The 57,671-nt window shown below is 54.5% G+C and carries 54 protein-coding genes, 1 tRNA gene and 1 other RNA gene (2 of these 56 cut by a window edge); 47 read left to right on the top strand and 9 right to left on the bottom strand.

Features of this window, described 5'->3' with window-relative positions; all coding sequences use genetic code 11:
• From B5E62_RS03540 to B5E62_RS03500, 9 genes are all read left to right on the top strand, one after another.
• Window positions 1–5,202, top strand: partial view of an SNF2-related protein gene (locus B5E62_RS03540; RefSeq protein ID WP_087173336.1) — the 3' portion only. It extends 2,439 nt beyond the left edge of the window; only the last 5,202 of its 7,641 coding nucleotides appear in the window; its start codon lies off the left edge, out of view; it ends in the stop codon at window positions 5,200–5,202.
• 1 nt (window position 5,203) lies between these two features.
• Window positions 5,204–6,280, top strand: coding sequence for a DUF3849 domain-containing protein (locus tag B5E62_RS17720; protein WP_002576335.1), 1,077 nt, complete (start codon window positions 5,204–5,206; stop codon window positions 6,278–6,280).
• Entirely contained in the window at window positions 6,277–6,621 is a 345-nt protein-coding gene (locus B5E62_RS03530; protein ID WP_002576334.1) for a plasmid mobilization protein, read from the top strand. The genes B5E62_RS17720 and B5E62_RS03530 overlap by 4 nt, the downstream gene beginning before the upstream one ends.
• A gap of 142 nt (window positions 6,622–6,763) precedes the next feature.
• On the top strand, window positions 6,764–7,069 hold the full coding sequence (locus B5E62_RS03525; RefSeq protein ID WP_002576333.1) for a hypothetical protein: 306 nt from the start codon (window positions 6,764–6,766) through the stop codon (window positions 7,067–7,069).
• The gene (locus B5E62_RS03520) at window positions 7,066–7,377 is read left to right on the top strand and encodes a CD1845 family protein (RefSeq protein ID WP_002576332.1); all 312 of its coding nucleotides are present in this window, start codon (window positions 7,066–7,068) and stop codon (window positions 7,375–7,377) included. The genes B5E62_RS03525 and B5E62_RS03520 overlap by 4 nt, the downstream gene beginning before the upstream one ends.
• A gap of 103 nt (window positions 7,378–7,480) precedes the next feature.
• On the top strand, window positions 7,481–8,074 hold the full coding sequence (locus tag B5E62_RS03515; RefSeq protein WP_002576331.1) for a type IV toxin-antitoxin system AbiEi family antitoxin domain-containing protein: 594 nt from the start codon (window positions 7,481–7,483) through the stop codon (window positions 8,072–8,074).
• On the top strand, window positions 8,071–8,919 hold the full coding sequence (locus B5E62_RS03510) for a nucleotidyl transferase AbiEii/AbiGii toxin family protein (protein WP_002576330.1): 849 nt from the start codon (window positions 8,071–8,073) through the stop codon (window positions 8,917–8,919). Before B5E62_RS03515 ends, B5E62_RS03510 begins: the two co-directional genes overlap by 4 nt.
• Window positions 8,916–9,266: a hypothetical protein gene (locus B5E62_RS03505; RefSeq protein WP_002576329.1), complete on the top strand. Its 351-nt coding sequence runs from the start codon at window positions 8,916–8,918 to the stop codon at window positions 9,264–9,266. The genes B5E62_RS03510 and B5E62_RS03505 overlap by 4 nt, the downstream gene beginning before the upstream one ends.
• A gap of 58 nt (window positions 9,267–9,324) precedes the next feature.
• Window positions 9,325–10,737, top strand: a complete 1,413-nt coding sequence (locus B5E62_RS03500; protein ID WP_002576328.1) for a relaxase/mobilization nuclease domain-containing protein — start codon at window positions 9,325–9,327, stop codon at window positions 10,735–10,737.
• A 189-nt stretch (window positions 10,738–10,926) separates the two neighbouring features.
• Here the strand turns inward: B5E62_RS03500 and B5E62_RS03490 are convergent, their stop codons facing one another.
• From B5E62_RS03490 to B5E62_RS16715, 5 genes are all read right to left on the bottom strand, one after another.
• Window positions 10,927–11,283, bottom strand: coding sequence for a helix-turn-helix domain-containing protein (locus tag B5E62_RS03490; protein WP_016147209.1), 357 nt, complete (start codon window positions 11,281–11,283; stop codon window positions 10,927–10,929).
• 187 nt (window positions 11,284–11,470) lie between these two features.
• Window positions 11,471–12,661, bottom strand: coding sequence for an AI-2E family transporter (locus tag B5E62_RS03485; RefSeq protein WP_002587438.1), 1,191 nt, complete (start codon window positions 12,659–12,661; stop codon window positions 11,471–11,473).
• Between the two features lie 12 nt (window positions 12,662–12,673).
• Window positions 12,674–14,209, bottom strand: a complete 1,536-nt coding sequence (gene cls, locus B5E62_RS03480; RefSeq protein ID WP_002587439.1) for a cardiolipin synthase — start codon at window positions 14,207–14,209, stop codon at window positions 12,674–12,676.
• A gap of 27 nt (window positions 14,210–14,236) precedes the next feature.
• Window positions 14,237–15,217 carry an alpha/beta hydrolase gene (locus B5E62_RS03475; protein ID WP_002587440.1) on the bottom strand — a complete coding sequence of 327 codons (981 nt, stop codon included), beginning with the start codon at window positions 15,215–15,217 and terminating at the stop codon, window positions 14,237–14,239.
• A 195-nt stretch (window positions 15,218–15,412) separates the two neighbouring features.
• Window positions 15,413–15,769 (bottom strand): helix-turn-helix transcriptional regulator, encoded by a 357-nt coding sequence (locus B5E62_RS16715; RefSeq protein WP_002587442.1) that lies wholly within the window; start codon window positions 15,767–15,769, stop codon window positions 15,413–15,415.
• Window positions 15,770–15,998: 229 nt separating this feature from the next.
• Between B5E62_RS16715 and B5E62_RS03460 the strand changes: the two genes are divergently transcribed.
• The 7 genes from B5E62_RS03460 (at window position 15,999) to B5E62_RS03420 (ending at window position 21,467) form a co-directional block, all read left to right on the top strand.
• Window positions 15,999–16,616: a TetR/AcrR family transcriptional regulator gene (locus B5E62_RS03460; RefSeq protein WP_016147207.1), complete on the top strand. Its 618-nt coding sequence runs from the start codon at window positions 15,999–16,001 to the stop codon at window positions 16,614–16,616.
• A complete protein-coding gene (locus B5E62_RS03455; protein ID WP_242957701.1) occupies window positions 16,613–17,104 on the top strand; it encodes an ATP-binding cassette domain-containing protein in 492 nt (163 codons plus the stop codon). Before B5E62_RS03460 ends, B5E62_RS03455 begins: the two co-directional genes overlap by 4 nt.
• A gap of 179 nt (window positions 17,105–17,283) precedes the next feature.
• The gene (locus B5E62_RS03445; protein ID WP_073993866.1) at window positions 17,284–17,457 is read left to right on the top strand and encodes a cysteine-rich KTR domain-containing protein; all 174 of its coding nucleotides are present in this window, start codon (window positions 17,284–17,286) and stop codon (window positions 17,455–17,457) included.
• Window positions 17,458–17,538: 81 nt separating this feature from the next.
• Window positions 17,539–18,903 (top strand): radical SAM protein, encoded by a 1,365-nt coding sequence (locus tag B5E62_RS03440; RefSeq protein WP_002587447.1) that lies wholly within the window; start codon window positions 17,539–17,541, stop codon window positions 18,901–18,903.
• Entirely contained in the window at window positions 18,903–19,775 is an 873-nt protein-coding gene (locus B5E62_RS03435; protein ID WP_002587448.1) for a DegV family protein, read from the top strand. The genes B5E62_RS03440 and B5E62_RS03435 overlap by 1 nt, the downstream gene beginning before the upstream one ends.
• A 127-nt stretch (window positions 19,776–19,902) precedes the next feature.
• The gene (locus tag B5E62_RS03430) at window positions 19,903–20,589 is read left to right on the top strand and encodes a winged helix-turn-helix domain-containing protein (RefSeq protein ID WP_016147206.1); all 687 of its coding nucleotides are present in this window, start codon (window positions 19,903–19,905) and stop codon (window positions 20,587–20,589) included.
• Window positions 20,590–21,053: 464 nt separating this feature from the next.
• Window positions 21,054–21,467: a sigma factor-like helix-turn-helix DNA-binding protein gene (locus B5E62_RS03420; RefSeq protein WP_016147205.1), complete on the top strand. Its 414-nt coding sequence runs from the start codon at window positions 21,054–21,056 to the stop codon at window positions 21,465–21,467.
• A 248-nt stretch (window positions 21,468–21,715) separates the two neighbouring features.
• Here B5E62_RS03420 and B5E62_RS16875 read toward each other — a convergent pair whose 3' ends face one another.
• Window positions 21,716–21,943 (bottom strand): hypothetical protein, encoded by a 228-nt coding sequence (locus B5E62_RS16875; RefSeq protein ID WP_162610247.1) that lies wholly within the window; start codon window positions 21,941–21,943, stop codon window positions 21,716–21,718.
• A gap of 97 nt (window positions 21,944–22,040) precedes the next feature.
• On the opposite strand from B5E62_RS16875, the gene B5E62_RS03415 reads away from it, so the two are divergent.
• From B5E62_RS03415 to eno, 20 genes are all read left to right on the top strand, one after another.
• Window positions 22,041–22,271, top strand: coding sequence for a hypothetical protein (locus B5E62_RS03415; protein WP_016147204.1), 231 nt, complete (start codon window positions 22,041–22,043; stop codon window positions 22,269–22,271).
• Between the two features lie 83 nt (window positions 22,272–22,354).
• The gene (locus tag B5E62_RS03410; RefSeq protein ID WP_016147203.1) at window positions 22,355–23,569 is read left to right on the top strand and encodes a tyrosine-type recombinase/integrase; all 1,215 of its coding nucleotides are present in this window, start codon (window positions 22,355–22,357) and stop codon (window positions 23,567–23,569) included.
• Window positions 23,570–23,725: 156 nt separating this feature from the next.
• A complete protein-coding gene (locus B5E62_RS03405) occupies window positions 23,726–24,937 on the top strand; it encodes a tyrosine-type recombinase/integrase (RefSeq protein ID WP_016147202.1) in 1,212 nt (403 codons plus the stop codon).
• 363 nt (window positions 24,938–25,300) lie between these two features.
• The gene (locus B5E62_RS03400; protein ID WP_242957700.1) at window positions 25,301–26,575 is read left to right on the top strand and encodes a WYL domain-containing transcriptional regulator; all 1,275 of its coding nucleotides are present in this window, start codon (window positions 25,301–25,303) and stop codon (window positions 26,573–26,575) included.
• Window positions 26,565–27,485, top strand: a complete 921-nt coding sequence (locus B5E62_RS03395) for a WYL domain-containing protein (protein ID WP_087173334.1) — start codon at window positions 26,565–26,567, stop codon at window positions 27,483–27,485. The genes B5E62_RS03400 and B5E62_RS03395 overlap by 11 nt, the downstream gene beginning before the upstream one ends.
• A 209-nt stretch (window positions 27,486–27,694) precedes the next feature.
• Window positions 27,695–29,188: a DUF2828 family protein gene (locus B5E62_RS03390; protein ID WP_087173333.1), complete on the top strand. Its 1,494-nt coding sequence runs from the start codon at window positions 27,695–27,697 to the stop codon at window positions 29,186–29,188.
• A gap of 207 nt (window positions 29,189–29,395) precedes the next feature.
• On the top strand, window positions 29,396–30,502 hold the full coding sequence (locus B5E62_RS03385) for a PTS transporter subunit IIC (RefSeq protein ID WP_087173332.1): 1,107 nt from the start codon (window positions 29,396–29,398) through the stop codon (window positions 30,500–30,502).
• Between the two features lie 222 nt (window positions 30,503–30,724).
• Window positions 30,725–32,329 carry an amidohydrolase gene (locus B5E62_RS03380; RefSeq protein ID WP_087173331.1) on the top strand — a complete coding sequence of 535 codons (1,605 nt, stop codon included), beginning with the start codon at window positions 30,725–30,727 and terminating at the stop codon, window positions 32,327–32,329.
• Window positions 32,330–32,406: 77 nt separating this feature from the next.
• Window positions 32,407–33,507, top strand: a complete 1,101-nt coding sequence (locus B5E62_RS03375) for an ornithine cyclodeaminase family domain (RefSeq protein WP_334293342.1) — start codon at window positions 32,407–32,409, stop codon at window positions 33,505–33,507.
• Window positions 33,508–33,859: 352 nt separating this feature from the next.
• Window positions 33,860–34,381 carry an alpha/beta fold hydrolase gene (locus B5E62_RS17470; protein WP_143468795.1) on the top strand — a complete coding sequence of 174 codons (522 nt, stop codon included), beginning with the start codon at window positions 33,860–33,862 and terminating at the stop codon, window positions 34,379–34,381.
• A gap of 82 nt (window positions 34,382–34,463) precedes the next feature.
• Window positions 34,464–37,208: a translation factor GTPase family protein gene (locus B5E62_RS03365; protein ID WP_242957699.1), complete on the top strand. Its 2,745-nt coding sequence runs from the start codon at window positions 34,464–34,466 to the stop codon at window positions 37,206–37,208.
• 78 nt (window positions 37,209–37,286) lie between these two features.
• Window positions 37,287–37,790 (top strand): transcription elongation factor GreA, encoded by a 504-nt coding sequence (gene greA, locus B5E62_RS03360; RefSeq protein WP_087173424.1) that lies wholly within the window; start codon window positions 37,287–37,289, stop codon window positions 37,788–37,790.
• Between the two features lie 25 nt (window positions 37,791–37,815).
• Window positions 37,816–38,547 carry an amino acid kinase family protein gene (locus tag B5E62_RS03355; RefSeq protein WP_087173328.1) on the top strand — a complete coding sequence of 244 codons (732 nt, stop codon included), beginning with the start codon at window positions 37,816–37,818 and terminating at the stop codon, window positions 38,545–38,547.
• Complete coding sequence (locus B5E62_RS03350) at window positions 38,548–40,284, top strand: sensor histidine kinase (RefSeq protein ID WP_087173327.1); 1,737 nt, start codon at window positions 38,548–38,550, stop codon at window positions 40,282–40,284.
• Entirely contained in the window at window positions 40,253–41,779 is a 1,527-nt protein-coding gene (locus B5E62_RS03345; protein WP_087173326.1) for a response regulator, read from the top strand. Before B5E62_RS03350 ends, B5E62_RS03345 begins: the two co-directional genes overlap by 32 nt.
• Window positions 41,780–41,926: 147 nt before the next feature.
• Window positions 41,927–42,163: an HPr family phosphocarrier protein gene (locus B5E62_RS03340; protein WP_087173325.1), complete on the top strand. Its 237-nt coding sequence runs from the start codon at window positions 41,927–41,929 to the stop codon at window positions 42,161–42,163.
• A gap of 142 nt (window positions 42,164–42,305) precedes the next feature.
• Window positions 42,306–43,019 (top strand): IMP cyclohydrolase, encoded by a 714-nt coding sequence (locus tag B5E62_RS03335; RefSeq protein ID WP_087173324.1) that lies wholly within the window; start codon window positions 42,306–42,308, stop codon window positions 43,017–43,019.
• A gap of 43 nt (window positions 43,020–43,062) precedes the next feature.
• Entirely contained in the window at window positions 43,063–44,241 is a 1,179-nt protein-coding gene (locus B5E62_RS03330; RefSeq protein WP_087173323.1) for a phosphoribosylaminoimidazolecarboxamide formyltransferase, read from the top strand.
• 114 nt (window positions 44,242–44,355) lie between these two features.
• Complete coding sequence (gene glmM / locus B5E62_RS03325) at window positions 44,356–45,705, top strand: phosphoglucosamine mutase (RefSeq protein ID WP_087173322.1); 1,350 nt, start codon at window positions 44,356–44,358, stop codon at window positions 45,703–45,705.
• A 133-nt stretch (window positions 45,706–45,838) separates the two neighbouring features.
• The gene (gene eno / locus B5E62_RS03320) at window positions 45,839–47,128 is read left to right on the top strand and encodes a phosphopyruvate hydratase (RefSeq protein WP_087173423.1); all 1,290 of its coding nucleotides are present in this window, start codon (window positions 45,839–45,841) and stop codon (window positions 47,126–47,128) included.
• A gap of 1 nt (window position 47,129) precedes the next feature.
• Here the strand turns inward: eno and B5E62_RS03315 are convergent, their stop codons facing one another.
• A complete protein-coding gene (locus B5E62_RS03315) occupies window positions 47,130–48,164 on the bottom strand; it encodes a YeiH family protein (protein WP_087173321.1) in 1,035 nt (344 codons plus the stop codon).
• Window positions 48,165–48,368: 204 nt separating this feature from the next.
• On the opposite strand from B5E62_RS03315, the gene B5E62_RS03310 reads away from it, so the two are divergent.
• From B5E62_RS03310 to B5E62_RS03270, 9 genes are all read left to right on the top strand, one after another.
• Entirely contained in the window at window positions 48,369–49,259 is an 891-nt protein-coding gene (locus B5E62_RS03310) for a LysR substrate-binding domain-containing protein (RefSeq protein WP_087173320.1), read from the top strand.
• Between the two features lie 68 nt (window positions 49,260–49,327).
• Window positions 49,328–49,570: a preprotein translocase subunit SecG gene (secG, locus tag B5E62_RS03305; protein WP_087173319.1), complete on the top strand. Its 243-nt coding sequence runs from the start codon at window positions 49,328–49,330 to the stop codon at window positions 49,568–49,570.
• Between the two features lie 150 nt (window positions 49,571–49,720).
• Window positions 49,721–51,931 (top strand): ribonuclease R, encoded by a 2,211-nt coding sequence (gene rnr, locus B5E62_RS03300; protein ID WP_087173318.1) that lies wholly within the window; start codon window positions 49,721–49,723, stop codon window positions 51,929–51,931.
• Complete coding sequence (gene smpB, locus B5E62_RS03295; RefSeq protein WP_087173317.1) at window positions 51,891–52,364, top strand: SsrA-binding protein SmpB; 474 nt, start codon at window positions 51,891–51,893, stop codon at window positions 52,362–52,364. The genes rnr and smpB overlap by 41 nt, the downstream gene beginning before the upstream one ends.
• Before the next feature lie 13 nt (window positions 52,365–52,377).
• On the top strand, window positions 52,378–52,644 hold the full coding sequence (locus B5E62_RS03290; RefSeq protein ID WP_087173316.1) for a hypothetical protein: 267 nt from the start codon (window positions 52,378–52,380) through the stop codon (window positions 52,642–52,644).
• 1 nt (window position 52,645) lies between these two features.
• Window positions 52,646–53,182: a zinc ribbon domain-containing protein gene (locus B5E62_RS03285; protein ID WP_087173315.1), complete on the top strand. Its 537-nt coding sequence runs from the start codon at window positions 52,646–52,648 to the stop codon at window positions 53,180–53,182.
• 85 nt (window positions 53,183–53,267) lie between these two features.
• A complete protein-coding gene (locus tag B5E62_RS03280; RefSeq protein WP_087173314.1) occupies window positions 53,268–54,461 on the top strand; it encodes a pyridoxal phosphate-dependent aminotransferase in 1,194 nt (397 codons plus the stop codon).
• An 86-nt stretch (window positions 54,462–54,547) separates the two neighbouring features.
• Window positions 54,548–54,899: a transfer-messenger RNA gene (ssrA, locus tag B5E62_RS03275) on the top strand.
• A gap of 177 nt (window positions 54,900–55,076) precedes the next feature.
• Window positions 55,077–55,781 carry a hypothetical protein gene (locus tag B5E62_RS03270; protein WP_087173313.1) on the top strand — a complete coding sequence of 235 codons (705 nt, stop codon included), beginning with the start codon at window positions 55,077–55,079 and terminating at the stop codon, window positions 55,779–55,781.
• 69 nt (window positions 55,782–55,850) lie between these two features.
• Here B5E62_RS03270 and B5E62_RS03265 read toward each other — a convergent pair.
• Window positions 55,851–55,942 (bottom strand) — tRNA-Ser (locus B5E62_RS03265).
• Window positions 55,943–56,018: 76 nt separating this feature from the next.
• Window positions 56,019–56,306, bottom strand: a complete 288-nt coding sequence (locus tag B5E62_RS03260) for a hypothetical protein (protein ID WP_087173312.1) — start codon at window positions 56,304–56,306, stop codon at window positions 56,019–56,021.
• Between the two features lie 121 nt (window positions 56,307–56,427).
• Here B5E62_RS03260 and B5E62_RS03255 point away from each other — a divergent pair, with 121 nt between their 5' ends.
• Entirely contained in the window at window positions 56,428–57,105 is a 678-nt protein-coding gene (locus tag B5E62_RS03255; RefSeq protein ID WP_087173311.1) for a response regulator transcription factor, read from the top strand.
• A protein-coding gene (locus B5E62_RS03250) for a sensor histidine kinase (protein WP_087173310.1) crosses the window boundary here: on the top strand, window positions 57,106–57,671 show its 5' portion. Its footprint extends 892 nt past the window's final position; 566 of the gene's 1,458 nt are visible here — the first part of the coding sequence; it begins with the start codon at window positions 57,106–57,108; its stop codon lies beyond the right edge, outside the window.

Below are 57,671 nucleotides of genomic sequence, written 5' to 3'. Positions count from 1 at the left end.
CCCATTGAAGAAGCTGCTGAGGCACCGGCGTTCCACTCCGAGACGGTGGCCGTCTACCCCGGTGACAAAAACGGACTTCCCTATGACGTGGTGGTGGAACGGCTGCACGTTGACCGGCCGGAACCCACGCCGCCTGAACCGACGCCGGACACGCAGCCGGAGGAAAAGCCGGATCACCCGGTCGCCATCCCGGTGAACGGTGAGTGGCAGACTTTCCCCAACCAGAGGGCAGCCGAACAGGCGGCCTATCAGGAGTACCGGGACAACCTGCGCCGCAACGCCGAGAACTTCCGCATCACCGACGACCATCTGGGCGAGGGCGGCCCCAAGGCCAAGTACCAGGCCAATGTGGCGGCGATCAAGCTGCTGAAATATCTGGAAGAGACCACCGGGCAGGCCACGCCGGAACAGCAGGAGGTATTGTCCCGCTATGTGGGCTGGGGCGGCGTGGCGGATGCCTTTGACCCGGACAAACCCGCGTGGGATGCCGAGTATTCGGAACTGAAAGAACTGCTGACCCCAGAGAAATACGCTGCGGCGCGGGCCTCCACCCTCAACGCCCACTATACCAGCCCCACCGTCATCCGCGCCATCTATGAGGCCGTGGAGCAGATGGGCTTCCGCACCGGCAACATTCTGGAACCGTCCTGCGGCGTGGGTAATTTCTTCGGGATGCTGCCGGAGAGCATGGCCGGGAGCAGGCTGTACGGCGTGGAGCTGGATTCCATCAGCGGGCGGATTGCCCAGCAGCTCTACCCCAAGGCTAACATCACCGTGGCGGGCTTTGAGACCACCGACCGGCGGGACTTCTATGACCTTGCCATCGGTAACGTCCCTTTCGGCCAGTACCAGGTGAACGACAAAGCCTACAACAAGCTGGGCTTCAACATCCACAACTACTTTTTTGCCAAGGCGCTGGACCAGGTGCGCCCCGGCGGCGTGGTGGCCTTTGTCACCAGCCGCTACACAATGGACGCCAAGGATTCCACCGTGCGCCGGTATCTGGCCCAGCGGGCCGAGCTGCTGGGGGCGATCCGCCTGCCCAACAACGCTTTCCGCGCCAATGCCGGGACCGATGTGGTGTCCGACATCCTGTTTCTGCAAAAGCGGGACCGCCCGCTGGACATCGCCCCGGACTGGACCCAAACCGGCCGGACCGAGGAAGGCTTCACGGTCAACCAGTATTTTCTGGATCACCCGGAGATGGTGCTGGGGCGGCCCACCGCCGAAAGCACCCAATACGGCAAACAGGATTACACCGTGGCCCCCATCGAGGGGCTGGAGCTGGCCGATCAGCTGCACGATGCCGTGAAGTACATTCGCGGCACCTACCAGGAGGCCGCGCTGCCGGAGCTGGGCGAGGGCGAGGACATCGACGAATCCCTCCCGGCTGACCCCAATGTGAAGAACTACTCCTACACGGTGGTGGACGGCGCGGTGTACTTCCGGGAAAACAGCCGCATGGTGCGCCCCGACCTGAACGCCACCGCCGAGGCCCGCGTCAAAGGGCTGGTGGGGCTGCGGGATTGTGTGCAGCGGCTCATCGACCTGGAGATGGACGCCGCCGCGCCGGATGCCGACATCCGGGCGCAGATAGCCGAACTGAACCGCCGCTATGACGATTTTTCCGCCAAGTACGGACTTATCAATGACCGGGCGAACCGGCTGGCCTTTGCCGATGACAGCAGCTATTACCTGCTCTGTGCCCTGGAGGTGCTGGACGAGGATGGCCGGTTGGAGCGCAAGGCAGATATGTTCACCAAACGCACGATCAAGCCACATGAGGCCGTCACCACCGTAGACACCGCCTCCGAGGCCCTGGCGGTCTCCATTTCTGAAAAAGCCTGCGTGGATATGGCCTACATGGAACAGCTCACCGGCAAAACCGGCGAAGAATTGGCTGACGAGCTGCGCGGTGTCATCTTCCGTGTACCGGGCCAGACTGAGCCGGACGGAACGCCCCATTATGTGACCGCCGATGAATACCTCTCCGGCAACGTGCGCCGGAAGCTGCGCCAGGCCCAGCGGGCGGCGGAGCAGGACCCGGCCTTTGCGGTCAACGTGGAGGCCCTGACCGCTGCCCAGCCCAAAGACCTGGACGCTTCCGAGATCGAGGTGCGGTTGGGTGCGACGTGGATCGACAAGGAGTACATCCAGCAATTCATGTACGAGACCTTCGACACGCCTTTTTACCTCCAGCGCAGCATTGAAGCCCACTACACCCCCTTTACGGCGGAATGGCAGATCTCCGGCAAAAATGTCGTGGGGCAAAACAACGTGGCCGCCTATTCGACCTACGGGACCAGCCGCGCCAACGCCTATAAAATCCTCGAAGATTCCCTCAATCTGCGGGATGTGCGTATCTACGACACCGTGGAGGACGCGGACGGCAAGGAACGCCGGGTGCTGAACGCCAAGGAAACCACCCTGGCCGCCCAAAAGCAGCAGGCCATCCGGGATGCTTTCCGCGACTGGATTTGGCGCGACCCGGAACGTCGGCAGGCGCTGGTGCGCCAGTACAATGAGGAAATGAACGCCACCCGCCCCCGCGAATATGATGGCAGCCACATTGTTTTTGGCGGCATGAACCCGGCCATCACCCTGCGGGAACACCAGAAAAACGCCATCGCCCATGTGCTGTACGGCGGCAACACGCTGTTGGCCCATGAGGTGGGCGCGGGCAAGACGTTTGAAATGGTAGGGGCCGCGATGGAGGCCAAACGGCTGGGGCTGTGCCAAAAGAGCTTATTCGTGGTGCCCAACCACCTGACCGAACAGTGGGCTTCGGAGTTCCTGCGTCTGTACCCGTCCGCGAACATCCTGGTGACAACCAAAAAGGACTTCGAGAAGCACAACCGCAAGAAGTTCTGTGCCCGTATTGCCACCGGCGACTACGACGCCATCATCATGGGTCACTCCCAGTTCGAGAAAATCCCCATCAGCAAGGAACGCCAGGAGCGGCTGCTGCATGAGCAGATTTGGGAAATCACCGAGGGTATCGCCGAGGTGGAGGCCAGCGGCGGGGAACGGTTCACCGTCAAGCAGCTGGAACGCACGAAAAAGTCTTTGGAGGCGCGGCTGGAAAAGCTGCAAGCCGAGGACCGCAAGGACGATGTGGTGACGTTTGAACAGCTGGGCGTGGACCGGCTCTTTGTGGACGAGGCGCACAATTATAAAAACCTGTTCCTCTATACAAAAATGCGGAATGTGGCGGGCCTTTCCACTACGGACGCGCAGAAATCCAGCGATATGTTTGCCAAGTGCCGGTACATGGATGAAATCACAGGCGGGCGCGGTGTAGTTTTTGCCACCGGCACGCCGGTTTCCAACAGCATGACCGAGCTTTACACCATGCAGCGGTATCTCCAATATGACCGGCTGCAAGAGCTGGGCATGGCGCACTTTGACTGCTGGGCCAGCCGCTTCGGGGAGACAGTGACCGCTTTGGAGCTTGCCCCGGAAGGGACCGGCTACCGGGCGCGGACCCGCTTCTCCAAGTTCTTCAACCTGCCGGAGCTGATGAACCTGTTCAAAGAGGTGGCAGACATCAAGACCGCCGACCAGCTCCATCTTCCCACCCCGGAGGTAGAATATCACAACATCGTGGCCCAGCCCACCGAACAGCAGCAGGAAATGGTGAAGGCGCTCTCGGAACGCGCTTCCCTGGTACACAGCGGCACGGTGGACCCGTCCCAGGACAATATGCTCAAGATCACCAGCGACGGGCGCAAGCTGGGGCTGGACCAACGGATCATCAACCAGCTGCTGCCGGATGAGCCGGGCACCAAGGTCAATCAATGCGTGGACAATATCATGCAGATTTGGCGGGACGGCGAGGCCGACAAGCTGACCCAGCTGGTGTTCTGCGACATCTCCACGCCCCAGGCCCGGCCTGCCAAAAAGGTAGCGAAGGCGCTGGACAACCCGACCCTCCACGCTTTGGAGGACGCGGTGCCGCTGGACGAGCCGGAACCGGCCTTTACGGTCTACGAGGACATCCGGCAGAAGCTCATCGCTAAAGGTGTGCCCGCCGAGCAGATTGCCTTTATCCATGAGGCCAACACCGAGGTGCGCAAAAAGGAGCTGTTCTCCAAGGTCCGCACCGGCCAGGTGCGCGTCCTGCTGGGCAGCACGGCCAAGATGGGTGCAGGCACCAACGTGCAGGATCGCCTGGTGGCGCTGCATGACCTGGACTGCCCGTGGCGGCCCGGCGACCTGGCCCAGCGAAAGGGCCGCATTGAGCGCCAAGGCAACCAGAACGAGACTGTCCATGTGTACCGCTATGTCACTGAGGGGACGTTTGACGCCTACCTCTGGCAGACGGTGGAAAACAAACAGAAATTCATCAGCCAGATTATGACCTCCAAATCGCCGGTGCGAAGCTGCGACGATGTGGACGAAACCGCGCTGTCCTTTGCCGAGATCAAGGCGCTGTGCGCCGGGGACCCGCGCATCAAGGAACGCATGGACCTGGATGTGGACGTGGCGCGGTTAAAGCTGATGAAGGCCGACCACCAGAGCAAGCAGTACCGCCTGGAGGACCAGCTGCTCAAAACCTTCCCGGAGGAGATCGAGAAAAACAAGGGCTTTATCGCCGGGCTGGAAGCGGATATGGCGACCCTGGCCGCTCATCCTCACCCGGAGGACGGCTTTGCCGGGATGGAAGTCCGTGGCGACACCCTCACCGACAAGGAGAACGCCGGTGCGGCGCTGCTGGACGCCTGCAAGGAGGTCAAAGGGGCCGACCCGGTGCCGGTGGGCAGTTACCGGGGCTTCACTATGTCGGTGTCGTTTGACGCTTTCCGGCAGGAGTATATGCTCCTGCTGAAAGGCCAGATGACCCACCGGGCGACGCTGGGCACAGACCCCCGTGGAAATCTAACCCGTATCGACAATGCGCTCAGTCAGATGCCCCAGCGGCTGGAAGCGGTGAAGAACCAGCTGGACAACCTCTACCAGCAGCAGGCCGCCGCCAAGGCAGAGGTGGGTAAGCCCTTCCCACAGGAGCAGGAGCTGCGGGACAAATCCGCCCGGCTGGCCGAGCTGGATGTACTGCTGAACATGGACGGCCGGGGCCGCCCTGCGCCGGAGGCGGTGCTTGCCAAGAGCAGCCGCCCCTCGGTGCTGGAGGGTCTGAAACGCCCGGTGCCGCCGCGCTGCCCCGAAAAGAAACCCAAACACCACGAACAGGAGGTGCGATAACATGAATACCGACAAAAACACGGCCCTCTATGAGAAGATGGCCGCCGAACAGGACAAGTTCCGGGACTGGCTGAAAAGCCAGCCCCCGGAGGAAATTCTAAAGCATACCTATGAGTACACGGTCCGGGAGGACATCCTGATGGCGATGGAGGAGCTGGATCTGCCCCAAAGCCGGGCCGCCGCGCTGCTGGCGTCGTCGTCCCCGCTGGCCGATGTCTACAAGGAGTTTTCTGACCGGGAGACTTCCTACATGGATGTGGTGCGGGACAGCATCGAGCAGCGGGCCGATGCGGCGCTGGACGCCCAGCGGGAACTGCCGCTCTACCGCCACGACGCCGCCTATGCCCGCGAACAGGGCGACCTGGATTTGTACCGGGCGTCCCGCCGCGCCAACATCGCCTGCAAGGAGGCCATCGAGGCGGCCATTTCGGAACATTACCGGGACAACCGGCTGGACAAGGACGCGGTACCCCAGGTGATCGAGCAGTTCGGCTACACCCGCATCCTCTATGTGCTGGCAAATACCGTGCAGCAGAAAGAGTGGGATGAGCGTTTCAGCCCGGCCAACAAGGCGTGGGCCAGGACGGTGGACATCCCGCCCAACCCGGACGGCTTTGGCGGCGAACGCAACCTGGACTTTGTGGTGGACAGCCACTCCGGCCTGGTCGATCTGTTCTTGAGCCAGGCGCGGCAGGATTATCTGCGGCTCCAGCCGCTGACGCCGGAGGAAATCCGTGCCGAGGCCGCCCGGCTTTTGCAGGAGCTTCGTGCGCCGGGTACACCCAACAGCCCCCACGGCACCCACTACATGGCCCGCGTTTCGCCAGACTTTCTGGCCCGCGCAGGCACCCAGGCCCATGACCAGCTGATGACGCTGCTGCCGTTCCGCAGTCTGGCGATCACCGGCATGAAGGAACTGCCCGGCACCTATGTCACCATCTTGGCCAGCGAGGACCGTTCCAAAGAGCTGCGCCAGCGCCGCCCCTCGGTCCGCCGCCAGCTGAAACAGGAGCCGCGCCCCGCTGAAAAGCCGGAGAAAAAATCCCCCATCTATAAGAAAAAGGAGCCGGAGCGATGAGCGCCCCCAAGCGCAAGCGGGAGGTGCAGCTGAACTTCCGGGTCTCGCCGGAAGAACTGGCGTTGATCGAACAGAAGATGGCCCAGCTGGGAACAACGAACCGGGAAGCCTACCTGCGCAAGATGGCCTTGGACGGTTATGTGGTGCGCCTGGAACTGCCGGAGCTGAAGGAGTTGGTGTCCCTGATGCGCTATTCCAGCAACAACTTAAACCAGCTGGCCCGCCGTGCGCATGAAACCGGGCGCATTTACGACGCCGACCTGGAGGATATATCCCGGAGGCAGGAGGCTTTGTGGGATGGGGTGCATCAGGTATTGACCCAGCTGGCAAAGCTGTCGTGACAGGGGCATACGCCCCGGCTGTGAGGGAGGTCCGGCGCGTGCAGACTGCATCGCCGGGCCTCCCTCTTTTTTTTCTTTGCCCGTATCGTTGCGTTTTGGTGGGGTGTGATTGATAATGGAGTCAGAAACGAGGTGATGGCTGATGTTGACGTTTGAAAACGTCTTGGAGATTTTTCATGAGTACCTGCTGCACGACCCGGAGGAAGAAGTTCTCCCTTGTAAACGCGGCTATGTCCGATTGACTTGGAACAAGGATTCCCGCTACTGTGTGGACGGTATCCTCTGCCGAATCCCGGAGGAACTGTTTGACCTGTTGCTCACGGATTACCAGGACTTTGAATTGCTCCGCCGGACGAAAGGCCGCCGGGAAGTTACAGAAGCCGATGAAAAAGCCGTGAAAGAACTGTGCCAGCCCTACCTGGACTGGCGGAAGGAGGCGCTGAAATGAGAGCGGTGCTGTTTATTTTGAAATTGGGGCTGAAAATCCTTGCCGTGCCGGTGGTGCTGGCGCTGACGCTGTTCACCTGGCTGTGCTTCTGGCTGCTGTATGTGTCCAGCTTCATCTTCGGCCTGGTCTCCACGGTGGTGGCGCTGCTGGGGATCGCGGTGCTTGTGACCTACTCGCCGCAAAACGGCGTAATCCTGCTGGTGATCGCCTTCCTGGTCAGCCCGCTGGGCCTGCCGATGGCCGCCGTCTGGCTGGTGGGCAAGGTACAGGACCTGCGGTATGCGATCCAGGACGCGGTGTATGGCTGAATAGGAAGCGAAGAATTGCCGGGAGTGAGTGCCCGGCAATTTTTTGACTTTACTTTCGTGCTAATTTTGCGTATAATATTAGCATGAAAGGAAGGTGAAGAACGTGAGCCAATTTCAACAGCTGGACCAGCTGATGGAACGTCAGGATGGGATGCTGCGCACCGGGCAGGTCCTCGCGGCCGGGATCTCAAAACCTGTTTTTTATCAATTCGTGCAGTCTCGTGGGCTGGAACAGGCGGCGCATGGGATTTATCTTTCCAAAGACGCCTGGGTGGACGCCATGTATCTGCTGCATCTTCGCTGTCCGCAGGCAGTTTTTTCCCATGAAACGGCGCTGTTTTTCCATGACCTGACCGACCGGGAGCCGCTGGCCTATTCCATTACGGTCAAGACGGGCTACAATCCGACCCGGCTCAAGGACGAGGGCGTTCAGGTCTTTACCATCAAGGCGGAGCTGCATGAGGTCGGCCTGACAACCGCGCAGACCCCCTTCGGTCACGATGTGCCGGTATATGATATGGAACGGACGATCTGCGATGTGCTGCGCAGCCGGAGCCATATCGAGATGCAGACATTCCAGGACGCTTTGAAAGCGTATGCTCGCCGGAAAGATAAGGACCTGCGGACGCTGGTGCGCTATGCCAAGCTGTTCCGGGTCGAGAAGATTTTACGCCAGTATTTGGAGGTACTGCTATGATAAAGACAGCCAGACAGCTGAAAGATTTGATCCGTAACCTGTCAAAGAAAAATGCTGCGGATGCGCAGGTTTTGATGCGCAACTATATGATGGAGCGTTTTCTTGAACGTATTTCTCTTTCCTCATACCGGGACAAGTTCATCCTCAAGGGTGGTATGCTGGTGGCCGCGATGGTCGGTCTGGACGCCCGCTCCACGATGGACCTGGACGCAACGGTCAAGGGGGCCAACGTCAGCGTGGAGGATGTGGAGAACATGATGGCCGAGATCATCGCCGTTCCCATTGACGACGGCGTTACCTTCCAGGTGAAAAGCATTTCGGAAATCATGGATGAAGCGGAATATCCCGGCATTCGGGTGACGATGACAACGCTCTTTGACGGGGTGCGCACCCCGCTGAAAATCGACATTTCTACCGGCGACGCCATCACCCCTAAAGAGGTGCGGTACAGCTTCAAGCTCATGCTGGAGGACCGTTCCATCGACGTTTGGGCCTATAACCTGGAGACCGTGCTGGCCGAAAAGCTGGAAACCATCATCACCCGGACCACGACCAACACCCGTATGAGAGATTTTTACGACATCGCCATCCTGCAACAACTCTATGGCAGCACTCTGGACCCGCACGTTCTCCATGACGCGCTTCTGGCGACAGCCCACAAGCGCGGCACCGAGCGCCATCTGGCCGAGGCCGCCGAAGTCTTTGATGAAGTGGAGGCCAGCCCGGTCATGCAGGACCTGTGGGTGGCCTATCAGAAAAAGTTTTCCTATGCGTCCGACCTTGGCTGGAATACGGTCATGGCTGCGGTCCGTCAGCTGTTCGCTCGTTGCGAGGGCACGGCATGAAAAAGCGTGGACACTACTGCAAGGTCTGTGGCGAGTATAAGGCAAACGAAAAGTTTTCCGGCAAGGGTCACGCCGCGCACATTTGTAAAACCTGCGCCGCCCTCCCGCCAGAAAAGCAGGCGGAAGAAATGGCACTTACCCGGCTGGTCAACCTTCCCTGGCGATTATCCAAAGAACAGCTTTCGTGGTTGAAGAAACGGATGAAAGACCGGCGGGATGCCGTGCGGACCTTGGCGACGGAACAATATGAAATGCGGTTCCCGCCCAGGATAGAACTGGATGAATTGGAAGATGACTTTGAGGAAGATTTCGATTTTTATATGGACGAGGAAACTGATATAGAGTAAACCGATGCGGTCTGTGATAAGCAGGCCGCTTATTTTTTGGAAAGGAGGCGGACCCCACATGGCCACCACCCGCATTATACCGCTGCACACCGGCAAGGGCCGCACGGTCGGCAAGGCGATCAGCGATATCATTGGTTATGTAAAAAATCCAGAAAAGACCGACCACGGCAGGCTCATCACCAGCTACCAGTGTGACAGCCGCGTGGCCGATGCGCAGTTCCTGCTGGACAAGCAGACCTACGCCGCCCGCACCGGCCGGGTGCGCGGTGCGGACGATGTGATTGCCTACCACCTGCGGCAGTCCTTTGTGCCGGGCGAGATCACGCCGGAGGAAGCCAACCGGTTGGGCGTAGAGCTGGCCCGGCGATTTACCAAGGACAAGCACGCTTTCATCGTCTGCACCCACATTGACAAGGCTCACGTCCACAACCATATTATATGGAACTCCACCACGCTGGAGTGTGACCGCAAGTTCCGCAACTTTTGGGGCAGCACCCGCGCCGTCCACCGTCTGAGCGATACCATCTGCGTTGAGAACGGTTACTCCATTGTGGAGGCTCCCAAGCGGCGCGGCCAGAGCTACAACAAGTGGCTGGGTGACGCGGCGAAGCCCTCCCACAAGGAGCAGCTGCGTCAGGCCATTGACCGGGCACTGGCGCAGAAACCGGCCAGCCTGGAGGAGCTGCTGCGCCTGTTGGAACAGGACGGCTTCACCGTTCACCGGCGCGGAAAAAACATCTCCATCGGCGCGGAGGGCTGGGGCAACAATGTCCGCTTTGACCGGCTGGGGGACGGCTACACGCTGGACGATCTGTTGGCGGTCCTCTCCGGCCAGAAAGAACATATGCCCCGCAAGCAAGCCGTCCCGCAGGCCGCTCCGCCGAAGGTCAATCTGCTGGTGGACATCCAGGCAAAACTCCAGGCCGGAAAAGGTGCCGGGTACGCCCGCTGGGCCAAGGTGTTCAACCTCAAGCAGATGGCACAGACCCTCAACTACCTGTCCGAACATGGGCTGCTGGATTATGCCGATTTGGAAACCAAAACAGCAGAGGCGACGGCCCGCTATAATGCGCTGTCCGATCAGATCAAGGCCGCTGAGAAGCGCATGGCCGAGATTGCCGTGCTGCGCACCCACATCGTCAACTACGCCAAGACCCGCGAGACCTATGTGGCCTACCGCAAGGCCGGGTATTCAAAGAAATTCCGGCAGGAGCATGAGGAGGAAATCTTGCTGCACCAGGCCGCCAAGGAAGCCTTCAACGAGCTGAATGTGAAGAAGCTGCCCACCATCAAGGAGCTTCAGACCGAGTACGCCCAGCTACTGGCGGACAAGAAAAAGGCTTACGGTGAGTACCGGCAGGCCCGCGCCACCATGCGGGAGCTGCTGACGGTCAAGAATAACGTGGATCGGGTCCTGGCGATGGAGCAGACCGAGCCGCAACAGAAAGAAAAAGACCACGGCCAGCGGTGAGCTGGTCGCAGTCAAAAGCGTTCACAAGAACGCGCAGCCACAGATTGAAAATCTGTGTTCCAAGGGGGCTTGGGGGACTTCCCTCAACAAGCGCGTGGGGCTATCTGGATAGCCACAGGCATCGCTTGCCGCTTTCTTTGCAGAAATGAAAAGAGCCAGAGAGGAAACCGTCAAATTTCACTCACTGGCTCAATTCGCTTCAATTTTCTTAGATAGTTCTGTTAATTCCTGCATGGTCTCCTGTGTATGGTGCAGCAGGGTTTCACGCATTTCTGACGGGCAACTGGAATAAAGCATTTTCATCTGGTTGGCTCCCTCATCTTCTGGAGAAACATCCGGATTTATTAGAGAGTCCAGAGAGATGTTCAAAACCTTGGCCAATGCTCTTAAAATCAAATAGGAAGGGTTCATCTGCCCTTTTTCAATGTTGGCAATTTGTTTTACAGAAACATGGCTCAGATCTGAAAGCTCCTGCTGTGTCAGGTCTTTTTTCTTTCGGGCCTCCCGCATTATTTGACCCAAAGCGGTTAAATCGTCAATCGGCATAATCATTCACCTCAATAACATTGTATCGTGCCGATTTGTTTTGAGGAATAACCTTATTATGCCCGCTAAAAGGTATGATAATGCCGATTTTGTAATATAAAAAACGAATAGGGCGCAAAGACCCTTGATATTTTTATATCATGAGTCCTTACACCCTACTATGAGTTTTTATCTTGAGATAATTTTTTTAGGATATATTCTGTTTATGTGAATTACCCATCTGCTCTTTTTCTTGTGTTTTCAGATGCGTTTCCCGCTTATCGGTTGCTTCTTTCAAAAGAGCGTAAGTGGCTGCTGCGGCAGGTACGCCAAGCAACATACCGATTGGTCCAGCCAGATTGCCACCTATTGTGATTGCCGCTAAAACCCACATGGCAGGAAGGTTGATTTTTGCGCCCACAACTTTCGGATAGATTGCATTTCCTTCGATCTGTTGCAAAGTAAGCAGGAAAATAATGAATACCAGTGCCTTAAAAGGATTGACTGTCAGAATCAAAAATGCACCCACAAGTGTAGCAATCCAGGCACCGACATAGGGAATCAGTGCTGTTACCCCAACAAGCGCACCGATCATCGGCGCATATGGTATTCTCAGAATTAACATACCGATTGCACACAGGCTGCCTAAAATTATTGCCTCAGTCGTTTGCCCTGCTACAAAAAGCTTGAAGTTTTTTTCACAGACAGCTGCCACATGAATGCCCCGCTCGGCAAAACATGCTGGAATCCATACACGGACAATTCGGGTGATCTGACTTTTTAATTTCTCCTTATTGGCCAAAATATAAATTGAGAACACAAGACCAATCGCAAAATCGACTGCCGTCGCAACCACGCTTCCAAATGCGGAAGCAGCAGTGTCCATAATGGTGGTTCCCAATTGATTCAACCATTCATTCAAATTGTCTTTCAGTTCAAGAAAATCAATATCAATTTGGGACAGCTGTTCTCCGAATGGGATTTTAGAATAGTCAGCCGTGCTTTCAAATGCCACCAGTTGATCCAGACCATTCGTCAAGGATGATATGACAATAGATACTGCATCGATCAATTCGGGAATAACAAGAAAAGCAACACCGACAAAGACCCCTATCACCAAAATAAATGAAAGCAGGATCGCAAGCGGGCGGCGCATTTTCGTTTTCCTAGATGTCGGATGTTTGGGGAACAGATGTCTTTCAATAACCCCCAACGGAACATTCAGAAACAACGCCAAAATCAATCCAATTAAAAGTGGGTTCAGCAGGTCTTTCAACCACATCACGGCATCAGCTACATGACTAATATGTCGGATGCCAAGATAAATCAAAATGCAGGCTGTAAACGTTCCGATAATCCACTTTGATAATTTTTTGTGTGTTTCAATATCTTCAAACATTCAAGACCCTCCTTACATTAGTGGTGCAAATAGCCGCAGTATATCCTGGAGCAGATGCACTACGATATTTGTTTTGCAATCCTTTTCTGTCACCTGTTGGCATATCTCCAGCGTTTGCAGAAAATCCTCCTTGACTTCCATAACAGCTTTGGCCTCATAGAGCAGAGCACCACATTCATAGTGCAGATATAAGCTGCGAAAATCCAAATTTGTTGTCCCGACTGTTGCAGTACGGTCATCGGACACAAAGGTTTTGGAGTGGATGAAACCATTGGTATATTCGTAGATTTTAACGCCTGATTTTATCAGCTCTCGGTAATACGAGCGTGTGGTCATGTGTACCCACCATTTATCCCAGCGGTGGGGTGTGATGATGCGTATATCTACACCACTTTTTGCCGCAAGACGCAAAGCGGAAAGCATACTATCATCGACAATCAGATATGGGGTGTTGATATACACGTACTTCTTTGCATTGTTTAAGATATGCAGGTAAACGTGTTCGCCCACATTTTCTTCATCCATTGGACTGTCAGCGTATGGCTGAACAAACCCCTTTGCAGTAACAGGGCACTCTTGTTCTTTCCATGGGTAGAAGATTTCGTAGTCCTCGTCTGTATGGGTACAAATTTCCCACGTCTGTAAAAAAATTAGTGTGAAACTCCATGCGGCTTTGCCTTTCAGCATGATCGCTGCATCTTTCCAGTGTCCGTGTTTCTCAATGGCGTTGATGTATTCATCTGCCAGATTGATACCTCCGGTAAAAGCCACCTTTCCATCAATGACCGCTATTTTTCGGTGATCTCTGTTATTTTGCTTTACGGTCAGAACAGGTCGGAAGGGATTGAATACGGCGCACTGGATACCGTGTTTTTTTAGCTGCTTTGCGTAGTCTTTCGGAAGAGTGAGAAAGCAACCCATATCGTCATAAATCAGTCGCACAGTTACGCCTTGCGTGGTTTTTCGCTTCAAAACTTCCAAGATGCTGTTCCACATAACGCCTTCCTGCACGATGAAATATTCCAGAAATATGTACTTCTCGGCTTTTTCAAGTTCCGCCAAAAGTGTTTCCAGCTTTCGTTCACCCGGTGTAAGGTAATGTGTTTCTGTATCTGCATATATTGGAAACCCCGTGTATTCCTGCAAGTAATGAATTTGAGGGTAATATTCAGGCAGTTGTTTTGTTGCGCTTTCATAGCAAATGCCGGGGAGTGCATAGAGTGGTTTTGCCTTTTGTTGTGTATGGAGGACACTTTTTGCAAAGCGCCATTTCGAGGATTGTGCATTAGACAAAAGATACATCAGTCCACCAAACAACGGGAAGGTTAGGATCAGGATCGCCCATGCAGTTTTGTAGGCGCCTTTGTCTTTCTGGGAAACGATATAAAGCACCGCAATGATACTGACGATTGTCAGTAGGCGACTGAAATTTCGGGAAAGCTGACTTCCCCCAAGTACAAGGCATATAAGAAAATATACCTGTAAAAGTAGCAGGAGTATCGTCAACATCCTTCTACGGAATAAGACACGGAGCCAACGCTGGCGCATAATGATTCCCCCCCTTCAAACTCAAATCTACGGATTCTTTTTCCGCTGTTCGCAAAATTCCCAAAACTCTTTTGCAATGCGCTCGTAGGTGCTTTTTCCTACGAGATAGCTCATACAGTGGTCAGCGCCCGGAACAATCAGCAGACGCTTTTCTGATGTACAGGCTTTATAGTTTTCGTATGTCATTTCAACTGGAACAAAGTGGTCATCTGTTCCGTGGACAAAAAGAACAGGAATTTGGCAGTGCTTCAACGCTTCTGTAGTTGAGGCAGCATCAGCATCCATTTGGATGCGCTTTTTGCACATCCTATCGGCACCTGTTTTATGCAGAGCATAAGGAATATGCAGATTGCTTTCGGAGACATGTTTCCAAATTGCATGGAGCGAAGTAAATGCACTGTCCGCTGCGATTCCAAATACATTATCCGGCAGTTCCAGTTCGGACGCCATTAGCACAGAGGTTGCACCCATGGATACCCCGGCAAGATAGATGGGAATGCTTTTTCCTGTTTTCTCGTTTATCCAATTTGTCCATGCCAGGCAATCGTAGCGTTCCAGCAAACCTAAACTCATATGGTCGCCGCCGCTATTATTTTGTCCCCGCTGCTCTGCGTAGAGTACAGAACAATGATTATTGCGCCAGAAATCTGCGATTAGACCAAAATCATGTGACCAGGAGGAACGCCACCCGTGCATGGCAACTATAGTTCTTTTCGGTTCTTCGCAGGGACACCAATGCCCAATCAATGAAATTCCGTCGTGAGCAGTGATTTCCACCACGTCACAGCCGCTTTTTTCGAGCTGACCAGCTGCCTTTTTTACAATTTCAGTGGTTTCTATCATTTCAGGTGAACCGGACACACGCATTTTTCCGTTGCTTCTGTCCTGCGGCGCAACCCGATCCATGGCGAGCTGCATCATCTTTTTGGTTAGAAGATGATGCCAAAGCACACAAATCGCACTACCGGCAGCACCTATTATCAATCCTTTTTTCAATGAATCCTTCATAGCACGTCCTTTCATAACGTGGGTATAACTTACTCTTTGTCATTGGCAGTTTTCTTACTTAATTTTCTGCGATATGCGTAATATAACAGAATCGACATTGAGGCTTTTTCATAACCAAACTTGCCGAAGCACTGGAACGCCGCATTGAGAATGGTCAATCTCTTTTCTTCGGTCAGGGCCAAAAATTTGTTCAATTCATTTCCTTCTTCTTACACAATAACCGTTTCGGTTATTCAGAGTATAGCACCAATAACCGAATCGGTCAAGTGTTAATGCAGCAAGTGTATTGATGCGCTTTTTGCAAGCGTCATCTGCGCTCATGTCTGGATAAAAGAACTGATCCACCGATATATCGAACATTGTCACCATCTGATAAAAAGTGTTCAAGCTCGGATGCTGACCGTCGTTTTCGTTATATATGATGGTGCGGGGATCACGGTCAATGATAAGGGCCAGTTGATCCTGTGTCATCCCGCTGGTTTCTCTTTTGCGCTTTATCTCGCACCCTATATCGTGGAAATCAAATTTGCGCTCATCGCGTTCAAATTTCATAGACATCACCCAATGTAATTTTATATTTCAGGTAGTAGTATTTGAACGAATTACATTTTCGTGCAACTGCTGACTTGAACACACCGGTACTTTCGAGACTAATCTTCGTTGGTCTAACAGTATAAAAAGAAAACTTTTGAATCATACTCCAAAATACTTGACCGTTTCGGTTATTGGTGCTATACTCTAAATAACCGAAACGGTTATTGTGTAAAAAGGAGGAAATGAATTGAACAAATTTTTGGCCCTGACCGAAGAAAAGAGATTGACCATTCTCAATGCGGCGTTCCAGTGCTTCGGCAAGTTTGGTTATGAAAAAGCCTCAATCAATGATATTGCGGTAGCCGCACACATTTCCAAAGCGTCTGTGTTTCAGTATTTCGGCAGTAAAAAGCAGCTCTACATTTACCTGCTGGAATACTGCAAGAAAATCATAGAGGGACTATTTGATAAGGAAGCCCTCGATTCCGAAACAGATTTGTTCGACAGGATTCTGGCATCCAGCCGCATGAAAATGGAGGGGCTCCAAAATCAGCCTTTTATCTTGCAGTTTATTACCAGTGCCTGGGAGGAAAATTCTCCCGAGGTGACGGATACGCTGGCGATCCTGACGGAGGAGACCGGCAGATTCCGAAACGATCTTGTTCTGCGGGAAGAGGATGCTTTGAAATTCAAAGACCCAGAGGATGCCCAGCCGGTCTTTCAGATGCTGCTTCTGATGGCCGAGGGCTATGCGGCCGGGTACCGGGGGGCGGCGGCTTTCGATTTTCAGGCTGTCATGGAGGATTTTGAGAAGAACATCGCAATTCTGCGGAAAAATTTTTATAAGGAGGAGTATTTGAAATGAGTGAACAAGCGATTGTCTTGAATGAATTGACCAAGCACTATGGGAAGCATCGAGGAATCAATAACCTCAGTTTCTCTGTCAACCAGGGAGAGTTTTTCGGCTTTATCGGCCCCAACGGTGCGGGTAAGTCCACCACGATCCGCACCCTAATGGGGCTGATCCGTCCCACCGGAGGCAGCGCATCTATCTTCGATTTGGACTGTCACTCCAAGGCCAGCGTCATCGCCAGGGATGTGGGCTATCTGCCCAGCGAGAACAGCTATTACGAAAACATGAAAGTCCGTGAACTTTTGCAGTACACCGCCGATCTGTACAACATGGACTGCAAGACAAAGATGAAGGAGCTTGCCGACAGGCTCAATCTGGATTTGTCCCGCAAGATAAATCTTATAAGGCCGCGGTACGCGCCGGTACGGTTTTCGTATTGGCCGCCTATGTGTTGGCCTTTACTGCCGAGTACACAGGGAATCGTTTCTTGGATTATCTGACCCCTCTGCGGTACTATGATGTGTATGAAGTAGCACTAAATGGCGTCTATCTTTCCTACATCGTCTTAACAGTACTCATTGTGGGCGCGTGTGTAATGGTTTCTACAAGGCGGTGGAAACTGCGTGAGTTGTAAATGTAATTGTCCATAGATATTCTATTATCTGATGAAAAACAAAGAATGAAAAAAAACGAATGGCTATTATGCCCCAACTGCAACAAAAAAACGAGAATTAAAATCTGTGATAATACAGTACTTGAAAATTTTCCGCTATACTGTCCGAAGTGCAAACGGGAAATAATAATCAGCGTAAAACAATTCAATACCACAGTTATCACAGAGCCAGACGCATAGACGCAGAGCCGATAACCCGTTAGCCTTGTGCTGCGGATTATCGGCTCTTTTTGCTTTTAAGATAGAAAAGGAGACAAAACCATGAGTAATTCTATTAAAGACAGCGCACAGGCTTTCGCCGTCAATCAAGTGCTGAAATATGTTGACAGCAATCCGCAGGAAGCATTCCCCAAGTTGTTAGATTGGGCGGATAAGTTCGATAAGGATAACCTCTATCTCACACAGCGCCAGCAAATCCGTAAGGTGATGGAGCAGCCTGACAGCAACTGGATGCGCCTGATCAACAGCCTTTGGACGGACATTGATTCTGAAGTCCGCAAAGTGTTCTTCCGCAATTTTATTGTCAATGCATCTCTCTTAGGCAGCCGCAAGCAGGTGGCTAATCGTGAAAAGTACGGCTGCAATATCCCCTGGGCAATCCTGATGGACCCCACTTCCGCCTGCAACCTTCATTGCACCGGCTGTTGGGCGGCAGAATACGGTAATAAGCTGAATCTGAGCTATGAGGAACTGGATGACATCATCAATCAGGCCAATGAACTGGGAACCTATATGTTCCTCTACACCGGCGGTGAACCTATGGTACGCAAGAACGATCTGCTCCGCCTGTGTGAAGCGCATCCTGACTGCGTATTCTCTGCCTTTACCAACGGTACCCTTATCGATGAGAAGTTTGCCGATGAGATGCTGCGGGTGAAGAACTTCTACCCGGCCATCAGCATTGAAGGCTTCGAGGAAGCTACTGATTTCCGCCGTGGCAAGGGTACTTATCAGGCTACTATGCGGGCGATGAAGATTCTGAAAGAAAAGAAGCTGCCTTTCGGCGTATCTGGGTGCTATACCAGCAAGAACATCGACTCCATCAGCTCGGATGAGTTCTTCGATCATCTGGTGGAGTGCGGTGCGAAGTTCGCATGGTTCTTCCACTATATGCCTGTGGGCAACGATTCCGCTGTGGAGCTGCTCCCGTCTCCTGACCAGCGTGAAAAGATGTATAACCGCATCTGCGAATACCGTAGCACAAAGCCTATTTTCACAATTGACTTTCAGAATGATGCGAAATTTGTAAACGGCTGTATTGCTGGTGGCCGCAACTATCTGCATATCAATGCCAATGGTGACATTGAGCCTTGCGCTTTTATCCATTACTCTGACTCCAACATCCGTGAAAAGACCCTGCTGGAAGCATATCAGTCTCCGCTGTTTATGGCCTATCACGACGGTCAGCCCTTTAATGATAATATGTTCCAGCCGTGTCCTATGCTGGAAAATCCTGAATGTCTGCGTAGCATGGTAAAGAAATCCGGTGCCCATTCTACCGAGTATCAGTCCCCGGAAAGTGTTGACCATCTGTGTGATAAGACTACACTTTATGCAGAAACCTGGAAGCCGAAGGCCGATGAGCTGTGGGCTGCTTGTCAGGGCTGTAGTGGGTGTAAGAAGTGATGGACGGCTATCAAATTTTCACAGATGCCACCTCAGATCTCGCACCGGAGTTAACCGCAGGTCTGCCATCTGTTGAAATGATTCCTATGAATGTTGAGATCGGCGGAACAGAATACTCATATGGTTCCCCGGAAGGAATCACAGCCAAGGAGTTCTACCGCTTGCAAAGAGCTGGGAATTTTGCAACGACCTCACAAATCAACCCAACGATTTATTTTAAGCATTTTGAACCCTGTCTGCGACAGGGAACCGATATTCTGTATCTCTGTTTTTCCTCTGGTCTGTCAGGTACATATCAGTCTGCGTTTTTAGCGGTTGAAGAACTACAGCAGGAATATCCGGAAAGAAGAATCATCTGCATTGATACGCTTGCTGCCGCAGTGGGTGAAGGGTTTTTAGTCAGAGAAGCTGCGAAAAAGCAGAGGGAAGGACTGTCTATTGATGAATTGGCTTCTTGGGTCATGGAACACCGATTAGAGGTATGTCATTGGTTTACGGTTGATACCTTTACCCATTTGAAACATGGCGGGCGGGTTTCAGGTGCCGCAGCCGCAATGGGAACGGCTTTGCAGATCAAACCGTTGCTTCATGTGGACAGCGAAGGAAAGCTGCAAGCAGTGGAAAAACCTCGTGGAAGAAAAAAGGCTGTTACCACTCAGATTGCCCGAATGGAACAGGGCTGGAAACCTGAACTTGGTAAATCGATTCTGATAGGTCATGCCGATGACCCTGAAGCAGCAGATATGCTGAAAGAAAGGTTGTTGGAACAATTCCCGGATTCTGAGATTTGTATTGCTTATATTGGCCCTATCATCGGAGCACACACCGGTCCCGGCGCACTGGCATTGATTTACTGGGGAAATAATCGATGACGGAGGATTTGTAGATACGCAAAAAAGCATTCTCCATCATAGAAAAATATAGTTTTGTTTAGAGCTGCCGGGTAACTTATGCTCGGCAGCTTTGAACTGTCTGCTAGAAGTAGTAGGAGGTGAACATATGGTTCCGCATGTATTGGGCGTAGGATACGCCTATAATGAATATGAGGTTACTGCTGGCCGATGGAAAGAATTTGAAATTGAATTTGACTATGCTGATAATATTAAACAAGCGGCCGCAATGCTGTCTTTTAAAGAATATATATGCGTAGCTATTTGCTCTGATGTGATTCCACAAGACGATTTGGATATCTTGAGACAAAAACGTGCGGTACCAATTATTGTTGTGCCACCTTCATATTCGGAGGAACAGCGGTATGCATGTGTCCATTTTGGTGCTGCTCAATATTTACATACCTATAATCATCCTATGGTAGAAATGTTTTCAGAGAAAAATAGTATGAGAAATTGTTTGAAAATACCAAAAGATAAAAGAAGACCGCTAACAATCATCACTGTGAAAGACTTGTCTTTCTGCTTAGAGTACAGGTCTGTAGAGATAGCTGGGGTATGCATTGATTTGACCGAAAAAGAGTTTGATATTCTTGCGCTGCTAATTATGAATCAACGGCAAGTCTATACTTATGAAATGATAATGGATTCTGTTTGGCATGATGATTTTTCGTTTTATTCACGCAATGCGATTTCAAGCCATATAAGTAATTTACGGAAAAAGTTAAAAAGTTCGGAAACTGCATCAGAACATATTAAAAGCATTCGAGGAATAGGCTACAAATTCGAAGTATAGGTATTTCTTGTGCAAATCTTGTATAAATCTAAAGTAAATCTTGCTTTCTGTTCTATACCATAGCTCTCAATAATGGCGAGCAGCTGTTAATTGAGTAATGGTTCAATGAAAACGCGGCTTGCTGAATAGCTGCCGCTTTATACTGCGTAGACAGAAAGGTTATTTACAGCGGCATATAGGAGGATGCCGCTTTGTTTGTTTTAACCTTTTACAGTTCTCATAATCTTCACTTGCTAAAAAAAGTGTAGCTTCCCCTCCGGGGCAGTTCGGCAACCTGTCGGTATTATCGTTCTGCGCAAACCGGAATAATAATGATCTTTTTTGTTGCGCCAGTTTCCTGGAATGGGAGACTGGCGCTTTTGCTTGTCGTTTTTTGCCGAATGTCCCCAAACGGCCTCGATGCCGTTCCCCGCCTCCATTCGATTCACCCGCTAATCACCCGTGAATCGAAATGGAGGTACATAATGAAGAAAGTCAATCTTCGGGATCTGTATCCCGATGTTTATAAAACCGATGCCTTTTTGGAAGTAACCGATGAAGTACAAGCGGTGTTTCAGTCTGACGAGCGAGCTGAAGCAGCCTATGAGCGAAAAATGTATCGCTATAAGGCGCAGTACTCCCTGGACTGTGAGAATGGAATTGAAAATGCGGTCCTGCGAAAGCTGGAGACGCCGGAGATGCTTCTGGAGGAAAAGCAGCTGCGCGAGCAGATTTACTCCGCCGTGATGGCTTTGCCGGAGAAACAGGCAAAAAGAATTTATGCTCGGTACTATCTGGGGATGAGCGTAAATGAGATTGCCGGAGCCGAAGGTGTAGATCCGAGCCGTGTCCGTGACAGCATCCGGCGTGGGCTGAAACAGTTGGCAAAAATTTTTTGATAAAGTTTCATTTGAAGCGCCTGTTTTTTGCCCCTTTTGTCAGTGTTAATAGAAGGACAAGTTTTCCCCTTCGATGGTACTTTGACAATTGAATAGACGGCATTTCTGGTACATAACCCATGTACGAGCGAATCAGGCGCGCCGCCAAGATGGACAGCCAAGGAGGTGATAAACAAGGCTGTTCCCAGCGATCAACGCCAGCCTGAGACCCGGAGGTGGCACTTCGAGCGCGAGGACTCCATGGGGGCTTAAAGATACTTGTTCACACCCGCCCACGGACTTGAGGCGGAACCCTGCGGCGCACGAGTAAAACGACGCTGCGGAGTTATGACATCCGCGCCAGCGGAGACCGGGAATGTCCCCATCGTCAGGGATGCGTGGCAAATGTGGCGAAAGCGAACTTCAAATTCAAGAGAGCTGCGTCCGGTTACCGTAAGCAACAACAGGTCATCATCCAGATGCAGTTTTCTTTTCAAAGTTAGATACCATGCACTGGCAGTTTCGGCTGCCAGTGCATTCATGTGATTTTGAAAGCACGATGACAACCTTGACGGAATGGAGGGAATATGATTTATGGAAAAACTGATTACACGAAAAGAAGCTGCCAGAATCCTGGGAATCAGCATTGCGACCTTGGATGCGGCCCGTAACAACGGCTTGATTTCTTATGTTCAGTATGTGCAGAACGGTTGTGTATATTTTACTGATATGGGCCTTCAGGAGTATATCGCAAAATGCACCCACCGGGCAAAACCGATGGAAAAGAATGCGACTTACCGCAAGACCCGGAACGCCGGAGCATGAGCCAATCCGTATCCTTGCTGGAACTGAAGATCTCTGATAAAACAAAGATACAGCGCTGGAGATTATTTTAGGAGGTGACGGAATTGGCAAAAAGGAAAATGATAATTCCTGAATATGGAACGGTTATAAAAAAAGGTGTCCTGTATTACAGAACAAGAATCAAAGATGCAGATGGAAAACTCGTTGCCCTTTATGCAAGAACGCCCGAAGAACTTTATAATAAGGAAACGATTGCGTTGGAGCAGATTGAGAACGCCACATTTCATCGAAAAACACCCACGGTTGCAGAGTATTGTGAGAAATGGCTGTTGATGCAGTCTGTTCATGTTCGTACCACGACTTTGACGGACTATACCTCAAAGGTACGGCGTCATATCATTGCGGAATTAGGTGATAAGCGGATGGGAGAGGTCAGCCTGGATGATATTCAGCTTGCACTTGTCTCTGTTTCAAAAAAATCTGCATCGGTATATAAGTCGGTCGTGATCCTGTATAAATCTATTTTCCGTGCAGCAAAGGAAAGCCGGATTATAGATAATAACCCGACGATCTATCTAACGACAAAGGGTGGCGGCGTTCCGCAGAAAGATAAAGCGGCGCTGACAGACGAGCAGGTCGAGCGCTTATTGGATGCGGTGGAAGGACTGCCAACCTATGTGTTTGTGATGCTTGGATTGTACGCAGGCTTGCGGCGGGAAGAAATCCTCGCCCTGAAATGGGATTCGGTCTATCTTGATGGAAACTTTCCTTATTTAACAGTGCGGAGAGCATGGCATACAGAAAACAACAGGCCGGTGATTCTGGAAGAATTAAAAACGAAGGCTGCCGAGCGAAATATTCCACTGCCGACCTGTTTGGCTGAGTGCCTGAAAGAGACAAAGGAAAATTCGACTTCGGAGTATGTGGTGCCGAACCGGGACGGCGATCCGCTGTCCTATACGCAGTTTAAGCGGCTGTGGCAGTATGTTGTCACCAGAACAGTCAAGGAACGGTCCTACTACCGATATGAGGATGGAAAGCGGGTAAAGCATACGGTCACACCTGTTCTTGGAGAAAAGGCGGCGCATAACGGTAATGTTGTTTACAGCCTGGACTTTGAAGTAACACCGCATCAGTTGCGACACACCTACATCACGAATCTGATTCATTCGTCGGTAGACCCCAAAACGGTGCAATACCTGGCAGGCCATGAAAGCAGCAAAATTACCATGGACATTTACGCAAAGGTCAAATACAACAGGCCGGATGAGCTGGTCAGAACGATGGGTAACGCATTTTCGCAATGGGATTCAGTGTGAGCATAAAATAACAAACGCGAAAACGAAGCAGGAGCGAGGCAAGGATGTCTCGCTCTTTGCTTTACATAGGCCGTATCTTTGATTAAGTCTGTACTTTCTGATAAAAAGAGAGTGTAGATACGGAAACTGCACGTTATCAGGAAAGGAAGGTCAAAGATGGCGAAAATGAAAACAGAGGTTCCGCAGTACGGAACCATTATGCAAAAAGGAATCCAGTATTACAGAACCCGGATCATGGACGCAGATGGCAAGCAGGTGAGTTTGTATGCTGCTACTTGCGAAGAATTATATGAGAAGCAATTAGAAGCGCGGCGACAGGTGGAGGAGATCATCTTTCGTCGGCAGCATCCGACAGTGGCCGAGTATTGTCAGAAGTGGCTGCTGATGCAGTCGGCAAAGGTATCTGCTTCTACATTGAGAGGATATACTGCTGACATGAAGAACTATATCATTAAGCCTTTGGGTGAGATGTATATGGAAGAAGTGACCGCAGATGATATTCGGCTGGCGCTTGTACCGCTGTCAAAAAAATCGGAGGGGTTATACAGCACAGTAAATATGCTTCTCAAGTGTATTTTCTACTCGGCAGAGCGCAGCCAGATACTTGAGCATAACCCCTGTGTAGGAATATCGGGAAAGGGCGGAAAGCCAGCGAAAAAGAGGGAGGCATTGACAGATCAGCAGGTAGAAGTGCTTCTGGATACGGTCAGGGAGCTTCCTCCCTACTTGTTCATTATGCTTGGGTTATATTCCGGTCTGCGCCGGGAAGAAATCCTTGCGCTGCAATGGGACTGTGTATTCCTGGACGAGTCTACTCCCTATATCTCGGTAAGGCGAGCATGGCGCACGGAACATAACAGACCCGTGATTTCCACTGTTCTAAAGACCAAGGCGGCTAAAAGGGATATTCCGATTCCCAAGTGCTTGGTGGACTGCCTGCGTGAAGCCAAAACAGCATCAAAGTCGGACTATGTGATTTCGGATAGCGAAGGACAGCCGTTAGCTGCATCGCAATTTCAAAGGGTATGGCAGTATGTAGTTGTTCGGTCTACCAAGCCGCGCAACTACTATAAGTATGTGAATGGGCAGAGCATCAAGTACACGGTTACACCAACGCTGGGCATGACACAGAGGAATCAACCCAAAATCAAATATACGCTGGATTTTGATGTGACCCCACACCAGCTCCGGCACACATACATCACGAACCTGCTTTATGCCGGAGTTGATCCCAAGACGGTTCAGTATCTTGCAGGACATGAAAACAGCAAAACAACTATGGACATCTATGCTAAGGTCAAGTATAATAAGCCAGAGGAGTTGTTCAGTGTAGTAAACGGTGCTTTTCATCAGAACGCTGCTGATTGAAAAACAGCCATTTTCCGTGGTTACCACATAGGATAACTGAACAGCGAAAAGTCCGGAAAAGCCCGAAATACCAAGGAAAAACGGCTCAAAAACGAGCGCAGTACGGTCTCAAGGCCGCTCGTCGCGCTCCCCAGTTCTCCAAACGTTAATCAAATCATATACGTACGATTACAAAGAGTTCTTATCCCGGAAGCTTCGGCTTCCGGGATTTTTCAAATAGATCTAAAATCATTTCATATATGCGCAGGCAGTTTTTGTGTTTTGGACATGTTTTATTCAGAAGTGTACTGTCGGTTGCCCGAGGATTTCATCCTGCTGCCAGAAGCGTCAGCGAGGAAAATGATGCCTGGGTGAGGCAGTATTATGTCTAATTGCGGAGGTGACCCCATGGCTTACAGCGAACTTATAAAAAACTTCAACCGCATCCGCGACTATATGCGGGAATTCTATGTCTACGGCTTCAAGAACAGGGATGAGTATACCCAGAAGAGCGCCCGTTCCTACGACGACGAGAGGCGCCGCCTGGAGAGCTGGCTCGGGGACTACATGCAGTTCCGCCAGACTCCGAAGGGAAAAAACGTTTTCATCTCTGTGGACAGCCGTATGTGCAGCCACAATCCCCTGTATAATGGCTGGAAGGCAAAGAGCTTTACCGACGGCGACATTACCCTCCACTTTATTATTTTTGATATCCTCTGTGACTCTGAGGTGAGCATGACGCTGGGGGAAATAATGGAGCGGATTGACGGATATCTCTCCGGGTTTCGCATGCCCAGGACATATGATGAGTCTACTGTGAGGAAAAAGCTGAAGGAGTATGTGAAAGAGGGGATCATAGAGGCGGAGAAAAAAGGGAGACAGCTGGTGTACAGGCGGGCCCGGACAGACTGTGTGCTGGATAAGGATACACTGGACTTTTTCTCTGAGGAAGCTCCCTGCGGCGTCATAGGGTCCTTCCTGCTTGACAAGCTGGATGAGAACGAGGACCATCTGGCGTTTAAGCATCACTATATCACCAGCGCGATGGACAGCGAGATCCTCTGCGAAATATTTGCAGCCATGGGAGAGAAGAGGCGCATTATCCTGGAGAACATGAACCGCCATACCGGGCGGGTCACGGATGATCATGTGGTACCTCTGCGGGTGATGGTCAGTGTACAGAACGGCAGACAGTACCTGATGGCCTATTCCATTCCATTCAGGAGGATCACCTCTTTCCGTATCGATCACCTGATTTCCGTAAAGCCGGATAAGGTTGAGGAGCACTTTGAGGAAATGTGGGCGGAGCTGGAGAGGATGCTCCCGCATATGTGGGGCGTCAGCACACAGGGCCGGCCCGGCCGGCCCATGGAGCATGTGGAGTTTACGATCCGGTACGGGGACAATGAGCCGCATATTCCCAGGCGTCTGGAGCGGGAAAAACGGATTGGCAGGGTGGAGCATCTGGACAGAAATACAAGCCGCTTTACCGCGGATGTATATGACGCCAGTGAAATGGTCCCCTGGATCCGCACATTTATCTGCCGGATCGTCAGCATCCACATTTCTGACCGGGAGCTGGAGGAGCAGTTCAGGGATGATATCAGGGCTATGTATGAGCTCTATGGACTGGAAGGCGGTGAGACAAATGATATTTAGTGAACTGTACAGCGCCTACTACAATACGGTGGCGGCTGTGCTAGCAGCGGCTGTCAGCCATCCCCTCACGGACAGTGAGCTGCGGAGGATTGTCGGTAAGAACGCGTTCGGGGAGAGCGCCCTGCATATCCTCCCGGCGCTGAAAGAGGAGAGATGGCAGCTCATAAGAACGGACGGGACAACTCCTATACGGAGGAGGCCGGATATGCCGCTGACGATGCTGCAGCGACGGTGGCTGAAATCGATCGCCATGGATCCCCGCATCCGTCTGTTCGGTGATCTTACCTTCGACTTCCCGGAGGCGGCGCCTCTCTTCCGGCCGGAGGACATCCTTGTCTTTGACAAGTACAGCGATGGCGATCCCTATGAGGATGAGACCTACATAGCGAATTTCCGCCTGGTCCTGGACGCGGTCAGAAAAAAATATCCGCTGCACATAGAGATGGCCAGCGGAAAGGGGGAGCTCCTGGCGGTGAGGATCCTGCCGGAGCGCCTGGAATACTCGGAGAAGGACGACAAATTCCGGCTGACCGGGAAGGAGGGGCATTATGCAAGTACCATCAACCTGGGAAGGATCATCAGCTGCCGGCCCTCAGAGGAGCCCGGAAAATACCGTCGGGAGCCCGGACCGGCCGGACAGAGGGGAAGGCAGAAGAGAGTAGTGTTCGAGCTGGTGGATGAGCGGAACGCCCTGGAGCGGGCCCTGATGCATTTTGCGCATTTCCGGAAGCAGGCGGAGAGAACAGCGGATGACAGATATCGGGTCACCGTGTACTATGACAGAGAGGATGAGACAGAGATGGTGATCCGGGTGCTGTCCTTTGGCCCTATGGTCAGGGTGACGGAGCCTCGGCGATTTGTGGGGCTGATAAAACAGAGGCTGGCAGATCAGAAGAGCTGTGGACTTTGAGGTTCGCAGCTTTTTTTCCGTGATAAACGGATAGAAGGGAAGTACAATGGCATTGTAAACAAAAGATCCCACAAAAAGGCACCCACAGCAAAGGGATGTGGAAATTTCGGATCAAGCTGAAAAGGGTGATAAAGATTACCCAATGCGGGGCAGCGCCCCAGTTTACATGGTGCCTTGTCTAAAAGAATGAAAGGAAGAGGAGAGAAGCCATGCTGGAGTATATCAGGCGGGAAGCCAACAGGACTGAGACTGAAAACGGCGGGGCCGCATACGCCACAAGCGGTTCTGACTGCCTGGACCTTTTTGCGTCCATCGGCGCGCTCAGGCGGGAGAGTGATGAGGAGATCACAGCCCGATTCCTGCGCGCGTATACCGAAAATGCGGATACGGCGATGAAAATTCTCTTCTTTGCCAGGGATATCAGAGGGGGCCTGGGCGAGCGGCAGGTCTTTCGAACGATCTTTTCATGGCTTGCCCAAAATGAGCCGGGTTCCGTGAAAAAGAATATCCAATATGTGGCAGAGTACGGCCGCTTTGACGACCTGCTTGCACTGATGGACACATCCTGTGAACCGGAAATGCTTGCCCTTCTCAAAAGGCAGTTCGACGAGGACATGAGACGTCTCGCTGCTGGTGAACATGTCTCTCTGCTTGGGAAATGGCTCCCTTCTGTAAACGCGTCCAACAGGCAGACGATCCGCAATGCCAAAAAGGTGGCCAGGGCCTTTGGCATGAGCGAGGTGTCATACCGGAAGGCGGTCTCGGCCCTGCGCAGGCGGATACATATCATCGAGAATGATCTCCGGGAGCGGGAGTATACCTTTGACTATGAAAAACAGCCCTCCAGAGCGCTGTTCAAATACAGACAGGCGTTCATCAGGAACGACGGGGAGAGATACGGCGCGTTTCTCTCGAAAGCAGCTTCCGGCAAGTCCAGGATGCATGCGGACAACGTGTCTCCCTACGAGCTGGTGGAGCCGTTCCTTTCCTGGGAGAACCGGCGCCCCGGCCGGGAGTCCTTTCTCAGAGAGCTTTCGCCGGAGGAGAAGGCCGCACTGAACGCCACCTGGGAGGCGATGCCTGACTTTGGTGGGAAGGACAATGCCCTTGCAGTCATTGACACCTCCGGCTCCATGTATTTTGCCGGCAAGCCCCTGCCAGCGGCAGTGGCCCTGTCCCTTGGCCTGTATTTTGCGGAACACAACAGGGGCGTGTTCAGAAATCATTTCATCGAGTTTTCTGACACGCCGCAGCTGATCGAGGTCAAGGGGGAAACCTTTGTGGACCGGCTCCGCTATGTCGCGAGCTTTAGCCAGGTGGCCAGCACAGATCTGGAGGCGGTATTTGACCTGCTCCTGGAGACGGCAGTGAAATATCACGTCAGCCAGGCAGACCTGCCGGCAAAGCTGATCATCATCTCGGATATGGAATTTAACTTCTGTGTCAGCAACGCCTCGGAGACAAACTTTGAACATGCCAGAAAAAACTATGAAGCGCACGGCTACAGGCTTCCGGAGATCGTTTTCTGGAATGTTGCCAGCAGAAACCGCCATCAGCCTGTTACCATGAATGAACAGGGGGCTGCGCTGATTTCCGGGGTGACGCCCAGGCTTTTCGCCATGGTCGCGGATGGGAGTCTTTCTCCCTATACATGTATGATGGAGGTGCTGGAAAGCGGGCGCTATGCGAAAATAGTGGCATAGCGCCCGTCAGGGCAGGATCCGGCCGTGTCTGGGAGGGAATGAGACTATGCTAAGGCAGAGGACGCTCTGCCCTGGAGAGATAAAAAGTAAAGCTCCATGGCAGGAAAGGATTGACAAGCCTTCCATATAGCAGTATAGTAAAGTACACATGTGTCAAGACACATGTGTACTTTACTATATATTAAGGAATGGGAGTTTGGTTTTGCTATGGAAAATGTAAAAGCCTTTCTGAAACGGAAAAATATCGTCATCTCTGCCAGGCGTTACGGCATAGACGCCCTGGGCGCCATGGCCCAGGGACTGTTCTGCTCTCTGCTCATCGGCACGATCCTGAATACCATCGGAAGTCAGTTCCATGTCGGCTTTCTCACGGCCCAGCTCATCACCATCAACGGTGTGGGCTATACCATCGGAGGCATGGCCTCCTTTATGAGCGGAGCTGCCATGGCCGTGGCCATCGGTTATGCCCTGCAGGCGCCGCCGCTGGTACTGTTTTCACTGGCGACAGTAGGCTATGCCTGCAATGCTCTTGGACAGGCCGGAGGGCCGCTGGCGGTCCTCTTTGTGGCTATCATCGCTGCCGAGGTGGGAAAAGCGGTCAGCAAGGAGACGAAGATCGACATTCTGGTGACGCCCATTGTCACCACCTTGGTGGGCATCGGCTCCGCCTGGGTCATCGCGCCGCCTATCGGCCTTGCGGCCAGCGCCTTTGGCCAGCTCATCATGCAGGCCACGGAACTGCAGCCCTTCCTGATGGGCGTTGTAGTGTCCGTGCTGGTGGGAGTGGCGCTGACGCTGCCCATCTCCTCCGCGGCTATCTGCTCTGTCCTTGGACTGACAGGTCTTGCGGGAGGAGCTGCAGTGGCGGGCTGCTGTGCCCAGATGGTGGGCTTTGCGGTCATGAGCTTCAAGGAGAACGGCCTGGGCGGCCTGGTGAGCCAGGGGCTTGGCACCTCCATGCTGCAGATGCCCAATATTGTCAGAAATCCCCGCATCTGGATCGCCCCCACAGTGGCATCGGCTATAACCGGCCCCATCGCCACCTGCGTCTTCCGGCTGCAGATGAACGGCGATGCCATCAACTCCGGCATGGGAACCTGCGGACTGTGCGGCCAGCTGGGCGTCTGGACCGGCTGGATCGCCCCCAGCGAGACGGCTCTCGCAAACGGGGCTGCGGCCATGTCCCCCTCCGCCTTCGACTGGATAGGGCTCATCCTGATCTCCTTTGTGCTCCCCGCCATACTGGCCCCTGCCATCAATCAGGTATGCCGCCGGCTGGGGTGGGTGAAGGACGGAGACCTGGCCTTGCAGTAAAACGGGCAGCCATTGAAAAGTGATCGAACATAGAGATTGAAAACGGCGCTTTCACCTGAGGTGAGAGGCCGTTTTTTTGAAAATATTGACACGCCCCGGTGAAAGAGAGTATAGTTATCTGTAGGACATAGCAATGGTGCTTCAGCTTTGAGTGAAGTGCCTGTTTTTTTATTATGCGGTAAGAGCCCTTTGTCTCTTGCCGCCTGGAGGTGTAGTGAGTCAATGGACAATTGTATCTATGAAAACGGGAAGATTTTCACATCGGACAGGGACAGCCTGTACGGGGAGGCCATGCTCGTGGAGGGCGGTCTGGTCCGGAAGGTGGGGACGAGAGAGGAAGTGGAGGAGGCGGCTCCTGCGGGATGCGCCCGGGTGGACCTTGGGGGCCGCCGGGTACTTCCGGGATTTGTGGACGCCCACATGCACCCTGTCATGCTGGCGGACTTCAGCAGACAGATATCAGCCCTGCCGCCGAAGATCCACTCTATTGAGGAGCTTGTACAGGCCATCAGGCAGAAGAGAGAGGAGCAGGGGCCGGACGGTTGGATCCAGGGCTGGGGGTACGATGAGGGCAAGTTTGCGGAGAAGCGCTCTATCACCCGCTGGGACCTGGACCGGGGCTGCAGCGACGCGCCGGTGTCCATCATCCGCACATGCGGGCACATCCGGTGCGTGAACAGCAGGGCCCTTGAGCTGGCGGGCATAGACCGGAACACGCCGGACCCGGAGGGCGGAGAGATCGAGAGAGATGAAAAGGGAGAGCCTACAGGGGTGCTGAAGGAAAATGCCAGAAATCTCGTGACGCCTTTTATGCCTGTGCCGGAGCGGGAGGAGAAGGTGGAGAGCCTGGTCGAGCTGGGCCGGCTCCTCACATCCCAGGGCATTGTGGCTGTGACGGACATGGGAAATCTGGACAGCGGGGACAACTATCCCCTCTACCGGGAGGCGGCGGAGCAAGGCTTCCTCCAGGAGGTGGGCGTGTACTACATGTGGGATTTCTTTATGGATGACCCGGACTTTTGTATTCCCGGGGAGCGCTTTGACAGGGGACAGCAGATATTTGTCTCCGGTCTCAAGCTCATAGGGGACGGCAGCGTGTCCGGCCGGACCGCCTGGATGGCGGAGCCCTATCTGGGAACGGACTCCTGCGGGATTTCCGTGTGCAGCGACAGGCAGATGGAGACGGCCATTCAGTTCTGCAAGGAAAAACACTGCCAGCTCTCCATGCACGCCATGGGCACAAGGGCCATTGCGAGAGTGGTGGACCGGGCGGCCCGTGAGGAAAAATGGAACGATGGGCCGGAGCCCTATGTGCGGGTGGAGCACATCACAGACCCCGCAAAGGACAGCGTGCGCAAGGCGGCGGAAAAAGGCATCGGCTTTGTCACCCAGCCCATTTTCATGTATGCGGAGATCGAGAGCTACCTGAACAACCTGGGGCAGGAGTGGATGAAGAGATGCTACCCTGTGAGAGATCTGCTGGACAGCGGCGTGAAGCTCTGCTTTTCCACAGATGCGCCGGCCACGTCCTGGGCTGTTCCCTCAGACCCCTTCCCCAACATCAAGGGGGCGGTGACCCGCCGGGCCTGGGACGGGACAGACTGCGGGAAGGACCAGGCGGTGGACGTAGAGACGGCTGTCATCCTCTACACAAAGGAGTCCGCCGACATGGTGGGATTTGACAGGCTGGGGCAGCTGAGAGAGGGATACAAGGCAGATTTCCTCGTGCTGGACCGGGATATACTGGAGATCCCCGCTGAGGAAATCGACCAGGTGCAGGTGGACCAGACCTATATAGGAGGCCGCTGCGTGTACAGCCGAAGCTGACCGGACGCTGATGCAGGCAAAGGGGATGCGGCGGGGAGAGCAGGACAGACGACAGGAAGTGTGGGAGAAGGAGAGCGATGCAGATGTTTAAGATGCCAGGATACGAGGCCCCGGATTTTTCCGCGGAGGAGCTGAAAAACGCGCCGGACGCCCGCTGGGAGGTAGTGGAGAAGGACGGCGTGGCGCCGGAAGCTTATCACAGCACGTCCATGTACCCGGAATATTTTAAGCTGAACGGGGAGTGGCTGCTCCCGACAAGGTCCAGGATGGACGCCAGCGTGGTCTGGGACAGGGACGGGACCCTGAAGGTGGTTGAGAACAGGAATCTGAAAAGGGGAGACCGGGTGATACTGGGCCGGACGGAGAGAGGGGAGGAGGGGATCTACCTCCACACCACTGGATTTGAGAAGCCCAGAGATGCCTCGGAGGACCAGTTTGTGTTCCGGCAGGGGAGAAGCCGGGAGACCTCCTATGCCAGGGACTATGACAGGCTGTTTGAGCTGCTGAGGTATGAGAGGGAGCACGGCAATGTGGTCTGGGTCATGGGACCTGCCTTTTCCTTTGACGCTGATGCCAGAAAGGCCATGTCAGCCATGATCGACAACGGCTATGTGGACGGCCTTATGGCCGGAAATGCCCTGGCCACCCACGACCTGGAGGGGGCCATGTTCCACACGGCCCTGGGACAGGATATCTACACCCAGAAATGCCATCCCAACGGCCACTACAATCACCTGGACGTGCTGAACCGGGTGAGGAGGAGCGGTTCTATCCCCCGGTTCATAGAGGACTACAGGATTGACAACGGCATCATTTACAGCTGCGTGAAAAATGACGTGCCCTTTGTGCTCACCGGCTCCATCCGCGATGACGGCCCCCTTCCGGAAGTAATTGGGGACGCCTACGCAGGACAGAGTGCCATGCGGGCCATGGTGGAGAAGGCCACCACGGTCATCTGCCTGGCCACTATGCTCCACACTATCGCCACGGGAAATATGACCCCCTCCTACACTGCGACAGAGGACGGGACCGTGCGGCCTGTCTTCCTCTACACAGTGGACGCGGATGAGTTCGTTGTGAACAAGCTGCTGGACCGGGGAAGTCTCTCGGCCACCACCATTGTGACCAATGTGCAGGACTTTATCTCTCTGACCGTCAAGGGGCTGGGGCTGATGTAGGAGCATTCCGCACGTATAAAAAGAGGCGCTGCTGAACGGAGGAGAGTAGAAAAGCGGAAGGATCTTAAAATCCATTTGACTTTTTCTCAAATGAGGTGCTAACATAGTTACGTTGAGCAGCAAAAATGCGTAAGTCCAGACAGGACCTGCGCATTTTTTTGGCTTTTTAAAATTTGATAAAGCCTTCTGGCAGACAGCAGCTGGCGTGTCAGCTTCCTGGTGTACCTGATGGGCCTCATCAGCATTGTGCTCTGGTCCGCGCGGATACCAGGCGGGAAAACGGAGTAAAAAGCTGTCTTTCCCGGGCTGATGATGTATAATAAGGCCATAAAAGCAGGAGGCTGAACAGGTCATTGGGCTTATCGAACACCTGAAGCTTGAGAAGGTAAATCTTCTGGGAACAAGCGGCGGGGCCTGGGTTGCTGTCAATACAGCATTAAAGCGGCCCGACCTTATAGACAAGGTTGTCGCTGACAGTTTTGACGGCAGAACCTTACATGAGGAATTTGCGGAAAATCTGCTGAGAGAAAGAGCTTTGGCCAAACAGGACCTTCATGCCAGACAATTCTACGAATGGTGCCAGGGCGAAGACTGGGAAGCGGTCGTGGATCTGAATACCCAGGCACTCACAAAATGTGCCGAGGACAGGATACCTCTGTTTGGCAGGCCGCTGGAGGATTTGCGCACCCCGGTCCTGTTTGTGGGAAGCGCAGAGGACGAGATGTGCCGCAGGGATATGGAGGAGGAATACGAGCAGATGAGCAGGATCGTACAAAATGGCACGGTACACATGTTCAAGACAGGCGGACATCCGGCCATCCTGACAAACGCGGAGCTGTTTGCCGGAGTAGTCACTGAATATCTTGGCAGATAGAAAAACAACGCTTTATCGACTTACACCCCTTTTTGTGCTATGATAATACAGTCATTATTACAGTACAGAAAGGGGTATTTTCATGGAAAATACGTCTGACAATAGAACAGACCGCGCGGGTATGGAGCCCGCGGACCACCTCTGCGTCGGCCTTGTAGCCCACGTGGACGCGGGGAAGACCACGCTGGCGGAGGGCATTTTATACACCACGGGCCAGATACGAAAGCTGGGGCGGGTGGACCACAGGGACGCCTTCCTGGACACAGACCAGATGGAAAAGGACCGGGGGATCACCATTTTTTCCAAGCAGGCGGAGACGGTCATCGGGGATAAGAAGGTGACCCTCCTGGACACGCCGGGGCATGTGGATTTCTCGGCGGAGATGGAGCGGACCCTGCAGGTGCTGGACTACGCGGTCCTTGTCATCAGCGGCGCGGACGGCGTCCAGGGGCATGTGGAGACGCTGTGGCATCTCCTGGAGAGATATCATATCCCGGTCTTCCTCTTTGTCAACAAGATGGACCAGGAGGGGACGGATGAGAGGGCGCTCATGGAGGAGATGAAAAAGAGGCTCTCCGACGAGTGCGAGGACTTCTCGGATCCGGAGGATTTCGATGAGCGGATGGCCCTCCACGACGAGGCGCTGTTGGAGCGGTTCCTGGAGGGAGAGGCCCCGGACGAGGAGAGCATCCGGGAGCTGATACGAAAGAGGCGGATTTTTCCCTGTTTCTTTGGCTCAGCGTTGAAGATGGAGGGAGTGGAGGCGTTCCTTCAGGGATTGGGAAATTATATGGAATATCCGTGGTATCCGGAGGAGTTTGGCGCCAGGGTGTACAAGATCACAAGGGATGCCTCCGGTCAGAGGCTGACCCACCTGAAGGTGACCGGGGGATGCCTGCGGGTGAAGATGAACCTGGACGAGTACATGGCGGACTCCGGTACAGGGGAAGCGGGCGGTCAGAAGGAGACCGGTCAGAAAGGAGCAGGCCAGAGGGGGACAGGCCAGAAGGTGGACCAGATCCGGATCTACGCCGGAAACGGTTTTCAGACCGTGCAGGAGGCGGGCCCCGGCGTGGTCTGCGCTGTCACCGGGCTGGAGGGGACGTATTCCGGCCAGGGGCTTGGATACGAGACAGCCTCGGTCCTCCCGGTGCTGGAGCCGGTCCTCACCTACCGGGTGCTTCCCCCGGCTGCCTGCGATGTGCACGGCCTCTATCTGAAGCTGAAGACACTGGAGGAGGAGATACCGGAGCTCCACATTGTGTGGAGGGAGGAGACAAAAGAAATCCACACCCAGATCATGGGGGAGGTGCAGATAGATGTGCTGAAATCCCTGATACAGGAGCGGTTTGGAGCGGCGGTCTCCTTTGACGAGGGGAGCATCGTGTACAAGGAGACCATAGAGGACACTGTGGAAGGGGTGGGCCACTTTGAGCCCCTGCGCCACTATGCGGAGGTCCACCTCCTGCTGGAGCCGGGGGAGCGGGGGAGCGGCCTGGAATTTGACACGGCCTGCAGCCGGGATATGCTGGACATCAACTGGCAGCGGCTCATCCTGACCCACCTGGAAGAGAGGCAGCACAGGGGAGTGCTGACGGGAGCCCAGATCACGGATATGAAGATCACCCTCATTGCCGGCCGGGCCCACCAGAAGCACACCGAGGGCGGAGATTTCCGCCAGGCTACCTACCGGGCCGTCCGGCAGGGGCTGATGAAGGCCCGCTCTGTCCTTCTGGAGCCCTGGTATGAGTTCAGGATCGAGGTGCCCCAGGAGATGATCGGGAGGGCCATGACCGATGTGCAGAGGATGGACGGCCGGTTTGATGCCCCTGCGGTGGGGGAGGAGACGGCGGTGCTGACAGGCAGTGCCCCGGTGGCTTCCATGCAGGGGTACATGCGGGAGGTGCTGTCCTACACCGGAGGGAGGGGGCGCTTTGCCTGCCGCCTGAAGGGGTACGAGCCCTGCCACAACCCGGAGGAGGTCATCAGCGCAGCCCGGTATGACCCGGAGGGGGACCTGGAAAATCCCGCCTCCTCCGTATTCTGTTCCCACGGGGCCGGATTTGTGGTGCCCTGGCAGCAGGTGGAGGAGTACATGCACGTGGAAGGGCTGGACCCTGAGGAGGAAATGCCAGAAGAGGAGCTGCTTACTGCTCTGGAGGAGCGAAAGAGGCGCATCCACTCGGAGGTCATCGACGAGGAGGAGCTGAAGTCCATCTTTGCCCGGACCTATGGAAACGCGGGCCAGAAGCGGGCCGGGTGGAAGCGGACGGTCCGCACCTCCCCGGATGCATACAGGGCAAAGGGCGCTCCAAAAAAAAGTGGGAGAGAGTACCTGCTCGTGGACGGGTACAACATTATTTTTGCCTGGGAGGACTTAAAGGAGCTGGCAAAGGACAATATCGAGGCTGCCAGGAACAAGCTGATGGATGTGCTCTGCGACTACCAGGGCTACAGGCGCATGACAGTGATCCTCGTCTTTGACGCCTACAAGGTGCCCGGAAATCCCGGCGAGGTGCAGAAATACCACAACATCCACGTGGTCTACACCCGGGAGGCGGAGACAGCGGACCAGTACATTGAGAAGACGGTCCACGACATGGCCAGGGAGCACCAGGTGACAGTGGCCACCTCCGACGGGATGGAGCAGATCATCATCATGGGCCAGGGGGCCCGGCGCATCTCGGCCAGGGACCTGCTGGAGGAGATACAGGAGTCAAAAAAGGAGCTGCGGGCGCTGCATCTCGACCCGGCTCCGAAGATGAAGAGGTACCTTCTGGAGGATGTGCCCCCGGAGGTGCTGGATGAGCTGAAAAAGAAGGAGTGATCCTCCTTTTCATATAAAGAAAGTATGCTATAATGGACATGACATGGACTTGTATGTCCGGAAAGGATGTTTTTCAAAGTGAGAGAACAGCTGACCAGGCAGGACGTGGAGAAGATTGAAAAGGAAATCGAGTACAGGAAGCTGGTTGTGAGGAAAAACGCCATTGAGGCGGTGAAGGAGGCCAGGTCCCACGGGGATCTGAGCGAGAATTTTGAGTACCATGCGGCCAAGAAGGACAAGAACCAGAATGAGAGCCGTATCCGCTATCTGGAGAGGATGCTGAAGACTGCCCGCATCGTGAAGGACGACGCGGCGGACGATGAGGTGGGCCTTGACAAGAAGGTGGAGGTCTATTTTGAGGATGACGACGAGACGGAGGTCTTTAAGCTGGTCACTTCCGTCAGGGGCAGCTCCCTGAACGGGAAGATCAGCATAGAGTCCCCTATCGGGAAAGCGCTCATGAAGCACCGGGCAGGGGACAGGGTGTATGTGAAGGTCAATGACAATGCAGGATACTATGTGGTGATCCGCTCCGTGGAGAAGACCGGCGGGGAGGACGAGGACGCCATACGGAAGTATTAGAAACTGGATCCGGAGGAGGAGAAAGATGGAGCGGATGATACTGGAACAGGTAGAGAAAAAGGCGGAGGTGCTGACAGACGCCCTCCCCTATATCAGGGATTTCAACCGGCAGGTGGCGGTCATCGAGTACGGCTGCAGGAAATACATGAGCCCGGTGGGAGAGCAGGAGCTGATGAGGGACATCGCCCTCTTGAAGACCGTTGGCATGAAGCCGGTGGTGGTGCACGGCTGTCCCATCGGCGTGGACAAATTCCGGGAGAACAAAAGGATCGCCAAGCTCCTGGAGCTGTGCGGCACCAAGGCGGTGGGTATCTGCGGCATGGATATGGAGACCCCTGCCATCATGCTGGACAACGGGTATATCCCTGTCATCATGCCCAATGACATCGACACGGAGAACGTGGAGATAAATCCTATTGATGCGGCCCTGGATGTGGCCGTGGGACTGAAGGCGGACAAGCTGGTCTATCTCTCCTCCCACAGAGGGATATGGAAGGACGAGGCCAGGACGGAGGTCTACAGCCGCTTGACCGTGGCACAGGTGCAGGAGATGCTCAGCCAGGGCAGGGTGACAGAGGGTGTCCTCTCCAGAGTGGAGCGGGGGCTGAAGGCAATTGAGCGGGGGGTGGACCGCGTCAACCTTCTGGACGGAAGGATGGAGCATGCCCTGCTGCTGGAGTTCTTCAGCGTGGCCGGTGTCGGCACGGTGATGTTTCAGGATGAGAGTCGTCTGTATGCGCACGAGAAGGATGTATAAATGAAAAAAGAAAGAAGCTTTCAGAGGAAGCTGCTGCCTATCATACTGCTCCTGGCGGCAGTTCCTCTTTTTCTTTTCTCCATCCTGGCTCTGGTCAGCCTGCGCGGTATCCTTGTGGACCGGTATGAAGAGCAGGTGGACAGTGACCTGGCACAATCGGAAAAGCTGATGGATATCACGCTGGAGAGATACAGGACGCTCCTGGATGAGGCGGCTGCGGACGGAGACCTCCTGGCGGCTGCGGAGAGGGCGGCGCAGGGACAGGAGCTGACAGGTGGAGAAAATGAGAAGATAAATGGGTGCCTGGAGCAGATGGTCCGCCAGAGCTCCGGGGCAGCGGGGGCAGCCCTGCTGCTGGAGGACAGTGCCTTTTTCTTCGACCAGCCGGATCGGTATTTGGAGGGGAACGGCTGGATGGAGGAGGCAGTGCGCGCATGGAGGCTGCAGACAGACGGAGAGAGGACATTCTCCTACAGCGGTCCGGCCGGGGGAGACGCGGCGGAGGAGAACGGCAGGTATGTGTTCGGGGTGTTCCGCCGCCTTTCGGTCTCCACGGAGGAAGAAGGCGCGGGGACACTGGCGCTCTGGGTGGATGTGGAAGTCCTGCGCGATACCCTGGCAGGGGAGGAGGGGATAAAGAGCTTTGTGAGCGACGGAGAAGTGATCGTTGCCTCCACAGAACGCGGGGAGACAGGGAAGTCTCCGGCGGAGGCTTCCAGAGGGGACTACTACATACAGAGCCTGACCCAGCAGGACACGGGATGGAGGATCACAGAGATGTACTCCCTGGAGCGGTACCACTATACCCTGTTCAGCCAGCTTGCCTTTGAGGTGCTCATCGGTCTTGCCGTCATGGCGGTCCTGGCTGTCGTTGCCTTTCTGCTGAGCGCGCCCATGGTCCGGTCCGTGAGGAGGATAGCGGGAGCCATGGCGGCTGCAAGGGAGGGGGACTTCTCTGTCCGCGTGGAGGAAAATCCAAAGAGTCCCTATGAGCTGAACACCATTGCAACGGGATTTAACGGTCTGGCAGAGCAGACAGAGCAGCTCATCAGGAAGCTCAGGCAGACAGCGGAGGAACAGAAAAACGCGGAGCTGCAGGCCCTGGAGGCCCAGATTGACCCGCATTTTCTCTACAATACGCTGGACACTATCAACTGGAAGGCGATCGAGAAGGATGAGATGGAGATCAGTGAGATGGTGGGGGCCCTGGCGGATATCCTCCGCTATTCGGTCATCAATGCCGGGGAGGAGTCGCCCGTCCGGGGAGAGTTGTACTGGCTTGGGCAGTATGTGCTGCTGCAGCAGGAAAAGCTGGGCAAAGAGATCAAGGTGACGGTGGATGTCCCTGAGCGGATACAGAATATGAAGATACATAAGCTTCTCCTGCAGCCCTTCGTGGAGAACAGTATCCGCCACGGATTCCGGGGCAGAGAGGGGGAGTGCCGTCTGGAGATACGCATGACTCTCGAAGACGGGATGCTCCACATCCAGCTGGAGGACAACGGCCGGGGGATGGACGGCCCGGACCTTGCCAGACTGATGGACGAAGAGAGGACCCGGAGCTGGACAGGGCATGTGGGGGTGGAGAACGTGCGGAAGCGTCTGCGGCTGTACTATTCAGACAGAGCCTATCTGCGGTTTGAGAGCGTGGAGGGTAAATTTACAAGAGTTCACATTTATATTCCTGCATCAGAAGGAGAGGTGGATGGACATGAAGATCGTGATCGTGGAGGATGAGGCGGCCATCCGCAAGGGGCTGGCGGGACTGCTCCCGAAGATCAGCCCGGACTATGAGGTGGCCGGCACGGCAGCTGACGGCCGAGAGGGGCTGGAGCTGATACGGAGGGAGCATCCGGCTCTTGTGATACTGGACATCCGCATGCCCGGCATGGACGGGATGACCATGCTGAGAGTGCTGCGCAGTGAAGGGAATCCCTGCCGGGCTGTGGTGCTGTCGGCCTACTCGGATTTTGAGTACGCAAAGACAGCGATCGACCTGGGAGTGGAGAGCTATCTCTTGAAGCCTGTGAAGGTCAGGGAGCTGGAGGATGTCCTGCGGCTGACGCAGGCCCGCATCCGGCAGGAAGAGGAGGAAAAGAGCCGGTATACTCCCGAAAGGGCCTTCCTCTCGGCCCTGACCGGGGAGGTGGAGGCGGATCCCTATGTGAGAAAAAGGCTGAAGGAGGAATACGGCCTTCTCCCGGACGGTCTGACCGGAATCTTCGTCGTCTGGCTTGGAAAGAAATACGGAGCATACAAAGACACTGTGCGGGGGGCTCTGGAGCCTTTGGGAGAGAGCTGCGGCCTGTTTTCTGTCTGCGCCCTGGGGCGGGAAAAGAGGCAGCTTGTGCTGGCAGCTCTCTATAAGGCGGCGGATCAGGAGAAGATCCGGGAGTATCTGGAAAAGACGGCGGTTCCCATGATTTCCGGGCTGACCCGGGGAAAGGCGGTCATGGGTCTGACCTGGTGCGCCGGCCTGGCCGGCTTCCACGAGGCCGCTGTGCGGCTGTGCGGCGCTCTGGACCGCAGCCTCGCTGAGGGGCCGGGAAGGCTTATCGTGTACGAGGAGAGGGAGCAGGAGGGACACCCATTTAAATATCCTCTGGATATCGAGACAAGGACAAAGCAGGCCCTCCATCAAAGCAGCGGCGGGCTGGGCCGCTGTATCCGGAGCTTTCTCTCCTACTGCGAGGAAGGGCGTTTTCAGCCAAGACAGGTCAAGGAGGGATGCTTCCGGTATTTTAACATGGTCTGCCACACAGCCGGCGAGTGCGGGCGCACCGTCCCCGGGGCGGCGGAGATGTCCAGGCAGATGGAGGAGATACTGGAGGCGGTGACCTGGGAGCAGATACGGGAGATTTTTGCAGGGCTGGCCGATACCCTGGAGGGCGGGGAGGACAGTGAGGGTGAGGAGAGTCTTCTTGTGCGGAAGGCGAGGAGGCTGATACTGGAATATTACAGCCAGGGCATCACTCTGGAGGAGATCGCCTCCAAGCTGGGCGTGTCCGGCGAGTACCTGAGTACCCGGCTTAAAAAGGAGACAGGGAGCACCTTTACCGAGATCATAAAGGCGGTCCGCATGGACAAGATAAAGGAGCTCCTCGTGAGCACAAATATGAAGCTGACCCAGATTGCGGACGCGGCCGGATACACGGACCCCAAGTATATGAGCCGCATTTTCAGGGAGGAGGAGGGGATGCTCCCCCTGGAGTACAGAAAAATACATCTTTAGACAAAAAAAGATTAAAAAATTACTCCTTTTTTAAAAATATCTGCCTGCCATCCGGGCAATAATCCTATATGATAGAAGCTGGCAGAACAGAGACAGACAGAAAAGAATATATAGTTTTAAGAAAATTTTTGGAAAAGGAGAAGTTGTATGGATCAGGTGAAAGTACAATTCAGGACGCCGGAAGAGGTGATGGATTTTACCAATGTTGTATCCAGGTATGAGTGCGACATGGATCTGAAGAAGAGCAGCAAAAAGGTTGTTGACGCCAAATCACTGCTCGGAATACTGGCTCTCGGACTGGAAAATGTTCTGGAGCTGTGTATTTATTCTGATGAGAGCTGTGAGGAAGTCGTGAAAGCCATCAGCCGATATGTGATAGCGTAAAAGGTGCCAGGGAGCAGTGACAGACTGTTCCCTGCTTTTCTTTTATAACGAATACTGATTAATGGTGGAAAAATATTCGTATATCTTATATAATGGAGAGAGTGGGAAACCAGCAAATACAAGATAAAGAGGAGAGTCACTCATGGAAATGTTGTCAATTGAAAAAGAATTACAGGAAAACTCCTACCCCGGAAGAGGGATCATCATCGGGAGGAGCGCCGACGGCAAAAAAGCTGTCACAGCCTATTTTATCATGGGCAGGAGCGAGAACAGCCGGAACCGGGTCTTCGTGGAGGACGGGGAGGGCATCCGCACCCAGGCCTTCGACGAGTCGAAGCTGACAGACCCGAGCCTGATCATCTACGCCCCTGTGCGGGTCCTTGGAAATAAGACTATCGTCACAAACGGGGACCAGACCGATACCATCTATGAGGGAATGGACAGGCAGATGACCTTTGAGCAGTCTCTGCGCAGCCGTGAGTTTGAGCCCGACGCGCCCAACTACACGCCCCGCATTTCCGGCATCATGCACGTGGAGGGCGGAAAATTCAATTACGCCATGTCCATCTTAAAGAGCAGGAACGGCGACCCGGGAAGCTGCTGCCGCTATACATTTGCCTACGAGAATGCCGTGCCGGGGGAGGGACATTTCATCCACACCTACATGCATGATGGCAATCCTCTTCCAAGCTTTGAGGGAGAGCCGAAGCGTATCGCCATCCCGGACGACATGGACGCCTTTGCGGACACGCTGTGGAGCAGCCTCAACGAGGACAACAGGGTCTCCCTGTTTGTGCGGTACATTGACATTGCTACAGGCACATACGAGTCAAAGATCATCAACAAGAATAAATAAACTGACACGGATAAAGAGAACACGATTTGCGGAGGGATAAGAAATGAAGGAACTGGAACTGAAATACGGATGCAACCCCAACCAGAAGCCGTCCAGGATCTATATGGCGGACGGGGGCGAGCTCCCCATCACAGTGCTGAACGGGAAGCCGGGGTATATCAATTTTCTTGACGCCTTTAACGGCTGGCAGCTGGTGAAGGAGCTGAAGGAGGCCACCGGACTTCCGGCAGCCACCTCCTTTAAGCATGTGTCTCCGGCGGGAGCGGCGGTGGGCCTGCCCCTCACGGACACGCTGGCAAAGATCTACTGGGTGGACGACTTGGGAGAGCTCTCTCCTCTGGCCTGCGCCTACGCAAGGGCGAGAGGGGCGGACAGGATGTCCTCCTTCGGAGATTTTATTTCCCTTTCCGACGTCTGTGACGTGGACACAGCCCGCCTCATCAAGAGGGAGGTGTCTGACGGTGTCATCGCCCCCGGGTATGAGCCGGAGGCGCTGGAGCTACTGAAGCAGAAGAAAAAAGGGAACTACAACATCATCCAGATCGACCCTGACTATGTGCCGGCAGCTCTGGAGCACAAGGAAGTGTACGGCGTTACCTTTGAGCAGGGCAGAAATGAGCTCCACATCGGGGACGATTTCTTTGACAACATTGTGACAGAAAATAGAGAGATGCCCAAAGAGGCAAAGATAGACCTGGCCATCTCCATGATCACCCTGAAATACACCCAGTCCAACTCCGTCTGCTACGTGAAAGGCGGACAGGCCATCGGTATCGGGGCAGGACAGCAGTCCCGCATCCACTGCACCAGGCTGGCCGGACAGAAGGCGGACAACTGGTGGCTGCGCCAGTCACCGAAGGTGATGGGCCTGCAGTTCCTGGACAAGATCGGACGGGCCGACAGAGACAACGCCATCGACCTGTACATCGGGGACGAGTACATGGATGTGCTGGCAGACGGAAAATGGGAGCAGACCTTCAAGGTGAAGCCGGAGGTGTTCACGAAAGAGGAGAAGAGAGAGTGGCTGGACAAGCTGACAGACGTGGCCCTCGGTTCCGACGCCTTCTTCCCCTTTGGCGACAACATTGAGAGAGCCCATAAGAGCGGCGTGAAGTATGTGGCCCAGCCGGGAGGCTCTGTCCGGGATGACAATGTCATCGAGGCCTGCAACAGCCACGGCATGGTGATGGCATTCACCGGCATCCGCCTGTTCCATCACTAGAAAAGTAGTTGTATGTTTAGGGAAAACGCAGTATAATATACAAGGATGTGGCCGATTGTGCAAAAAAAACGGACAATCGGCCAAAATCATATCTGCGATAAGGAGATCATTCAAATGGGAAAATATTTTGGAACAGATGGCTTCCGGGGAGAAGCAAATGAGGTCCTGACCGTGGAGCACGCCTTCAAGGTGGGGCGCTTTCTCGGATGGTACTACGGACAGGAGCACAGAGCCCGGGTGGTCATCGGAAAAGACACGAGGCGCAGCAGCTATATGTTTGAGTACGCGCTGGCAGCCGGACTGACAGCCTCAGGCGCGGACGCCTTCCTTCTCCACGTGACCACCACTCCCAGCGTGTCCTATGTGACAAGGACCGAGAATTTTGACTGCGGCATCATGATTTCCGCCAGCCACAATCCCTTCTATGACAACGGGATCAAGGTGATCAACGGCAAAGGCCACAAGCTGGAGGCTGAGGTGGAAGAGAAGATTGAAGCATATATTGATGGGGAGACAGGAGAACTGCCCCTGGCCAAAAGGGACCAGATCGGCCGCACGACAGACTATGTGGCCGGAAGGAACCGCTATGTGGGCTATCTCATCTCGCTTGCCACCAGGTCCTTTGAGGGGATGAAAGTGGGGCTTGACTGTTCCAACGGAAGTGCGTTCATGATCGCCAAGAGCGTGTATGACGCCCTGGGGGCGAAGACCTACGTCATCAACAATGAGCCCAACGGTCTCAACATCAACCTGAACTGTGGCTCCACCCATATCGACGTGCTGAAGCAGTATGTGAAGGATAACGGCCTGGACGTGGCCTTTGCCTTTGACGGGGACGCGGACCGCTGCATTGCTGTGGATGAGAACGGCAACGAGGTGAACGGGGATCTGATCCTCTACATCTGCGGAAAATACATGAAAGAAAACGGCCGGCTCAACGGGGATACTATTGTCACCACCATTATGTCCAATCTGGGTCTTTACAAGGCCTGCGACAAGGCGGGACTGAAGTATGAGAAGACGGCTGTGGGAGACAAATACGTATACGAAAATATGGTGAAGAACAACTTCTCCCTGGGCGGCGAGCAGTCCGGGCACATCATCTTCAGCAAGCATGCCACCACAGGCGACGGCATCCTGACCTCCCTGATGGTCATGGAAGTGATGCTTGAGAAGAAGATGAGCCTTGCCAGGCTGACGGAGGAGGTCCGTATCTATCCCCAGCTCCTGAAGAACGTGCGGGTGACGGACAAGAAGACAGCCCGCGAGAACCCGGCGGTCGTGAAGGCTGTGGAGGAAGTGACGGAGGCTCTCGGCGACAACGGCCGTATCCTCGTGCGGGAGAGCGGGACAGAGCCGGTGATCCGCGTCATGGTGGAGGCGGAGACAGACGAGCTCTGCGAGAAGTACGTGGACCAGGTCGTGGACGTGATGCACGCGGAGAACCTGGCTGTGGAGGCATAAAAATATCATAAACAGTATGATGAGAAAAGATGCGCTGCATGAGTGATGCAGCGCATCTTCGTCTGTGAAAACGGATATACTAAGTTCCGGCTGAAAGTATTTTAAGATGAAGACAAAAAGGAGGAGCAGGATGTTGTATCAGTATTTACCGATCACAGACGTATACGCAAGAGAAATCCTTGACTCCAGAGGAAATCCTACGATAGAGGTGGAGGTTCTTGCCGGTGGGAAATATGTGGGAAGAGCCAGCGTCCCCTCGGGGGCATCTACCGGAAAATACGAGGCGGTGGAGCTGAGGGACGGGGAGGAGCGCTACGGGGGACGGGGCGTGGAGCGGGCTGTGGACAATGTGAATGCCCGGATCGCGCCGGAGCTTGTGGGGAAAAACGTGCTGGAGCAGATGGAGATCGACCGGCTGCTCACCAGACTGGACGGCACGGAAAACAAGAGGAGCCTGGGGGCCAACGCCATCCTGGGCGTCTCCATGGCAGTCGCCAGAGCCGCCTCGGAGGCGCTGCAGCTTCCCCTCTACGCCTACCTGGGAGGTGTGCACGCCAGGACCCTGCCGGTCCCCATGATGAACATCATGAACGGGGGGCGGCATGCGGACAACACCATCGATATCCAGGAGTTCATGGTCATGCCCTGCGGCGCCTGCTGCTTTAAGGAGGGGCTGCGGATGTGCGCGGAGGTGTACCAGCACCTGAAAGGACTTTTGAAAAAGCACGGCTACAGCACGGCGGTGGGGGACGAGGGCGGCTTTGCCCCCAACATGAAGGACGCCGGGGAGGCCCTGGGCTTTATCCAGGAGGCCATCCAGTCGGCCGGGTATATGCCGGGAGAGGATGTGCGCATCGCCCTGGACGTGGCCGCCTCGGAGCTGTATGACAAAAGGCTGAAAAAGTACGTGTTCGAGGGGGAGAGCCGGATGCACGGATACAGAGTGGCCCGCTCTGTGGAGGAGCTCATCGACTACTATGAAGAGCTGGCCGGCGACTACCCGGTGGTGTCCATCGAGGACCCCCTGGACGAGGAGGACTGGGACGGCTGGGAGCTGCTCACCGCCCGGCTTCAAAGAGACATGCAGCTTGTGGGGGACGACCTCTTTGTGACCAATACAAAAAGGCTCCGCAAGGGGATCGACCGAGACGTGGCCAACGCCATCCTCATCAAGGTCAATCAGATAGGCACCCTCACAGAAGCCTTTGACGCCATAGAGACAGCCCGAAATGCAGGCTACAGGACCATCATATCCCACCGCTCCGGGGAGACGGAGGACTCTGTCATCGCGGACATCGCTGTCGCTTTCAACGCGGGACAGATCAAGACAGGCGCGCCCTGCAGGGCGGAGCGGACCGCCAAGTACAACCAGCTCCTGCGCATTGAGGAGAAACTGGGGGAAGCCGCCAGGTACGGCGTCTGACCTACCAGATGCCCAGCACGTGCTGCAGCGCGAGGCTGACGGCGGTGATGCCGGCCCAGCAGCAAAGGCCCAGGATGATGGGCTTTCCGCCGGTCTTCACCAGCTTGACGATGTTGGTGCCAAGGCCGATGGCAGCCATGGCCAGGACAATGAAGAACCTGCTCAGCTCCTTGAGAGGTGAGAAGAAGTCCGCCGGCACGCCGAGAAGGCCTGTGGCCACTGTGGTGATGATGGATGCGATGACAAAATAAATGATAAAGAAGGGGAAGATCTTCTTCAGGCTGACAGAGCTGCCTGCGGAAGATTTTTCCTTTTTTGCCCGGTAAAATGCCAGCACCAGGGTGATGGGGATGATGGCCAGGGTCCGGGTCAGCTTTACCGTGACAGCCTTGTCCAGGGTTGCGGAGCCGAGGCCGAACATCGCATCCCAGGTGGAGGCCGCCGCCGTCACCGAGGAGGTGTCGTTGATGGCCGTGCCGGCAAAGATGCCGAAGGCCTCCCCGCTTGTCTGGGAAAAGCCCAGAAGATTTCCGAAGTGTGGGAAGAGGACAGCTGCCAGCACGTTGAAGAAAAAGATCACCGAGATGGCCTGGGCCACCTCCTCGTCGTCCGCGTCAATGACCGGGGCGGTGGCCGCGATGGCCGATCCCCCGCAGATGGAGGAGCCCACCCCCACGAGAGTGGAGATATTCCCCGGGATATGCAGGACTTTGCTGAGGGCAAATGCGATGACAAGGGATGTGGCGATGGTGCACAGGATGATGGGGAGGGACTGGCGCCCGGTCTCCAGGATCACGGACAGGTTCAGGCCGAAGCCGAGAAGGATGACCGCGTACTGGAGGACCTTTTTGGAGCAGTAGCTGATGCCGGCCTGGAAGGAGGAGCTGTCCTTGATGAAGAGGGTGACGATCATGCCCAGGATGATGGCGATGACCGGACCTCCGATGACGGGAAATGCAAGTCCCGCGAACCAGGCGGGGACCGCGATGACGAGACAGAGCAAAAGCCCTTTTATGTTCTTGCTGAAAAATTCCATGATAAACCTCTTTTCTGTTTGTTGTTTTCCTTTATCCGCCCATAAATGTAGCACGCCAAAATAATAATGTAAAATTATAATAAATTATGATACAATAATACTAATTTATCGAACAGTGTTGCCGCCGCTGGATTGCCGCCGCTGGCACAGAGCGGAGGGAGGCGGGGCGGCCCGGAGACGGTGAATGGGGAAGGAGGGATTTTTGTGCTTGATTTCAGGATGGATACCTTTCTGGCAGTGTGCAGGCATATGAACTACACAAAGGCGGCCCGGGAGCTGCATATCACGCAGCCCGCTGTCACGCAGCATATCCACTTTATTGAAAAAGAATACGGGGTGCAGCTCTTCTCCTTTCACGGGAAAAAGCTCAGCCTCACCCCGGAGGGGCGCCTCCTCCTGGGGGCTGTCACCACTATGAAACACGACGACATGGCCCTGCGGCGGATGTTTGACGAGGGAAAGACAGGGAGGAGGCAGCTTACATTCGGAGTCACCATGACCATCGGGGAGTATGTCATTGGGAAGTACCTGGCCTCCTATATCCGCAGGCATCCGGGCACCAGGATACGGCTGTACATCGCCAACACAGAGGAGCTCCTGGGAAGGCTGGACAGAGGGGAGATAGATTTTGCCCTGGTGGAGGGCTTCTTTGAGAAGAGGGACTATGATTTCCGGCTCTTCAGGCGGGAGAGGTACCTGGGAGTGTGCGCCCCCGGGTTTCTGGAGGAACGTGAGGCGCCCCGAAGCTTCCAGGAGATATTCACGGGCACCCTCATCACCCGGGAGCCGGGCTCCGGCACAAGGGAGGTGCTGGAGAGAGCCCTGTCGGAGAAGGGCTGGGGTATCAATGATTTCTCCAATGTGGTGGAGATCAGCAGCATGGGCGCCATCAAGAGGATGGCGGAGGGAGGAGGCGGCATCGCCTTCCTCTACGAGGCTGCAGTGCTGCGGGAGCTGGAGGAGGGCTCGCTTGTCCCGGTTTACCTGGAGGATTTTCCCAGATATCACGACTTCACTTTCATATGGAGAAAGAACAGCCTCTTTGGCGGCCAGTACATGGAGCTGCTGGACGAGATGGAGAGGGAGCAGATGTAAAAAAAATCTTGCCATACGGACCGCCTTGTGCTAGAATAAATGTGGTTTATCCGCAGGAGGTGTTAACGGTGGAAATATTGAAAGTGGTTTTAATGATCATATTTGCTATAGACTGTATTGCGCTCACCATCATCATTCTGATGCAGGAGGGCAAGCAGGCAGGACTGGGAACGATCGGAGGCATGGCCGACACATACTGGGGCCAGAATAAAGGACGTTCCATGGAGGGAGCGCTTGTGAAATCTACCAAGTTCCTTGCCATTCTCTTTATTGTCCTGGCAGCAGTCCTGAATTTGCAGGTATTTGCGTAAAACAGCAGAGAAAAGATACAAAAGCGGAACACTCTTGTTTGTATAGACGGGAGTGTTCTTTTTTGTTCTGCGGGCAAGTCCTTTTTGGACTGTCCGGCGGGATAAAAGCCCTCCGCGAGGGCACACTTACAGAAGAAGGGAAGTGATAGGATGGACGGGACATTTGAGAAGAGAAAGAAACTCATCTATGAATTTATCTGCGATGATTTCTATATACCCATGAAGCTGAAGGAGATGGCGGCTCTCCTGCAGGTATCAAAGGAGCAGAGGACCGAGCTGAAGGAAGTGCTGGACAGTCTTGTGGACGAGGGAAAGATTTACGTCAGCAAGAAAGGAAAATACTGTAAAGGCGAGTCCCAGACCCTCACCGGCGTGTACCAGGCCAATCCCAGGGGATTTGGATTTGTGGCTGTGGAAGGCCGGGAGGAGGATATCTTCATCGGGGAGGACGACACCGGCGGCGCGTTTCACGGAGACACGGTGGAGGTGGCCCTGACCCGGGACGGCAGCCACAGGCGGGACGGGCGCAGAGGCGACAGCCACAGGCACCGCCAGGAGGGGCGCGTGGTCAGGATCCTGGAGAGGGGCACTGCCACCCTGGTGGGACTCTATGAGAAGTCAAAGAAGAGGAGCTACGGCTTTGTCGTTCCTGACAGCCGGCGCTTTCTGGAGGATGTATTTATCCCGGAGGGAAAAGACGGGGGAGCTGTGGACGGCCACAAGGTAGTGGTGGAGCTGACCTCCTACGGCGGTTCCGGTAGAAAGCCGGAGGGCCGGGTCTTGGAGATACTGGGACATGTGAATGACCCCGGGGTGGATATCATGTCCATCGTGAAGGGGAGCGACCTGCCCTGTGAGTTCCCGGAGAAGGTGCTGAACCAGGCGGGCCGCGTGCCGGACCACATCAGCGAGGCGGACATGGCGGGCCGGAAGGATATAAGAGACTGGCAGATGGTCACCATAGACGGGGAGGACGCCAAGGATCTGGACGACGCGGTCTCCCTCACAAAGGAGGGGGACCGGTACGTGCTGGGCGTCCACATCGCGGATGTGGCCAACTACGTGCAGGAGGGGAGCGCCCTGGACCGGGAGGCCTTAAAGAGAGGGACAAGCGTGTATCTGGCAGACCGGGTGATCCCCATGCTGCCCCACCGGCTGTCCAACGGGATATGCTCCCTGAATGCGGGGGAGGACAGGCTGGCCTTAAGCTGCATCATGACCATAGATGAGAACGGCGATGTGACGGACCACGAGATTGCCGAGACGGTGATCCGTGTGGACCATCGCATGAGCTACACAGGAGTCAGCAGGATACTCAAGGGGGAGGACCCGGAGGAGATGAAAAAATACGGGGACGTGGTACCCATGCTCACCCGGATGGAGCAGCTCTCCGGTATACTCAGGGAGAGGAGACACAGGAGAGGGTCCATTGACTTTGATTTTCCCGAGGCCAAGATCATCCTTGATGAGAGGGGGAAGCCGGTGGAGATAAGGCCCTACGAGAGAAATGCGGCCACACGGCTGATCGAGGATTTTATGCTGCTGGCAAACGAGACCGTGGCGGAGGAGTATTTCTGGCGGGAGGTGCCCTTCCTCTACAGGACCCACGAGGCTCCGGACGAGGAGAAGATGAGGACGCTGGCCACCTTTATCAACAACTTCGGCTACTCCATGCACGTAGGTGAGAAGGTGCAGCCCATGGAGATACAGAAGCTCATGGTGAAAATAGAGGGCACGCCCCAGGAGGCCCTCATCAGCCGGCTGGCTCTGCGGTCCATGAAGCAGGCAAAGTACACGCCGGAGAACACAGGCCACTTCGGGCTGGCCGCCAGGTATTACACCCACTTTACCTCACCCATCCGGCGCTACCCGGACCTGCAGATCCACCGGATCATCAAGGACGACCTGCGCCGGCGTCTGAATGAGAAGAAGGCGGAGCATTATGAAAGGATACTGCCTGAGGTGGCAAAGCAGGCCAGCCAGACAGAGCGCCGGGCGGAGGAGGCGGAGCGGGAGACCGTGAAGCTGAAGAAGGCGGAGTACATGGCGCGGCATATCGGCCAGGAGTTTGAGGGAGTGGTCTCCAGCATCACCAAATGGGGCATGTACGTGGAGCTCCCCAACACCGTGGAGGGCCTGGTCCACGTGACAGCCATGAGGGATGACCACTATGAGTACTATGAGGACAGATACGAGATGATCGGCAGCCACACGGGCCGGGCCTACAAGCTTGGCCAGAAGCTCCGGGTGCGGGTGATCGGGGCGGACCGGCTGCAGAGGACCATAGATTTTGAGATCGTGAAGGAAGGAGAGCCGGAGGATGGCGAAAAACAAGACGGACGGGAAGCTGATCGCCAATAATAAAAAGGCGTATCACGACTATTTTATACTGGACACCTACGAGGCCGGCATCTCCCTGGCGGGGACCGAGGTCAAGTCCCTGCGCATGGGAAAATGCAGCATCAAGGAGTCGTTTATCCGCATTGAGAACGGGGAGGTCTGGATTTACGGCATGCACATCAGCCCCTATGAGAAGGGGAACATTTTCAACAAGGACCCCCTGCGGGTGCGCAAGCTCCTTCTCCACAAGTCGGAGATCAACAAGATGACCGGCAAGATGAAGGAGAAGGGTATTGCGATCGTGCCTCTCAAGGTTTATTTTAAAGGCAGCCTGGTGAAGGTGGAGATTGGCCTCGCAAGGGGCAAGAAGCTCTACGACAAGCGGCAGGACATCGCCAAAAAGGACCAGAAGAGAGAGGCGGAGCGGGAATTTAAGGTGAGAAACTTCGGATAGAGGAGGAACTGGTATGGTACCTGTGAGTAAAGAAGAGCTTAGAAAACTGGTCTCCCAGACGACCATTGAGACCTACGAGGAGCTGACGCCTCAGCTCATTTCGCTCATCCAGGAGACGAACGCGAAGGCAGAGTTGACGGCAGAGCAGAGGCAGGACGAGATATCCCTTCACATGATGGGGTACATCAAGTCCTGCACAAATGAGATCATCATAGAAGTCCTTGCAGAGATACTGGGCCTGGAGGACGAGAAAAATCCAGTGCACATAGGAGGAAGATAAGATGGCATATTGTGTGAAGTGCGGAGCAAAGGTGGACGACGGGATACGCTTCTGTCCCTGCTGCGGGGCTGAGATCCCTCTGGGCCAGGGCCAGTACGGCCAGCAGGGGCAGGGCCAGGACCAGCAGTACTACGATCACGGCGGCCAGCAGAGCCAGTACGGCCAGCAGGGGCCGTATGGCCAGCAAAGGGAGGGATATTTTCATCCGGAGGACGTGAGAGCGAACAAGGTGATGGCGGTTTTGTCCTACATAGGGATCCTTGTCCTCGTGCCTCTTCTTGCGGGAAACAAAAGCTCAGAATATCTGAGACACCACATTGATCAGGGACTTGTGATATGGATCGGGAGTCTCCTGGCAGATATCCTGTCCGGAGGGGGATTCCTGGGCTTTGCGTTTTTCTCCTCTGTCTGGCCCCTTGAGCTGGTGGGCGGTATCCTGAGCCTTGTCTTCTTTATCCTCATGATCGTGGGCATTGTAGACGCCTGCCGGGGAGTGAGGAGAGAGCTGCCCGTTGTGGGAGCCTTCAAGATACTTTAAAAGCAGGATGATTTTATAAATTTAACTTGATAAAGCGCTAAAGCGGTTGTATAATAAGTCATATGATAAGTGAGAGGAATGACCTATGATTTCTAAGAGGATACAGGAAGTGGAGCCGTCCAGGACGGTGGAGCTGACCAACCGCATAGCCGCAATGAGGAGGGAGGGCATCCCTGTGATTGGGCTCAATGTAGGTGAGCCCGATCTTGATACCCCGGCCCATATCTGCCGGGCGGCGAAGGAGGCCATTGAGGAAGGATTTACAAGGTACACGCCGGTCATGGGTGTGCCGGAGATAAGAGAGGCTATTGCGTCCAAGCTCATGCGGGAAAACCATGTGGAGTACGCACCGGATGAGATCACCCTGGGCCCGGGAGCCAAGCAGTGTATCTATGCGGCTCTCCTCGCCCTCTGTGATCCGGGGGACGAGGTCATCATCCCCTGCCCCTGCTGGGTCAGCTACACGGAGATGGTGCGCATGGCCGGGGGCGTGCCGGTGGCTGTGAGGACGGCGGAGGATTTCAGCCTTGACCTTGCAGATATCGAGCGGGCAGTCACGGGACGGACAAAGGCGGTGATCATCAACACGCCCAACAATCCCACCGGGGCTGTGTACAGCAAGGAGAGCCTGGAGGAGCTGGCTCTTCTCGCACAGAAGCATGATTTTTATGTCCTGTCGGATGAGGTCTACGAGTGCATGGTGTATGAGGGCCGGACGCACGTGAGTGTAAGCGCCCTGTCCCGTGACGCCAGAAGGAGGACAGTGCTCATCAACAGCTTTTCCAAGACCTATGCCATGACAGGGTGGAGGCTCGGCTACCTGGCGGCGGACCGGGAGGTCGTGCAGGCGGTCAATGTGGTCCAGAGCCAGATGGTCTCCTCCGTCAATTCCATTTCCCAGAAGGCCGGGATCGCGGCGCTGCAGGGCAGCCAGGACTGTGTCAGGGAAATGGCATCGGAGTACGACAGACGCCGCCTCTTTCTCCACGAGCGGCTGAACCGCATAGAGGGCATCCGCTGCCAAAGCGGGGAGGGAGCCTTCTACCTCCTGCCGGATGTGACAGATTATCTGGGCCGGACATATAATGGAAAGAGGATAGCGGACGATCTGGCCCTTGCGGAATTCCTCCTGGAGAAGGCCCGGGTAGCGGTAGTGCCGGGCAGCGCCTTCCTGGCGCCGGGGCATCTGCGCATCACCTACGCGGCTTCCGTGGAGACGCTGGAGAGGGCGGCGGACGCTATGGAGGCGGCTCTGCGGCTTTTGGAGAAAAAGGTGTAAAAAAGCCTTCGGGGGAAGACTTGACAGGACAGATGTCTGTTACTATAATAAATGAGACAACAAAAACGTCTGCGGCCAGACAGCTCGGGCTTGTACTGGTTTCGACGGGGGTTTGGAAGTTGGAGAAGCCATCCGTAGCGGGACACTACGTTAAAAGTTCCAATTAAATATAAACGCAGACAATAGAGAATTAGCGTACGCTGCCTAATTTTGGCGGCAGTCGGCCTTAGGTCATCCGCTGCTTAAGATCCCGGCTTCAACAAGGCGGAGCACTTCGTCCTCAAAGCTTTGAGGGGATGGAAGACTTTATGAAGCTACTGAAACCGGAAGCCTGTCATTAGGCGGCCGGCAGAGGGAATGTCAAACTAATGACTGTGATGGGAGATGCTCTGATGGAAAGGCTTTCGGACGCGGGTTCGATTCCCGCCAGGTCCATTTTTGGAAGCGAAGGGAAACGCTTGGTATGCAGGCGTTTCCCTTTTTTGTGACGGCGACGGACCAAAGTCCGGGCTTGCCCGAGACCTTGGCGACCGCTTACGATCCCGGAATGTGCCTTTTGGCACTTCCGATGATCATTCCGCCGATAAAAGGAGAAAGGTATAGGGGGGAATTTTTATGAAGACAGACAGGACATTTTTTCCGGATGTGGAGACTGTGTACCACAAGGACTACCAGTGTGACTACTACAGGGGCGTGATCGTGGACGGGGAGGGCCGCGTGGCTGCCCGCTGCCAGGAGCTGCGTCCGGACCATGAGGAGGCCCTGCGGGATGCGGAGCGGAAGATGGCGGGCAGCCCCCTGTACTCGCGGAAGACAACTTCGGATATGAAGGATAAGCTGGAACAATATAAAGAGCAGAAGGCGAGAGAGGAGCGCCGTCAGGGCGTCCATGTGATTGACCCGGGAGATTGGAAAGAGTGGGTGTACATCTACGACCAGGGACTGTACCGTTACCGGTACATGAACCAGAACAGGCCCGCCGCAACCACCGTATCCAGACTCGGCTTCCCGCTCATCGGGCAGTATATAGCTGACAGGGGTCAGGAGGACAGAGCCTTTTATGAAGGGCGGATAAGGGGGATTTCCGATATCCTGGACCTGCCGGGGCGAAAGGATGTATGGCATATCATCCGGGTGACAGACATCCGGCAGAAGGACAACCGGGATGTGGAAGTCGCGGCGGTCATCCGGGAGTACAGCAATCTGCGCCGTGATTTCAAACAGGGCGGGCAGCAGAAGACCATCACAGTGAAGCGGGAGTGGGACTGCTTTAACGAGCTGATGGACTATTTCACGGACCTGTACGAAGAGACCGTTTGATAGATATTTCAAAAAGAGGGTGCCCCTCAAGTCAATGCATGACTTTTGGGACACCCTCTGTCATTTTAACGGAGACGGAGGGATTCGAACCCTCGTACCGGCGATAAAACCGATAAACTGATTTCGAGTCAGCCCCGTTACGGCCACTTCGGTACGTCTCCAGAAACATGCTGCCCGTCTCAAACATGATAAACAGCACAGATTATTATAGCATGTTCCCCCAAAATAGAAAAGATTTTATTTGGATTTTTTTCTGCGGCCAAAGAGGCCTCTCTTTCCTTCACGCTCCTCTTTCCCGATGGCGAGAAGCTCGTCGTAGGCCCGGCGCATCTCGGTCTCGCGTTTTTCCCGCACGGCTTTGGGCGGAATGTTGGCGTATTTCGGATAGTGCTCCTCCTCTTCCTTCTGTGCCTGAGGGGCCTTCTGCTCAGGCAGGCGGTACTTCTTTCTGCAGGTATCACAGAGGCCAAATCTGGGATCCTTTCTGCTTATTCTCAGTTCGTTTCCACATCTGGGACAGTTCATGGTTGCCCTCCTCCTTGCATTTATCGCAGTCATTATACCACATTTCTGAAAAAAATTCACAAAAGGAACATAGAATACTGGTATAATAGTCTAAAAGGTAAGCGGCAGGAGGTATGCTTTGATGGAAAAGATGAAAATACTGGTGGTCGATGACGAGAGCCGCATGCGCAAGCTGGTGCGTGACTTCCTGGAGAGAGAGGGCTTTCAGGTCTTTGAGGCCGGAGACGGCATGGAGGCCATGGATATTTTTTATGAGAACAGGGACATTGCGCTCATCATCCTGGATGTCATGATGCCCAGGATGGATGGATGGCAGGTATGCCGGGAGGTGCGCCAGTCCTCCAGGGTGCCCATCATCATGCTGACGGCCAGGGGAGAGGAGCGGGACGAGCTCCAGGGGTTCAGCCTGGGAGTGGACGAATATATATCCAAGCCCTTCAGCCCCAAGATCCTTGTGGCGAGGGTGGAAGCCATCCTGAGAAGGACCCGGGATGCGCAGGCTCAGGAGACGCTGGAGGCCGGCGGCATAGAGCTGGACAAGACTGCCCACATCGTGAAGCTGGACGGTGAGCCGGTGGAGCTCAGCTACAAGGAGTTTGAGCTCCTCACGTATTTCATGGAAAATAGAGGGGTGGCCCTCTCCAGGGAGAAGATTTTGAACAATGTGTGGAACTATGATTATTTTGGCGATGCCAGGACCATTGATACCCATGTGAAGAAGCTGCGCAGCAAGCTGGGCGACAAGGGGAATTATATCAAGACAGTCTGGGGCATGGGCTACAAATTTGAGGTGGCGTAGATGAAGCATTCAATACGCAGGCAGATGATCGCCGTGTTCGTGGGACTTATCGTCTGCATGCTGGTCATCCTCCTGCTTCTGGTGGGCTCCGGTCTGGAGCCCTATTATATACGGGAAAAGGAAGCTAATTTCGCGGAGCTGTACGATGAGATCGACCAGATCACCCGGAGCGGCAGTCTGACGGAGGATGAGCTCAGCCAGGTCAACCGCACGGCAGAGCGGTACAATTTCTACTACATTGTGTGGAATTTTTCAAATGAGAGCGGATTTTCCAATCTCCATGACAGTCAGATGCTGCTGATGCAGCTGGCCGGAGTCCTCTTCAACAAGATTGACAGCCAGGTGATGGAGAGGAACGATGATTACCAGGTGGTGGAGTTCCGGGACGGGACCCAGCAGGTGGATTACCTGGCCCTCTGGGGAACGGTGGGGGACTCCTACAACATTTTCATCCGCAGTCCCCTGGAGAGTATCCAGGAGACCATGGTCCTCTTTTACAGGTTCCTTATCATCGTGGGGATAGGAGTCATTGCAGGAGGGATACTCCTGGTGTGGTACTTTTCCAG

It is taken from the genome of Lachnoclostridium sp. An118 (genome assembly GCF_002160985.1).
Classification (GTDB): domain Bacteria; phylum Bacillota; class Clostridia; order Lachnospirales; family Lachnospiraceae; genus Claveliimonas; species Claveliimonas stercoravium.
Note: the sequence above shows the minus strand (reverse complement) of the source record. Positions and strands in the feature narration are given on the sequence as shown.

Coding starts and splice junctions, on each gene's coding strand:
- B5E62_RS03315 (WP_087173321.1), bottom strand. CDS start 48,164: ATGGAATTTTTCAGCAAGAACATAAAAGGGCTTTTGCTCTGTCTCGTC.
- B5E62_RS03530 (WP_002576334.1), top strand. CDS start 6,277: ATGAGCGCCCCCAAGCGCAAGCGGGAGGTGCAGCTGAACTTCCGGGTC.
- B5E62_RS03365 (WP_242957699.1), top strand. CDS start 34,464: ATGGAAAATACGTCTGACAATAGAACAGACCGCGCGGGTATGGAGCCC.
- B5E62_RS03510 (WP_002576330.1), top strand. CDS start 8,071: ATGATAAAGACAGCCAGACAGCTGAAAGATTTGATCCGTAACCTGTCA.
- B5E62_RS03350 (WP_087173327.1), top strand. CDS start 38,548: ATGAAAAAAGAAAGAAGCTTTCAGAGGAAGCTGCTGCCTATCATACTG.
- B5E62_RS03355 (WP_087173328.1), top strand. CDS start 37,816: ATGGAGCGGATGATACTGGAACAGGTAGAGAAAAAGGCGGAGGTGCTG.
- B5E62_RS03445 (WP_073993866.1), top strand. CDS start 17,284: ATGAAAAAAAACGAATGGCTATTATGCCCCAACTGCAACAAAAAAACG.
- B5E62_RS03500 (WP_002576328.1), top strand. CDS start 9,325: ATGGCCACCACCCGCATTATACCGCTGCACACCGGCAAGGGCCGCACG.
- rnr (WP_087173318.1), top strand. CDS start 49,721: ATGGACGGGACATTTGAGAAGAGAAAGAAACTCATCTATGAATTTATC.
- B5E62_RS03280 (WP_087173314.1), top strand. CDS start 53,268: ATGATTTCTAAGAGGATACAGGAAGTGGAGCCGTCCAGGACGGTGGAG.
- B5E62_RS03525 (WP_002576333.1), top strand. CDS start 6,764: ATGTTGACGTTTGAAAACGTCTTGGAGATTTTTCATGAGTACCTGCTG.
- B5E62_RS03440 (WP_002587447.1), top strand. CDS start 17,539: ATGAGTAATTCTATTAAAGACAGCGCACAGGCTTTCGCCGTCAATCAA.
- B5E62_RS03420 (WP_016147205.1), top strand. CDS start 21,054: ATGAAGAAAGTCAATCTTCGGGATCTGTATCCCGATGTTTATAAAACC.
- B5E62_RS03375 (WP_334293342.1), top strand. CDS start 32,407: ATGCAGATGTTTAAGATGCCAGGATACGAGGCCCCGGATTTTTCCGCG.
- B5E62_RS03475 (WP_002587440.1), bottom strand. CDS start 15,217: ATGAAGGATTCATTGAAAAAAGGATTGATAATAGGTGCTGCCGGTAGT.
- B5E62_RS17720 (WP_002576335.1), top strand. CDS start 5,204: ATGAATACCGACAAAAACACGGCCCTCTATGAGAAGATGGCCGCCGAA.
- B5E62_RS03415 (WP_016147204.1), top strand. CDS start 22,041: ATGGAAAAACTGATTACACGAAAAGAAGCTGCCAGAATCCTGGGAATC.
- B5E62_RS03405 (WP_016147202.1), top strand. CDS start 23,726: ATGGCGAAAATGAAAACAGAGGTTCCGCAGTACGGAACCATTATGCAA.
- B5E62_RS03395 (WP_087173334.1), top strand. CDS start 26,565: ATGATATTTAGTGAACTGTACAGCGCCTACTACAATACGGTGGCGGCT.
- B5E62_RS03455 (WP_242957701.1), top strand. CDS start 16,613: ATGAGTGAACAAGCGATTGTCTTGAATGAATTGACCAAGCACTATGGG.
- B5E62_RS03330 (WP_087173323.1), top strand. CDS start 43,063: ATGAAGGAACTGGAACTGAAATACGGATGCAACCCCAACCAGAAGCCG.
- B5E62_RS03400 (WP_242957700.1), top strand. CDS start 25,301: ATGTCTAATTGCGGAGGTGACCCCATGGCTTACAGCGAACTTATAAAA.
- glmM (WP_087173322.1), top strand. CDS start 44,356: ATGGGAAAATATTTTGGAACAGATGGCTTCCGGGGAGAAGCAAATGAG.
- B5E62_RS03485 (WP_002587438.1), bottom strand. CDS start 12,661: ATGTTTGAAGATATTGAAACACACAAAAAATTATCAAAGTGGATTATC.
- B5E62_RS03380 (WP_087173331.1), top strand. CDS start 30,725: ATGGACAATTGTATCTATGAAAACGGGAAGATTTTCACATCGGACAGG.
- B5E62_RS03505 (WP_002576329.1), top strand. CDS start 8,916: ATGAAAAAGCGTGGACACTACTGCAAGGTCTGTGGCGAGTATAAGGCA.
- B5E62_RS03490 (WP_016147209.1), bottom strand. CDS start 11,283: ATGCCGATTGACGATTTAACCGCTTTGGGTCAAATAATGCGGGAGGCC.
- B5E62_RS03345 (WP_087173326.1), top strand. CDS start 40,253: ATGGACATGAAGATCGTGATCGTGGAGGATGAGGCGGCCATCCGCAAG.
- B5E62_RS16715 (WP_002587442.1), bottom strand. CDS start 15,769: ATGAAATTTGAACGCGATGAGCGCAAATTTGATTTCCACGATATAGGG.
- B5E62_RS03335 (WP_087173324.1), top strand. CDS start 42,306: ATGGAAATGTTGTCAATTGAAAAAGAATTACAGGAAAACTCCTACCCC.
- smpB (WP_087173317.1), top strand. CDS start 51,891: ATGGCGAAAAACAAGACGGACGGGAAGCTGATCGCCAATAATAAAAAG.
- cls (WP_002587439.1), bottom strand. CDS start 14,209: ATGCGCCAGCGTTGGCTCCGTGTCTTATTCCGTAGAAGGATGTTGACG.
- B5E62_RS03290 (WP_087173316.1), top strand. CDS start 52,378: ATGGTACCTGTGAGTAAAGAAGAGCTTAGAAAACTGGTCTCCCAGACG.
- B5E62_RS03435 (WP_002587448.1), top strand. CDS start 18,903: ATGGACGGCTATCAAATTTTCACAGATGCCACCTCAGATCTCGCACCG.
- B5E62_RS03430 (WP_016147206.1), top strand. CDS start 19,903: ATGGTTCCGCATGTATTGGGCGTAGGATACGCCTATAATGAATATGAG.
- B5E62_RS03260 (WP_087173312.1), bottom strand. CDS start 56,306: ATGAACTGTCCCAGATGTGGAAACGAACTGAGAATAAGCAGAAAGGAT.
- B5E62_RS03285 (WP_087173315.1), top strand. CDS start 52,646: ATGGCATATTGTGTGAAGTGCGGAGCAAAGGTGGACGACGGGATACGC.
- B5E62_RS03390 (WP_087173333.1), top strand. CDS start 27,695: ATGCTGGAGTATATCAGGCGGGAAGCCAACAGGACTGAGACTGAAAAC.
- B5E62_RS03270 (WP_087173313.1), top strand. CDS start 55,077: ATGAAGACAGACAGGACATTTTTTCCGGATGTGGAGACTGTGTACCAC.
- B5E62_RS03520 (WP_002576332.1), top strand. CDS start 7,066: ATGAGAGCGGTGCTGTTTATTTTGAAATTGGGGCTGAAAATCCTTGCC.
- B5E62_RS03340 (WP_087173325.1), top strand. CDS start 41,927: ATGGATCAGGTGAAAGTACAATTCAGGACGCCGGAAGAGGTGATGGAT.
- B5E62_RS03255 (WP_087173311.1), top strand. CDS start 56,428: ATGGAAAAGATGAAAATACTGGTGGTCGATGACGAGAGCCGCATGCGC.
- B5E62_RS03385 (WP_087173332.1), top strand. CDS start 29,396: ATGGAAAATGTAAAAGCCTTTCTGAAACGGAAAAATATCGTCATCTCT.